Source organism: Lactobacillus agrestimuris (genome assembly GCF_943193025.1).
Taxonomy (GTDB): domain Bacteria; phylum Bacillota; class Bacilli; order Lactobacillales; family Lactobacillaceae; genus Lactobacillus; species Lactobacillus agrestimuris.
In genome coordinates this window covers 1-45,035 of sequence record NZ_CALPCQ010000016.1, presented here as the reverse complement: position 1 = coordinate 45,035, position 45,035 = coordinate 1, and the positions used below count along the sequence as shown (strand labels likewise).

Genomic DNA, 45,035 nt, shown 5'->3' with positions numbered 1-45,035 from the left:
TCCTATTTTGATTAAATAAATAATTAAAAAATCAATTTGCGAGAAAGAACTATTTACACAAAAGATTTGACAGTCTCGCATTAATGATCAAAAACACTAAAAAACTCTTATCTACATGAAAAGTAGGTAAGAGTTTTTTATTTAAGAATATTATTGAAAATTAAATATATATTAGATAATATTTAATATAATATTCAAATTTTACGAAAGATTTCTTTATACGTTTGAACCTGAAGGAGAAGAAAATGAATTTAGATCAACAGTGGCAAGATATGTATCAAGCTGCAAAAAGAGTTCAAGGATTTCACCAGATTTCTGAACATATGGAAGCAGGTGGAGTGTCTGCTAGTGTTTTGTCAGATTCAGGAAAAATATATACGGGAGTTTGCGTGGATACGGCATGTACATTAGGTGTTTGCGCAGAGCGTAATGCTATATTTAACATGATTACAAATGGCGAAGTGAAAATTCAAAGGGTTTTGGCATTAATGTCTAATGGAAAGAATGGCGCACCATGTGGAGCTTGTAGAGAATTTATGGTTCAACTGATGGAAAAAGATTATAAAAATATCGAAGTCATGATGGATTATGAAAAAGGTAGAATAATGACCATGGATGAATTAACGCCTGAATGGTGGATTTAAAATTTTGATTAAAGTATAAAAAAAGGATAAATATGAAAAATACCCAAATATTAGCTGATTTAAATCAAAAATTAAATACTCCTAAGTCAGAGTACTCCGATGATGAAATAAACTGGTTAATTAAACATATTGGTGACCCTAACAGCAATATTCGCGATGCACTGGTTTGCAATACTTTTGGCAGTGGTTTCTTTGAAGAAAAATTTACTAGGGAACAAGCTCAGTTTTTATTTAATAATGTTGAACAAAAGAATTTACTTTTTTATCAAATTTCGAAGGCTTCATCAGCTACATTAACTCGCTCCTTTACTTGCTTATTATTGCAGTTAATTATTCAAACTAACAGTGATAAAGATTCAAAATATTTTAAAATATTGAATTCAAGTGAAGAACAATTTATAGTTAATTCTTTAGTTGAATATTTAGGGAAGGAGCATGATTATACGGGCTTTGATGGAAAGTATGGCTGGGTCCATGCCGTAGCCCATTGTTCAGATGCATTGGAAGCATGTGTTAAACAAGGATTATTCAATCAAGATTTGACTCAAAAATTATTAGTATCAAGTAATAAATTATTTTGCCAAGTTAATAATCGTTTTGTTGATGAAGAAGAATATCATTTAGCTGATGTATTCTTTGCATGTATGAAGCAAACTGAATTGAATAATAATGATTTGCTAGAATGGTTTACTTCTTTTAATTTCGATCCTGAATCATCTGATCGAGTTGAGTTTTATCGTTTTGGTAATTTAAAGTCGTTTGCAGAAGATATTTATACAAAGTTAAATACACTAAATCTTTTAGATAATAATTTGAAGAAATATATTGAAAAAGAATTTAGTCAAAAATATTAGTTTCAAAATTAGTTAGGGTGACTATATGAAAGTAAAAGTAGAATTCAATGATCAAGGTTATTTACCAGATAAGTACACAAAACATACCAGTGCAAGTTTACGGGTAGATGGTAAACCTGCCGTTTCATTTCCATTTGAAGTGGATGATTTACCTAAAGGAACAAAGACTCTTGCTTTGTATATGAAAGATTTTGATTCAGTGCCGGTGTGTGGTTTCGTTTGGATCCATTGGCTCGCAGCAAATATTGATGCTAGTCATACAAGTATTCCAGAAAATATGAGTTTGAAACCTCAATTTGATTTGGTTCAAGGTAGAAATAGTAACGCTAGCAAATTTTTAAGTGGAGAGACCGGTCCTAAAATAGGTTATACCGGACCTCAACCACCAGTGGGAGTTCATGATTATACTTTGACAGTTTATGCTCTTGATACAAAATTAGATTTATCAGAAGGTTATTGGTTAAATGAATTTTTGAAAAAGGCCGATAACCATATTTTAGAAAAGCTAGATATAAATTTACCAGTTCATAGTTGATAAGATAGGGAGTTGACTGTAAATCCTGTTGAGATGAAGACAGATGTCATTTTTGTCGATCCCCGCGTAGTTAAAATGGTTAGTGTGTTAAAAAAGTGATTTTTTAACTACTGTCAGTTAATTGTCGGCTAATTGTCAGGAATATTACCTGGGAAATTTTTAGTTACTTTACTAGACTAAAACTAATTAGTAGGAGGTCAGTAAAATGCAAAATAATAAAGTAAAAAAATTACGTTTAGCACAACATCTATCTCAGGAGCAATTAGCTGAAAAGGCAAATGTTTCTGTGCGAACAATTCAGCGTCTGGAAGCAGGAAAGGATGTAAGTGCATCTACGCTAAATTTAATAGCAAACGCTTTAGGAGTAAGTGTAGAAAAACTATTCTCACCAATAAATTCTTCTGAGCAGCAAGAAAAAATAAATCTAGCAAAGGAACAACAAGTTCAATTAGATAAGCGTTATACTGAGTTTCGCACCTTTAAAATGTTTTATAGCAGTGTATATGTAATTATTATGCTGTTTCTCTATACAATTATTTATGCATTGCCTCTTTCAGATAATATTTATGATATTTTAGAAATTTTATGGATAGGCGGTTGGATGATAATGATACCAGTAAGACGTTGGTTAATTATAAATAAAGTTGAGCCAAGATTAGATAGAAAATATCCATTAACTGCAGATTGAGAGTATAGTGCAGGAATTAAGTTTTTTGTTTACTATTGATTGATATGATCTAACTAAATAATAAAAAGCTGATCAAAAAGATCAGCTTTTTAATTTTGTTTATTAGAATCGACTTTTAAATGATAATGTTCCATAAAAAATCTTGCAATTGGCTGGGCAATTAAACCCTCAATTAAAAGTGCCAAACCAAAGTTTCGCGGCCAAATTTCGAAAAAGTTTTTAAGAGTATGCATTGGAATACTTCTTTGTCCGATAGCACTACCAATTAAGGTCATTAAAGCTGAAATAATAAAAACATTGCATAGAGTATTTATCCAGATTTGAGTTTTGAAACTATCATCTTTATGAGTGATTTTTTCTTTTAAGAAGGTGGCAGGTTTTTCGGCTAATAACACTACTAAAATTACGGCAATCCAGATAAATGGTAAAACATGGAGTACCTTAAGATAATTGGTCAAACTCCAACCCATTTCCCAAAGTGAAATAATTGGTCCTATTATGTTGACCGAAATAAAAGAAACAATAAACATAAACATTGCTTTTTCTTTCCAGTTACGGGGTAGCTTCATATAAAATTCCATTTTTACTCCTTTATAAAACAAAAAAGGTCCAACAAACTATGATGTTTGCTGAACCGTTATACGCAAAATATTTATAAGACTAAACTATTATACATAGACTATTTAAAATTTTCAAAGTGAGCATGATAAAATTTGCTGTAGTAAAAGGGAATTAATGATGAGTAAATATAAACTACTGTGGAAATATTTAAAAGAAAAGCCATGACCGAATCAAGGTTATGGCTTTTCTTATCTCTATATAAAAACTATCTCACAATAATCCGCCGATTTTATCTGCTAGGGCCGGATAGATTGGAACCAACTTTTTGCGCCACTCATCTCCTGTAATTTTCAACCCAATCACTGGAATCAAGTAGTTGATATCATCAGCCGCCTGAGCACCGATTTCACTAGCTCCAACTAATTGGTGCCCATGATTGAACACTAAAGTCAGCTTGGTTTGTTCATTCATACCCGCATATAAACTACCTCCTGACAAATCATGTTCTACGATTTCAAAGTTTGAATCATCTTTTTCAGGAATATGACCTACTTGCGCAAGTTCAGGATAAGCAAAGGCTGTAGTTCCAATCACTGGTGCAACAAATGCTTCGGATTTTCCTTTTTCTAAATAATCAAAAAGATATCCTGCTTCATATTCTGCTACTGTTGTCAGTTTAGGGAGCTTCTGATTAGTTATATCGCCAATTGCGTAAACATCTGATGCGGTGGTCATCAAGTGATCATCGACAGTAATTCCTTTTCTGTCATATTCAATACCGGCTGACTCTAAATTAAGCTTATCAGCATTAGGAATACGGCCACTAGCATCAATTACATAGTCTGTAGGGATTTCTTCATCACGGTTGGTTGTTAAGATTAATTCATTATCGATCTGCTCTAGTTTTTGCGTCTCAGTGAAAAAGATAATTTTAATGCCACGCTGTTCCATTTTGGTAATTAATTCTTGCGCATATTTTTGATAAAAGCCACGTAAGATACGGTCTGAGCGGACTAAAATTGTAACTTCACTGCCAGCCGCAGCTAAAAAGGTTGCTAGCTCAATTCCAACGAAGCCGGCACCAATTACAACTGTACGCTTAGGTAATTCGCTTAAGGATAAAACATCACTTGAATCATGGGTTAATTCATGACCAGGCAAGGTTAGGCGGTGCGGACGATGACCGGTCGCAATAATAATTTTATCGCCTTGGTATTGTTTGCCATTTACTTCAATTGTGTGTGGTCCGACAAATTTACCGTAGCCGACTTCAACGTCACACATATTTTCATATATCGCGCGTGTTTCATCAGGCCATGAGTCAAAACGAGCCTTCTTGGTTTTCATCAATTGTGACCAATCAATCTTAGCGGGTTCTGCAATCCCTTTACCAACTAATTGCTGCGTTGCAAGGGCTGCTGCTATTGTTCCATGCAAAAAGATCTTTGGTTCACATCCGACATTGGGACAAGTTCCACCAAATAAACCACCTTCAACTGCTAGTAAGCTTTTACCTGTCTTTGCAATTAATTTTGCCAATTTATAACCAGCAGGACCAGTACCTAAAATAATGTAATCGTAGTGCTTCATAATGTACCTCGTCTTTAATCTATGATTATTCTTTTATCAAAAAGTATAAAACAAATCGGCACCGAAAACCTCATTGATGCATTATTTTCTATTTTTAGATTTCGTGATAATGTTGCTTTCCTAGGAGGGGAGGTATCTGATCTGTAAAGTAATGTGATAAACTGCTGTACTACTTGTCCGCGTAAGAGCTAGAGCTATTCTAAGTCTAAATGCTGGAAGAAATTATTAAGTGATTTATTGAGAGCTTCATTACTAAAATTGAGGTCGCTAACTCTTTTATTATTGATGAAAGAGCTGACTAATAAGATGTTTACTTTAAGCTTCTTAGGGTGAGTAGTACCGTGCGCTGCGACAAAATACTTCTCTGATACTTTGACCACACGGTTGAGAATATCTTGATTTCCCTTATTAATTTCTATAATTAAACCGGGAGACTCGGCTAGCGCCTTACCGAATTCAATATTTTTATTAACGCCGAATTTACCTGCTTTAATTAAATCATCCAGAGTATTTGCCAATTGTTTTAAGGCTAATTCTAGAACTGCTTCTTGTAAATCTTGTTGTGAGCCAAAAATATAATAGATCGGCTGAATTGAAATGTGACAAGCATTTGCGATATTTCGTACCTTTAATTTTTCTAAGCCACCTTTATTAAAAAGCTTAAGCGAAGAGTGCAAAAGCAACACTTTAGTAAAGCCTTTTTCTGTCATAATTAGTCATCCCTCAATTTATTTTTTTCGTGAATAAAAATTATATCAAGAAAAAGATAGCGCTGTAAATAGAAAAACTTGTATATAGCAAATATACTAGTGGCGCACTTTTTGCTATATACAATATAACAGTGCGCTGTTTTTAAAATGAGGGTTAATTTATTGCAATTTTGGACAAAATAAAGCCTCGCTTCTTAGCGAGGGAAGGGAAAATATATTTACGGATGATATAAAATAAATTAAGTGTTTAATGATAAGTTGTTAAGAAAAAGATTATATACTTGATTGCTGAACGAGAGGCTATGCATTAATCATTGGAGAGAAGGGCATAATAAAAAACGTAAAAACTAAGTATTTTACGTTTTTTAGTTGAACTTATTTCTTTGCGGCAGCTTCTGCTTCAGCGGGTGTGTTTGATGGTGTTAAAGTAATACCATCTGGATCAATTTCAACATCGCTTGCTTTCACATAGGCATCCTTAATTGGAAGTCTATCAGAAATACGACTACCATCACTTGTAATGCGATAGACACTTCTGTATTGGCCGTTTAAACTTAAGCGATAGAATAATTCAGCTTTATTATCTTTTGCTACCCAAATATATGACAAATTTTTGACTCCCCAGATCATATCATTTTTCTTAATAATAATATTTTGAGAAGTACCATCTGCATTATATACTTCAACAGGTTTAGACATCGTAATCATTGAAGTATTTGTCTTATAGTATTGTTGAACTGGTAATTGCTTAGCAGCTTTAACAGCAGTGTTGTAGATCCAATAATTTGTTCCCTTGATGTGATAGATTGCTAATTCACCGTCATCATCACCGTCTGTCCCCGTATCAGCACGAGTACCTTGTTCTAAGCGATCTACAGTAAAAGTAGTCCCTTTTTTCACTCTTTTATTAGTTGGTTGTACCGCTTCATATCCATCTTTAACAGTATAAAGAGTTGTGTTGGAAATAGTTACTGTAACTGTAGTTTCCTGAGCACTAGTAGTACTTTGGGAATTATTAGTAGTGTCTCTATTAGTTGGATTATAATTGGTATTAATAACGTTACCTACATTAGATGTTCTAATGTATTGCTTATTCGGACCACCAACCCTAAAGTAGCTTTTTCCATTTCTAAATTTATAACTACCACCGTATGTAGTAATTACTTGACCTTTTGTTAATACCCAACTTCCATTATGTGATGTTCTACGTGTAGAACTACTATAAACATAAGCATTATGAGTTAAGCGTCTTGTAACACCATCAATATTTGTAATTTTTAAATATTGATTTTTACCTGTGATCTTATAATATAGATTACCTTTGATAGTTATAAGAGATTGGTCTACATTAATTTTATTATAAGCATAATATTTAGCACCGGTACTATTTCCATTTTTGTCATAGGCAATTGAATTATGCATAACTGTTTTTTTAATAGAATTATCAGCGGCTTGAATTGTGTGAGTCTGTGATCCAAATGCAGCTAAGGGACTAACAGCCATTAATGCTGCAACTGAAGCCATAATGATTTTATTTTTCTTCATAAAAAACACACTCCTTATAGAAAATATTTCTATTTCTCCATAAATTATCTTACCTTTTTAGAATTATTGAAAATAATAAATACAAAAAGAGATGCTAAAATTGGCATCTCTTTTCATTAGACTGTAAATTTTATTTCTTTGCGGCGGCTTCTGCTTCAGCGGGTGTGTTTGATGGTGTTATCGCCTTACTATTACTCATGAATTGAACATCACTTGCTTTTACATAACCATCATCAAAGTTGATATGTCCATTATTAGATGATACTTCTTTACCTACTAAGTGGTAGAAAAGCTCTGCTTTATTTTCACTTGGAACCCAAATATATAATAACTTGTCTACTTTATATTGACCAGATTGTCTTCTAATGTAATCACCATTGGTGTTTATCTTACTACCACTTGCATTATAGAGGTCTGTTGCTTGTGGGAACTTAATGTATGAATTATGTTCTAGATCGTAGTTATGAAGTGGTAGTTTCTTGGCAGCAGTTACATCAACAGCTAAAATCCAAGTATCTGTACCCTTAATTCTGTACAAACCTTCTCGACCTAGAGCTGTTGGAAATTGGTCAGCGAATGGTGTTACCTCTAATCTATCTACAATAAATTTTGTACCAGCTTTAAGGTTCTTTTGGATTGCTTTGGCTTGACTATCGTAAATATTTACACCATACATATTCTTTACGGTAACAGTAGTTTCTTCAGCACTAGTATTAGTAGAATTATTTGATTTATTAGTTGTAGTGTTTGACGAACTATTAGAATTTGCACTAATAACTGGTCCTAAATTATACGATTTAATATATTGTTTAGCTGGACCGCCCACTCTGAAGTAGTGCTTGCCATTTTTGAATTTGTAAGAACCACCATAAGTAGTGATTGTTTGTCCTTTATACAACTTCCACTTGTTTTGGTAACTGGTACGGCGGGTAGAGGTACTGTAGATGTAGGTATTGTGAGTGATTCTTCTAGTTACACCATCAATGTTAGTAGCCTTTAAATACTGGTCTTTGTCGGCAACTTTGTAATAAATACTATTACCAATTTTTTCGGGATTAGCTACTAATTTAGCATAGCTAAATGCATTGTACTTTACGCCAGTGCTATTGCCGTCTTTGTCATAAGCAATAGCAGTGTGCATAATCATTTTATTGGTAATATTGGTGTCAGCAGCTTGAACTGTGTGAGTCTGTGTTCCAAATGCAGCTAAGGGACTAACAGCTATTAATGCTGCAACTGAAGCTAAGATAAATTTATTTTTCTTCATAAAAAACACACTCCTTATAGAAAATATTTCTATTTCTTCATATTATCTTACCTTTTTAGGATTATTGAAAGTAATAAATACAAAAAGGAGATGCTAAAATTGGCATCTCTTTTCATTAGACTGTAAATTTTATTTCTTTGCGGCGGCTTCTGCTTCAGCAGCTGTGTTTGATGGGGTTAGCTTTACGCTTCCATCAATAAATTTAACATCGTTAGCCTTTACATAAGCATTATGACCAACATTAATTGTGCTCCAATGAATGGTTGGCGTTGTACTTGCATAAAAGCTTGTGCCTACCAAATGATAGAATAATTCTGCCTTATTTTCACTTGGTACCCAAATATATACTAACTTGTCTACTTTCAATTGGCCTTTTTGTTTACTTATTTTTTGACCGTTATGATCTTGGATAATTCCGTCTGCATTATACACATCAGTATCTTTAGGGAATGTAATGTATGAGAAGTTTTCAAAGAAATAGTCATGTAGTGGTATACTCTTAGCAGCTTTCACATCAGAAGCATTAATCCACTGATTAGTACCCTTGATGTGATAAAAATGGTCGTCGTTTTCACTTCTCTTAGAGAGTTCATTAAGTTCCAAACGATCAACTGTAAATTTTGTTCCTACAGGAGTAATATGAGCCGTTCCCTTATAGCCATTATTAGTTTGGGTAATTAAACGAGTAGGAGTGGTTACAGTGACTGTTGTTTCTTCCGAATTAGTAGATGCTGATGATGAACTAGATCCATTCACTGAAGTATTAGTTTTAATAACTGGTCCTAAATTATATGATTTAATATATTGTTTAGCTGGACCGCCCACTCTGAAGTAGTGCTTACCGTTTTTGAATTTGTAAGAACCACCGTAAGTAGTGACGGTTTCACCTTTATAAAGCTTCCATCTGCCGTTATACGAAGTACGATCATTGGAAGATTTATAAATATAAGTATTATGCATTACTTTACGTGTTACACCATCAATATTGGTAGCTTTTAAATAGTGATTTAGTCCATTTACTTTGTAATACAAATTGGCATTTATTTTTACAGGCTTAGTCATTACATCAACGGTCTTGTATGCATAATATTTGGTACCTGTGCTCTTACCATCTCTGTCATATGCCATTGAAATATGCATGATTGTTTTAGTAATAGAAGTATCTGCAGCTTGAACTGTGTGAATATTAGTAGAACTTTCTACCCAAGAAGTCATTCCCAACAGTGCAGCTATAGAAATTAACATTAATTTTTTATTTTTCATGCTAAACATCCTTTCTAAATAAGGCTATTATCTTACTTTTAAAAAGGTAAAACAAGTAAAAAAGGGGATTGGAATTTTATCAATCCAATCTCCTTTTTTCATCCATATTAAAGAATTAATCCCATGACAATTCATAAATTCTGTTTAATACTGTCTTATTTTCTCCAGAAACATCTTCATGATAAGCAACAGTTAAATAGCCATGATTTTCGCCAATAATTTGAATGCTTTCTACTTCACTATGATGACCTGAAATATCTAGTTTTTTAAATGCACTTAAGTTCACCGCACTCCACTGAGATTGATCATAATGTGCATAATACGGAATTTTAACAATTTGTTTGTGGTGAGTTGTCCAACCTCTGACATTAAGAGATGGGCGAAGTTGACTGGAAATATAAATATTACCGTCGTTATCAAGATCAAAACCTTGAATTGAATTAATAAATATTATCTTGCCCCTCACCATAAAGGTTAGAAACGGTAAAACTATCTTGATATGGAAAACCTTCTAGGCTTACATAACCTTTACCGGCATTATCTAAAGATCTATTAATCTCGTCTAAATTATAAATAGTAAAGTGCCCAATTTCACCATTTTCAATAGTTGCAATTAATAATTTAGTATAGTCAGGTGAAACGGCAGCCTCTGCATGTGTCATTGAATCACCACCGAATGGGGCAGAACCAGCATAACTTAAGAAGGCTAAACGTGGAAATTCAGTATTATCTGTATGAGAGCCAGAAGTATAACGAATATCAATACGCGCAATTTGTTTGGCCCAGTTATAGTTTGGATCATTGTGTGATGGTTTAACACCAACAAACCATTGACCAGATCTACCTGCATATTCCCAAGTTTGAGTGTGACCGCCTGCTTGACCAGATAATTCAAGAATAGGATTATTAATTTTACTTCCACGGTAACCACGTAAAATAGTGGTTGCACCGTTGCGTAATTGCAAAGCATAAACATACTTAGAACCCACATTACCTTTTTGGACAACAGCTTTATAGTCTGTTCCAATATCAAATTGACTCAAAATATTAACATTAGTAGTTTCATTTAATGTTCTCATAATAAAACCTCCGAAAAAATTTCTATCTTCTTATTTAGAAGAATTTTCATTAATAATCTTTGCGACCTTCGCAAAAATATCCATTACATCTTGATCTTCAACTTTAAAGCCCTTGGCTTCTAGTCCGTCTACTACTGCATTGACAACCCGATTAATCTTCTGATCGTTGGCCAAGCTTTCTTTGTTGTACAAGCCAACGTAGCGTTTCATTAGGTCATCAGCGGTAATACGAAACTGCTCCAGCCTTTCGTTCTTAAAGTGAACATGACTCAAGATGCTGATACCTACAATGCTGATGAACCACAACACAAGTGTTATGAGTTCAACACAATCATGGATATCCATTACTTTTCACCTACCTCTCTTTTAGTAGAGGGTGGGTTAAATGCCCATTGGACATCACCTCTGTGAAGTGTCTAACAGTTGCTCCTATTCCTTTTTTGCATAAGCATATTTATCATTGAAATAAATACGCTTATATACTACAATAAAGGTATAAGAAATTTCCCTAATGCTACAATCCTCACTGCCAAATAAGAAATTGTAGTGATTAGGTGGTTCACAACTTGTTGACGATTTATATAATATGCTCATTAGCATATTTAGTCAAGAGTAAAATATGTAAAAGCATATTTTGGCATGGATGAAAAATGGAGAAAACCTTGACATGATTGAGTTTGAGCGCACAAAAGAATTAGCAAAAAAAAATAAATTAACTTTGTTAGAAGTAAACGAAAAAGCCGGGTTAGGAAAGAGAACTATTTACAATTGGAAGGATAGAAAACCGGGCTCATTGGCTTTGAAGTCTGTTGCCAAAGTCTTGCATACTTCTGTAGATTACCTAAACGGAAGTACTGACGATCCTAATCCGCATCAAAAGGAAACTGTCTCACTGGATCATGAGGTTCCATATTTATACCATGGCTATCATGTTCCTGAAGAATATTTAAATATGGTTCGGGAACTAATGGAAAAAGACATTAGAGAAAGGCGTGCCAAAAAAAATGGTCGTGTACAATAGTGATAGAGAAAACGAATTGATAGATTACTTATTTAATTATGCTATTGTTAGAGATATTGGTCATGTGTGTTACAAAGTTGATCCGTATTATCCTTCTCTAGCTTGGAAAGAAAAACGTGAAATTGGCATAAATATGAATTGGCACAATCAAGCAGAAATCCCGTTTATAATCGCTCATGAAATAGGACATATTATGATTGGTGGTCCAAGTTTAAAACAATTGTGCTGCACAACTTATGGCACGGATATTGGAGAAGAAAAATCGGCAGATATTTATTCATTGCATTTGCTTTTTGCGTATTCATGTAAACAAGGAAATGATTTTTCTGAACCAACTTCTTTTATGCAAGCATATGGTATTCCAAGTAGAATGAGTACAGAAGCTTCTAAACTGTTTACCAAAGAGGAATATATTGAACCTGATTTAATATTGGATTAGGTCATAGAGTATGGGCTGAAGAGTAGCTTTAAAAAGCATCTTCAGTCCTTTTTATTTTGTTTTCAGGTAGAGTAAAGGAAAGCAATTTTCTGTCATAATAAGTCATTCCTCAATTTAGTTTTTGGAAATAAAAATTATATCAAGAAAAAGATAGCGCTATAAATAGAAAGACTTGTATATCGTAAATATGTCGCAATTTTAGACAAAATAAAACCTTGCTTCTCAGTGAGGGAAGGGAAAAAACCAACAAAAAAAGCCTGAAGTATAACTCAATGTTGTTAAATCAAGATATTGAGTAACTTTAGGCTTTTTTATTTTCGTTAATTGTTCAATTTATCTAAATCGAGATAAGAAGGTAAATAGTTAGCTACATTTGTTTTACTTCTTACTACATTTGTGGAATCAATGAAGGTATGAGTACCTTTAATTTGATACTTATATTGTGGTCCGGATGTTCTAGCATTAACAGTTGTGCCGCTAGGGATACGTTGTCCTAAAATCATATCTCCTACTACAACATTGAGGGTTTTACCATCAACAATAACTCGGTAAGCAGTACCATATTTAGTCTTAATGGCTCCGCGTAACCATTTCCCTGTTTTTGCATCTGAAGAATCATTCACAACATAAACTGGTACTGTTTGACGGCCAGGGGCTGTTACTGTAATTTTTTCGCTATTAGAGCAATTCTGCAAACCATTGATTGTGGCAACATTTCTAACGTTAATGTATCTACCTTTACCCAATGAGTAATAGTAACTATTCTTTATTTTCTTATAAGGTAAATAATATTTTTCAGTACTAGTTATATAAGCTTGGGAGTCTATATTTCTCTCAAGCACATAGTATCTTTTATCTTGGCTAGTTTTTCTTAAACTTCCTGAAAAATAAACTGGATATCTATAAGATAAACTACCTATCTTTCTGCCATCGGCATTATAAATATAGCTATTCTTCAACAAACGGAAAGTATTTTTTCCATTTACTTTTCCAATAGAATCTAATGGAACATATTTGCCTTTGCCAACATTGTAGCAGACATATTTTTGTCCCCTAATAAGCCGTGGACTACCGTAATATTTCATAGTAGTGTTGGTCTTAATTCTACTTGATAAGCTTTTTCCTTGTATGTTGTAACTTAAAGACGTACTTTTGATACCAGTATAATAATTAGTATGTATCGTCTTTTGTGCAGCTTGAACATTTCCATTACTTACAACAAATAATAACAAAAATGAAAAAGTAGTAGTAACAATTAATTTAATTTTATTCAAAATAAACACCTCTACATAAAAAAGTACTAAGTAAATTTTACATCTTGTACTGAGACGAAAAAAGTTAGACAAACATTTATTTTAGCTGACTAAGGCTTGATTCCAATATTCAATCGGGGTTAAGCTCTTTTTTTCTTGGCTTTTTTTAGTTACCAATTTATAATAATTAGGCATCTAACAGTTAATAAACCTAACTATTATGAAAAGAGGAAAAAATAATGGCGACAAAAATTGAAAAATTTAAAGAAATGGGCGGTCTGCTTCGAGAGTACTTTGCTTTTTCAAGAAGATTTTACGGCCATGAATTTAAATTGGCAGACATTACTCCACAACAGGGTAGAACTTTGATGTTTATTGCAGAGCATCCTGGTATTATTCAACGTGAAATTGCAGATATTTTCCATTTAAGAAATGCTAGCGTAACTAATATGATGAAGAACTTGGAGCGTGACGGCTACATTGAGCGTAAGCCTGATCCAAAGTCTGCTCGTAACAAACTGATTTATGTGACTGATTCAGGTATGAAACAAGTCAATGCAATGAAGCAAGAAATGGAAAATGTTTTGAAAAAACTTTCAGATCGTGTTGATGAAAAATTGCTGGATCAGTTGATACCACTGCTTAAAGAGTATAATAAGCAAATTCAAAATAAATAAATTAGGTAGTTGACAGTTAGATAGCTAAATGTTTTAATAATAATCGCTTAAATTATTAGATACCTAACTATTAATACTGAAGGAGGAATTATTATGGGCGGAGGAAGACCAGGACCTGGAGGTTCAAGAGTTGAAAAAGGTCAAAATAGTTTTAGCTTTAGTGACTTTTTCAAATTAATTAACCGAGTAAAACCTCATTATTGGCAACTAATTGTTGGTATTATTACTGGTTTAATTGCAACAGGAGCAAACTTAGTTGTTCCTCAATTGGCACAACGAATTATCAATAGCTTTAAGAATTTAAACATGAACTTGGTGATTATCACCGCGATTGTTTTCTTTGGTGGGGTAATTATTAGTGCGCTATCTGGCTATATCTTAGGAGTCTTTGGTGAACATGTTGTTTCTAAACTTCGTAAAGGATTATGGTCAAGACTTCTTAAGATGCCAGTTTCATATTTTGATAACACATCAACTGGTGAAATTTCATCAAGACTTGTTAACGATACCTCACAAGTTAAGAATTTATTAGCAAATACCTTGCCAAACGCAATCACTTCACTATTACAATTTTTCGGTGCAGTAATCATCATGTTTATGATGGATTGGCAGATGTCATTAATCATGATACTGGCTGTCCCTCTAGTAGTTTTCGTACTTTTACCTTTCATGAGATTGTCTGGTAGAATCGGTCGCGATCGTCAAGATGAGCTTGCAAATTTTTCAAGTGATTCAACTAATGTTTTAAGTGAAATTCGCTTGGTTAAGTCAAGTAACTCAGAAGATAAAGAACTTACTACTGGTACTAAGAGAATTGATAATCTTTACTCAATTGGGGTTAAGGAATCATGGGTTAACTCTTTAATGCAACCAATTTCTAATATGTTAATGATGATTCTGGTAATCGGAATTTTAACATATGGTGCTATCAGAGTTATGCAAGGCACTCTTACAATGGGTTCACTTATATCATTCCTTATGTACTTATTCCAATTAATGGGTCCAGTAATTATGGTTAGTCAATTCTTCAACGAATTAGCTAAGACTTCAGGTTCAACTGAACGTATCCGTGAAATGCTTAATGAACCTATTGAAAAATCAGCTGATAACAAAGAGATTGATGTTACTGGTAAGGAATTACAATTACATGATGTTGACTTCCAATACGAAGAAGGTAAGCAAATCTTGCACAATATTAACGTTACAGCGAAGCCAAACACAGTCGTTGCCTTTGCTGGACCATCTGGTGGTGGTAAGTCAACAATTTTCTCACTTATTGAACGTTTCTATAAGCCAACTAGCGGTAAGATTACCATTGGCGATGAAGATATCGATAACTTAGATTTAACTGATTGGCGTAAACAAATCGGACTTGTTGGTCAAAACTCAGCCGTTATGCCAGGTACTATTCGTGAAAACTTAGTTTATGGACTTGAACGTGAAGTTAGTGATGACGAATTATGGAATGTTTTGTCGATGGCTTACGCAGACAAGTTCGTCCGTGAATCTGAAGACGGTCTTGATACTCAAATTGGTGAACGTGGTGTTAAACTTTCAGGTGGTCAAAGACAAAGAATTGCCATCGCCAGAGCCTTCTTACGTGATCCAAAGATCTTGATGCTTGACGAAGCTACTGCTAGTCTTGACTCAGAATCAGAAGCAATGGTTCAAAAGGCATTAACTAGTCTTATGAAGAACAGAATGACTTTAGTTATTGCTCACCGTTTAAGTACTATTGTGGACGCTGACAGAATTTACTTCATCGATCACGGTACAGTTTCTGGTGCAGGTACTCACGAAGAATTAATTAAATCTACACCACTTTACGCTGAATATGTTCATAATCAATTCAAAAAATAATACAAAAGAATAAGGGTGACATGTGGTGGAGTTACTCGTGCCGCTTTTTATTAAAATTGAGAATAAATTAGACTAAATGAAAAGGCCAAGATGATGAATCTTGACCTTTTTTATGCTATTAAATTTGCTGAAGTGCTTGTCCAAGTAGGGCAGCTTTGATTACTAGCTTTTAAATTTAAAAGAATTTAAAATGAAAATTGAGATTTAAAAGGATTTAAAAAATGAATAAGAACCCATTTAATCCAACTTTTGGCGATGTTCCAAAACTCTTTCTAAGGAGGGACACAGAAAATGAAGTTGGAAATATTATTAATATGATAGAAGATAGTGATTTTGCTAGATCAATTTTTATTACGGGAGTTCGCGGTGTAGGAAAAACTTCGTTAATGATGAGAGTATCTAAATCACTTGAAGATAATAAAGATTTTTATATTGTTGATTTAATTAATAGAGAAGGAATACTATCTTCTTTATTTAGATTACTAAGCAACCAAGTCAACTCTAAATTGCAACAAACATTAAAGTCGATTAATAGTGTTTCTATAGGAAAGATTAGCGTAAGTAGGGACGTTGAATCACCTAATACAGATATTTTATTAGATGAGCTGATGAGTGGGATAAAAAAAGAAGGTAAAAAAGTATTAATCACTATAGATGAAGTTACAAATAGCAAACCTATTCGTGATATGATACAAATATTTAGTTCATTTAAACGAAAAAAATATCCAGTTTATCTTTTGATGACAGGTTTACCGGATTTAATTTTAAATTTGCAAAACGATGAAAAGTTAACTTTTTTACTAAGGTCAGATAAAGTTGTAGTAAGTCCACTACAGAAATTAGACATCTACACCACTTATCAAAAAATATTTAAATGTAATAATGAAATCGCAAGTAAGTTGACTAATATGACTAAAGGATATTCTTACGCTTTTCAGTTGTTAGGATATATCTTATTCGATGAAGTAAAAGATAAAGTCCCTGAAATGACTGATATCGAAAATATTAGTCAGCAATATAAAAATACTTTGTACAACAATGCTTATCAAAAAATCTTTTCTGAATTATCAGAAAAAGATCAACAATATCTTTACGCAGTTTGTGGTGATCATAAACTTGATGAGATTGCCAAGATTATGGGTAAAAGTAATGTATTTGTCGCTCAGTATCGTAGAAGAGCGATTGAACGAAATCTAGTTAAGCCCACAAAGATGGGATATGTCGCATTTACTTTGCCATACTTTGAAGAAACAAAAGATGTAAATTCTATCTTTTATTTAGGTTTAGACTAAACGAAAAGGCCAAGACGATGAATCTTGACCTTTTTTAATACTATTAAATTCGCTGAAGTGCTTGTCCAAGTGAGAATTAGCGCATTCTGGCGTTATCCATTTTCTTAACTAGATAGAAGATTGGTAATCCAATAATCACAATTCCGATGAAGAGGAATACTCCAGCAGTGTCGTTAATAATTTCACTGACTAAAACGAAAATTCCACCGGCAATTGCAATGATTGGAACTAATGGATATAGCGGTGTGCTAAATGGACGATCTGTGTTTTTCTTTCTTAAAATAAAAATTCCAAAGAATGCCATCAAGTAGAAACAATAAACTGTGAAAACACAGAGATCTGATAAGCGATCTGGATCGAAGAAAAGCATCATAATCCCAGCTAAGACAACCAAGAAGAGAGTTGCTACCACTGGAGATTTTCCTTTAGGAGTGACATATGACAGAAACTTTGAAAACGGTAAGTCGCCACGCTTTGCCATGGCATAAACAATTCTTGGGAAGGTGATGATCTTACCGTTTAAAGTACCCATCATCGAAATAATGATTCCAATTGAAAGGAGTTTACCACCGATATTCCCGAAAGCCTTGGTAGCCAAGTAGGAAGTCGCATTTTCACCTAAATGATGGATTTCATCAGCAGTTAGGAAACGGAAGATTCCAATTGAAATCAAAGTGTAGATGATCAATACTGCTGAAATTCCGAGGATGATTGCACGAGGAAGGAGCTTTTGCGGATTCTTCATTTCGCCACCTAAGTTAGCAATTAAAATCCAGCCGTCATAACCGAAAAGTGTGGCCAAAACGGCAACTCCAAAACCACCGCTAGTACGATTAATCTCGCTAACTGTTTGTCCTAGAGCATCATGATGCCCCCAGAAGATTCCAAAAACAATAATTGCGATAATTGGAATCATCTTTCCGATGGTTGTGATAACCGAGAAGGCAGCTCCAACTTTATTTTCAAAAAAATTCATGGCTCCAATCGCTAAAATAGTGATCAGGGCGAGGGGGATGCGCCATTGACTGGAAAGGCCGAACAAGTTAGTCATCATGATGCTCATGAAGCCGGCAACTGAGGCAATGATTGCGGGTCCATAGACGATGATCTGCATCCAACCAGCCATGAAGCCGCTGAGTCGACCGTATAATTTTTCAATATAAACATAAAGCCCACCGGTGTATGGCATTTGAGCACCGATCTCCGCAATCGTCAGACCAGCTGTCAGAGTGATGATTCCTCCAAATACCCAAGCTGCAATCGCCATCGTGGTTGATCCTGCACTGTCCAGAATCGACGCCTGCTTGAAGAAAATTCCTGAACCGATAATTGTACCGATTACGATTGAAATCGCCGAACCGAAGCCAAGCGACCGTTTTAGTTCGTTATTTGGTTTATTATTCATAAAACCTCCTTAAAGAAAAAACCGAATCCACTACGTTGATAATTTACGAGCGAATTCGGTTAAGCTACTTGCGTTTTATTTAAGCATACCAAATCACTCAAGCTCAGAAGAACTTGAGGAGGAACTTGATTGTAATGATTTTAACTGATTAGTATGCATATAAGATTCCTCACTTAAAAATTTCTTAAAATTAGAATATCATGTGTACTTTGTTTAGACAAGACCTTTTATTCTTATAAAAAGAAAAGACAGGCAGTATATCACTGTCCGTCTTAAGAGATTGAATAGATAGAGTTAATTATTTTTTGTGTTTTTATAAGAAAAATAAGATGTTTAGTTATCTAGTTTGAATGTTTGAAATAAGATTTTGTTTTTGTATTTTCTGGAGTGCTTGTCTCCGTAGCACTTTCGCATAAAACATAACTTGGAGAAGTTGACATTTATCACCTGACTCCTTTTGGGAAGGAGTAACTTTTACCTTTCTTCCGTTTGGATAAAATTACACCTGCTGAAGCTGCTGCTAGCAGTGAAATTGTGATTGTTGATTTTACTTTTTTCACTTGTTATTCCTTCCTTTCTTTGATGTTGTATATATCATATAGTTTATTTAAGAAAAAAGTGTGAATATTCTTTAGTGATTTTGGGTTTATTTTTGAGAAGAAAATATGAATAAAGTTAAGGAAATGATAAGGGGAATAGTAGTATTTTATTTCTTCAAACTTCCATTTAGGCTTAAAATAAAGTGAATACTTTTCTGAATGGAGGGAGAAAGAATGAATACAGCTTGGCAAAGGTTTAAAGAAAATGTGCCAGTGCGAAGGTTTGTCGTTTTTTTCATTATTGCAGCTTTGCTTTATCTAATGCGAGCAATGATGAATACGATCTTGTTGACCTTTATTTTCACCTATATTGTGGTGCACATGATCAATTTTGTTAAAAGAAAGTTGCCTAAAGTTCCAATTCAAGTGACGGTTAGTCTGATCTATCTTGTGATCGTTTTGTTCTTATATTTTGTGGTGACTAAATATATTCCAATGCTGGTAGTGCAGGTAAGTAAGATGGTTCACTCAGTAATGGGCTTTTATGAAAGTGAAAGTATGGCAGGTGTCATGAAGTATGTTGCCCGCTTCGTTAATAAGAATGAATTGGTGACACAAGCTAAAAATGGCATGAGTATCATGGTCCATACAATTACGAGCGTTGGTAACTTAACAATTGCGATTTTCATGTCATTAATTTTAAGTTTCTTCTATACTATAGAACTTAAAAAGGTCAGTGATTTTTCAAACCTATTTGTAAAAAGTGGCGTTTTTAAGTGGTTTTTTGAAGATGTGCAGTACTTCGGTAGAAAGTTTGTTAATACCTTTGGGGTAGTGCTTGAAGCGCAGTTCTTCATCGCTTTATGTAATACTGCTTTAACAATGATCTGTTTGGCCTTCATGAGGATGCCACAGATTATTGCTCTAGGCTTAATGGTCTTTATTTTGAGCCTGGTTCCAGTTGCTGGGGTAATTATTTCATTAATTCCTTTAAGCATTATTGCTTACTCGGTTGGTGGTTTACGCTATGTAATTTATATCTTTGTCATCATTATGATTATTCACGCGATTGAAGCGTATATCTTAAATCCAAAATTCATGGCCAGTAAAACTGACTTACCAATCTTCTATACATTCCTTGTACTGCTTGTCGCAGAGAAGTTCTGGGGAACTTGGGGCTTGATTGTCGGAGTTCCAATCTTTACTTTCTTACTAGATGTTTTAGATATTAAATCAGCTAAGAAATCGAAGCCAAAAGATGATGTGATAGAGGATGAATTGAAATAATGAAATTGCTTTTAACAGGTGATAGTATTGTTGCTCGCTATGAAGGTTTGGATGAACCGATGTTAGATGCAAAGCTTAGGCAAAAAATTTCTGGGATAGAGTTAAATAATACTGCCGTGTCAGGAATTAATTCAGGTGCATTTTTCGCTTGCCTAAATGATTTGGTTTTAAAACAAAAACCATGTGATAAATTATTTATCTTGCTTGGAACTAATGATCTAGCAACGCATAAGCAGGTGCCACTCAAGCAATTTAAACAAAATATGAGCTTGATTGCTTCGGCAGTAATTTGTCAGTATCGACCAAATAATGTCTATCTGATTTCACCACCAGCTGTTGATGAAAATAAACAACACGTGCGTGATAATGACTTAGTTAGTCGTTATGTTCAAGTAATTAAAGAAGTAGCTAAAGAATATCATTTCAATTATGTTGGCTTATTTGAAGCAATAATAGAGCAGGGCAATTTAACTAGTTTGTGCCAAGGGATGAAAAATGATGGTTTACACTTTGGCAAAGCAGGCTACGAGCTGTTTTCAGATTTAATTGTTCGAGCACTTAAATAGAATTAAAAAGCACCTCAGTAGTTTGATCCTACTGAGGTGCTATTATTTTCTGATATTTTCTCTTAACGTAAGGCCGCAAATAATATGCCAGCTGTTGCCATAATTGCGAAGATTGGAAGTAGCAAATATGAAAAGAAGATTGCGATAATTCCGAATGCAATTAGGTATAAAGTGATTTTTATTATTCCGATGCCGAGCTTGAAGAATAACCAAGCTAACAAGAGAAATAAAATTATAGAAAGCATAATTCAATACCCTCCTTAAATATGAAAAATATTGTACTCTGAGTTTTATCCCAGTGCAATAGGATTTAAGGAAATTTAAGGGATGCTTTTGAAGTAAAAATAAGCACAAAAAAACTTCCAAACTTGGAAGTTTTTTCAATCTATAAATGAATTAATTATTCACCCTTAATAACTTGAGTTCTAGGGTTCTTTGGTTCAAGTTTATTAGAAATTACGCCCTTAGCAGCTAAGTCTTTGATTTGTTCAGGATCATAACCAAGTGATTCAAGGATTTCATCATTGTTTTCACCTAAATCAGGTGCACGCTTGTAGTCAGGCTTGTAGTTGCTCATGGTGAATGGAAGACCGATGGTCTTGAACTTACCACGATTACCGCCTTGATCAATAGTTACGATAGTACCGTCTTCGTTCAAATCTGGATCGTTTTCAAGTTCGTGCCAGTCAAGAACAGGACCTACAGGGATACCTGCTTCACCTAAGGTCTTAGTTAATTCGTACTTATCGTAGTTCTTGGTATAGCTTTCAATTAATGGATAAATTTCTTCCTTGTGAAGTTGACGGTTTTGCCAACCTTCAAATCTTGGATCAGTTGCCCATTCAGGGTGTCCCATGGTCTTTGAAAGAGTTTCCCAACTCTTATCACTGTTTTGAATAACGATATAAACGTAAGCGTTTGGATCAGTTTCCCAACCTTTAGCTTTATAAGTCCAACCGATAACTTGTCCACCTTCAGTGTTTTCTGCACGAGGTATTGCATCACCCCACTTGAAGTTAGGGTAAACAGCATAGTGAGGAAGGGCGCCGAGGTTATCAAGCATGATTTGGTCACGTAACTTAATACGGCAAAGGTTAAGTACAGCGTCTTGCATTGATTGATATACGAAAGTACCTTCGCCAGTTTGTTCACGTTGAAGAAGGGCAGCCAAAATGGCAATAGTTAAGTGCATACCTGAGTTTGAGTCACCAAGTGCGGCAGCTGATTGAGTAGGGATATTGAAATCTCCTTCGTTCCAACCAGTAGCACTTGCGGCACCACCAGCAGCTTGAGCAACTGGTTCAAAGGCCTTAACATCAGCAAAACGTGATCCTTGGTTAAAGCCCTTAAGTGATGCCATGATCAAACGTGGATTAAGTTTGTGAACATCTTTCCAGCCAAAGCCTGCTTTATCAGCGGCACCAGGCTTAATGTTTTCTACGAAGACATCAGCTTGCTTCAAAAGGTCATTCATAATCTTTTGACCTTCTGGTGATTTAATGTTCAAAGTCAATGACTTCTTGTTGGCGTTTAGTTGTAAGTAGTAAAGACTCCATGAATTTTCAATATCAAGAAGTTCCATTCTAGTTGGATCACCAGTGTTAGTACGTTCAATCTTGATAACTTCAGCTCCAAGCCAAGCTAAAAGTTGAGTACATGAAGGACCCGATTGAACTTGAGTCCAGTCAACAACTTTAATACCTTTTAATGGTGCGTAATTGTTTTCAGTCATAATAAACTTCCTCTCGTTTCTCTTGGGACAAATATATCCTAAAACATAACACGTTCTTTATACTATATTTTTAATTTAATTATCAACTAATTAGAGTTTTTTACTATTATTAGTGGAAGAATCCAGTATTAGTGGAAGAATCCAGCAATAATTGGTAATACCCAAATCCAGAAGATACAACTTACTGCAAAGAAGACGGTAGAAATAGCTACTGAGCTAGCACCTTCCTTGACATAAATATTGTAACGACTAGAAATAATAATTCCTGAAAATGCAGGTGGCAAACCGGTAGCCAAACAAAGCATTGAAATCTTTGTTGGGTCAGTCATACCAGTAAGGTATGCGGCAGCTACGATAATTGCTGGGGTTAAGAATAGACGATAGAAGGTATTCCAAATACCTTCTTTATCAATTGTGAATTTGACTGTTGATAGGGCAAGTCCAGCGGCTAAAACGGCAACACCAGAATTGGCCTTTGCAATTAAGTCAAATGATGGAGCCCAAGAAGCTGGGATTTTGACACCAATTAAAACCAGAATTACGGCAAGTAGTGGAGCAGCAGCAACTGGTTGTTTTACAGCGTTAATGATAGCTTCCCAAGTCGAATTTTTAGGATTATCGTTCTTGCCGCCGTGAGTTTTAAGCTCAGCACGCATCAAGTCAATTTCTCTATCAATACCTTTTTCCTTTAATGCTTTAGCTTCTGCATCAGTTACAGGAATACCATCAGGTACAGTAACTTCAACTTTTTTAACAGGTTCATTCGACTTGGTTGGTTGAGCAACTTTAACAGTAGTACCAGCTGTAGAACCACTTGCGGCGGCCTTTGCACGGTCATTAGCCTGTCCCTTATTAACTAAAGCAAGTCCAATTGGAATAGTAATGGCGTTAACCACAATGGAAACTATTCCGATAACTAAGTTAGTATTTGGAGTATTTCCATAAATTGGGTCAAGCACGGCAAATCCTAGAAATCCAATAGTTGGAGAACCGGCAATTAATGCACAGACAGCTGCTTCTTGAATAGAACGATGGAAGAGCCATCTATCTAAGAAGTAACTAAGTAGGAATAAACCTGTTACACCAATAACAGATATTAAGGTTAATCTAATGTCTCTAGCAAACATTTCTCTTGTAGCGGCTACGATTGAAACAAATAAGGCAGCAGGTAATGCAATATTAAGAACTAGCTTATTTAATCCTTGTCGTTGGTCATCATCAAAGAACTTAAACTTTCCACATAGGTAACCTAGAATCATAATGACAAGTATTGGAATAATGTCATTAACGAGGATTCTGGTCATGATATACCCTCCTTTATCAATCACTGTGATTAAATGAATACAAAAGTATGTATTAAACTAATGATTATCTAATCGCTTACAATCTTTAACTAAAACTAAGATAGTCTTAAAAATTTTGAAAAGCAAAAGAAATGACTTATTAAAAAATAACACTTATAACAAAAAGTGTATTAATTGCTTTTTAAACATAAGTGTCTTATCTTAAAAAAGAAAGATATATTATTTTAAAATGAAATGAAAGCAGGGAAATATTATGGCTGATGAAGAAAAATTTAGTGGTGCCGACTTACTTATCGATGCACTTCAAGAAAATGGCATTAAAAATATTTATGGTTTGATTGGTATTCCAGTTACCGACTTCGCTCGTTTAGCTGAAATCAAAGGTATGAAGTACTACGGCTTCAGAAGAGAAGATGCGGCAGTTGATGCAGCAGCTGCAGCAGGTTTTATTAACGGTAAACCAGGTGTAGCTTTAACTGTTTCTGCACCAGGTTTCTTAAACGGATTAGCAGCATTAGCACAAGCTACTAAGAACTGTTTCCCATTTATTATGATTTCAGGTTCATCCGATCGTCACATTATTGACTTAGACCGTGGTGATTATGAAGGATTGGATCAATATAACCGTGCTAAGCCATTCTGTAAGGCAGCTTATCGTGTTGATCGTGCCCAAGATATGGGTTTGGCTGTTGCACGTGCAATTAGAACTGCTGTAAGTGGTCGTCCTGGTGGTGTTTACCTTGATCTTCCTGCTGCAACTATTTCAGATATGAGTACAAAAGCAGATGCTAAGATTTACAAAGTTGTTGATCCAGCGCCTAAGCAAGAACCTGCAGATGAAGCAATTGATCGTGCAGTAGATTTACTTAAGAATGCTAAGCACCCAGTGATTGTTTTGGGTAAAGGTGCCGCATATGCACGTAGTGAAGAAGAAGTAAAAGAATTAGTTGATACAACTAAGATTCCATTCTTACCAATGTCAATGGCTAAGGGACTTCTCCCAGATAATCATCCATCATCAGCCGCTTCTGCTAGATCATTGTCACTTGGTGGGGCAGATGTTGTTTTACTTATTGGTGCAAGACTTAACTGGCTTCTTTCAAATGGTGAATCTCCATTATTCTCACAAGATGCTAAGTTTATCCAAATTGATATTGATGCTACCGAATTTGACTCAAACCGTGAAATTCAAGCTCCACTTCAAGGTGATATCAAGTCTGTTTTGCAAAAGTTGAACAAGGCTGTTAAGGCAGCAGGTATTACTGCACCACAAGACTGGCTTGATGAAATTGCTACTAAGGTTAACTCAAACAACGAAAAATTCGCTGCAAAGATTAAGGCATCACATACTTCTTCAACCTTCGGTTACTTTGGTGCAATCACTCCAATTAACGAATTAATGCAAAAGCACCCAGACACTTACATTGTTAGTGAAGGTGCCAACACTTTGGATAATGGTCGTAACTTAATCGGTATGCAATTGCCTCGTCACCGTCTTGATACTGGTACTTGGGGCGTTATGGGTATTGGTCTTGGTTATGCAATTGCTGCAGCTGTTGAAACTGGTAAGCCAGTTATTGCCCTTGAAGGTGATAGTGCCTTTGGCTTTGACGCAATGGAAATGGAAACTATCTGTCGTTACAATTTACCAATTACTGTTGTTGTCGTTAACAACGGTGGTATCTACAATGGTGCAGACCAAGTTGTTGCAGACCAACTAAGTCCAACTACACTTGATGCTAATGCTCACTATGAATATCTTTCAAAGGCCTTTGGTGGAGACAGCTACTTTGTAACTAACTACAATGAAATGAAAGATGCTCTTGAAAAGGCATATGAATCAGGTAGACCAAATATTATTAATGCTCAAATTGCTAAGACAATGGGTAAAGAATCTGGTCATATCGGTAACTTAAACCCAACTCTTAACCTTGATAAGGATGCAAATTTGTAAAATAGTTTAGAGGAGGACGTACATGTCTGAACCAAATTATGCTGATTTAGAAAATAAGAATCCTCATTTAGATAAAAGTAAGCCATATCCTTTAGAAGGGATATTAGTTGTCGACTTTACCCATGTCTTGTCCGGACCTACTTGTACAAGAATGCTAGCCGATGCTGGTGCTCGTGTGTTACACGTGGAACGTAAAACAGGAGATGATACCAGACACTTAGCTCCATATCTTTCTGATAAGTCGAGTGAATACTTCCGTATTGCTAATGCTGGAAAGGAATCGATTGCGCTTGATTTGAAAGATCCTGCTGATCATGCCTTAGCAGAAAAGATGATTGCAAAAGCTGATGTTGTGGTAGAAAACTTCCGTCCAGGTGTAATGACCAGACTTGGCTTTGATCCAGATGAAATGGTAAAAAAATACCCGAAATTGATTTTTGCATCAATTTCAGGTTTTGGACAGTATGGTCCGATGAGTAAGCAGGCAGCTTATGATACGATTGTACAGGCACTTTCTGGAATTATGGATGCGACAGGGATGCCAGATGGTCCAGCAACTCGTGTTGGTACATCAGTTTCCGATGTTGTTGCTGGTATCATGGGGTATAGCGCAATTACTACAGCTCTTTATGCTCGTGAGAAAACTGGAAAAGGTACCACTGTTGATGTTTCAATGCTTGATGCAACCTTCAGTTTAATGGCGCAGGATGCTATGGCAGTTCTAGGTCCGCACACGATTCCACATCGAATTGGAAATCGCCATCCATATATTTATCCATTTGATACTTTTGAGTGTCAAGATAAACCAATCGCAATTTGCTGCGGTAATGATCATTTATGGGCAGTTCTATCACGGACATTAGGTCATGAGGAATGGATTGATGATTCACGATTTAAGACTAATGATCTCCGTGAAGAAAACTGGCGGGATACTAAAGCAGCCATGGAATCTGTACTTAAAAATGATACTGCTGATCATTGGGATCAAATTTTACATGATGCTGGTATTCCGGCAGGAATTGTTTTGAATCTTAATGATACTAGCCGATTAGATCAAATCATTGCCCGTGGAATGGTGAAAACTTTGCCAGATGGTAATGAAGTTTTAGGGAATCCATTGAAGTATGGAACCTGGAACTCATATGGGCTGCAAAAAGATTCACCTAAGCTTGATGAAAATGGTCCAGAGATTAGAAAAGAATTTGAATAAATACTGTTAATTAGCAAAGAATTGTAAGATGTCATCTTCTGACATCTTTTTTCTTTTGTCTCCAGAAACATCAAGTACTACTTGTCCGTCCTTTAAGATAACGGTACGGTTTCCGTATTTAAGTGCATCTTTTAACTGGTGGGTAATCATCACGCAAGTTAATTTTTGCTCGCGGACAACTTTATCAGTTAATTCAAGTAGTTCTCGGCTAGTATTTGGGTCAAGAGCTGCAGTATGTTCATCAAGGAGAAGTAAATTAGGACGATTAATTGTTGCCATGAGGAAACTTAAAGTTTGACGTTGACCGCCGGATAGAGCACCAACGAAGGTATTTAAACGTTGATTTAATCCATTAGGAAGTTGAGAAGTTTCACGTGAAAACATTTCGAGATGTTTATCAAGACCGCGAAGCTTTAAGCCGCGTCTTTGACCTCGCTTAGTAGCAAGGAGAAAATTTTCAGCAACTGTCATTCGAGGTGCAGTTCCCATTTTTGGATCCTGGAAAACTTGTGAAATATATTTAGCACGTTTGACTTCGGAGAGATTGGTTAAGTTCTTTCCGTCTAATAAAATTTCTCCGTTAGTTGGAAAAAGTGAACCATTGATGACATTTAATAAAGTAGATTTACCAGCACCATTAGTTCCAAGCAAGGTGACAAAGTCACCATCATTCAATGTTAAATTGATATCTTTAAGGATTTGCTTTTCTTCGCTAGTACCGGCATTAACAGTAGTTGTGATATGTTTTAATTCTAACTTACTCATGGACGTTCAACTCCTTTTTTAATTAATTTACGGATATGGAATTTTTCTTGGAAGAGCGGAAGCATCATACAGATTGCCAAGATAATTGAAGAAATCAACTTGAAATCATTAGTACTGAAGCCGAGTTGCAATACAAGTAGAAGAACCAAACGGTAAAGAATGCTGCCGACTACTACTGCGACAAGTCGTGCAGTAAGTGAAAGATTTCCATAAACAACTTCGCCGATAATAATTGCGGCAAGACCAATAACCATCGTACCGATCCCCATATTAACGTCGGCGTAACCACCATTTTGGGCAAGAAGTCCACCGGCAAGACCAATTAAACCGTTAGAAACCATTAAACCAAGGATCTTCATGTTATCGGTATTAATTCCAAGAGAACGTGACATATTTTCATTATCACCAGTTGCGATAAAGGCTTGACCAAGGTCAGTATTTAAAAATAGGGCAAGCAAGAAAACAATGCAAATGGCAAAAGCTAAACCTAAGAAAATAGTAGGAAAATTGGTTGGTAAGTTTTGAAGTAATCCCATATTCAAAAGCGTCTTGTTATTGAGTAAACCAACGTTAGCTTTTCCAAGAATTCGCAAGTTAACTGAGTAAACACCGGTCATAGTTAAGATACCTGCAAGTAGGACAGGAATTTTTCCTTTAGTATAAAGAAGTCCGGTAACTGCACCGGTAATCATGCCGGCACCAAAAGATAATAAAGTAGCAAGCCAAGGATTAACGCCGTGAACAATTGCTGAAACGCAGACTGCTGCACCAAAAGGGAAGGTTCCTTCGACTGTCATATCAGGAAAATTAAGAATACGGAATGAAAGGTATAAACCCAAGGCTAAAATTCCCCATAAGAGGCCTTGGCCAATAGTAGATGTAATTAGATTCATTTGATAATTCTTCCTTTCTTTTCAGCTGCCTTAATTAATTTATTTGGGATTTGAATATTAAGTAAATCAGCTTCTTTTTGATTGATAATTGTTTCATACTTAGTGATTTTTCTAACTGGCATATCTGCTGGCTTTTTACCTTTTAAAACTTCAGCCGTCATCTTTCCAGTTAAAACTCCCATGTCGAATTGACTAACAGATCTTGTAGCAATCCCTCCCGCGTTAACCATAGTATCTGCTGCAGGGAAGACTGGAATCTTTGCGGCATTGGTTGCCTTAACAAGAGTTGCCATACCTGAAGCAACGGTATTATCGGTTGGAACGTAGACTGCTTGAACTTTGCCAGCCATTGTTTGAGCAACTTGTTCAATATCATTAGTAGTTGTCACTGTGTAAGGACGAATTGTGATTCCGTTTTTCTCAGCGATTTTTCTAAATTCACGATATTCGGCTGCAGATGAGTCATCACTAGAAGTGTAGATTACGCCGATAGTTTTTACTTTTGGCATAACTGTTTTAATTAAATCAAACTGAGCAGCAACTGGTTGTTGATCGCGGACACCAGTAACTTTGCCACCAGGATGTTCTAGAGTTTTTACTAACTTTGTTCCACGTGGATCACTCACCGCACCCATGATAACAGGAGTATTTCCGCTCTCGTTTGCTAGTGATTGCACGGCCGGAGTCGCAATTCCGACTACTGCGGCTGCGTGTTCATTTTGAAAACGATCGCTCATTGATTTCAAATTGCTTTGATCGCCTTGAGCATTTTGAAAATCAATCTTGATGTTTTTCCCATTAACATAGCCTTCATCTTTTAGCCCTTGAATGATTCCTTTATGAATCTGATCAAGAGCAGGGTGGCTCATGGTTTGTAAAATTCCAACAGTTGGAATTTTTTGATTTTTTGCATTTTGCTGAGTATCGCTAACAAAGGCAACGACTAGAAAAGCGAAGAGTGCAATAATAGTTCCAATTAGTTTTTTCATACTTTCCTCCTCAAAGAAAAAAGGCATTTCCATTTTGCAGGAAATGCCTAAAACAAAACCCGCACGTTAAGTTCCGTGCGGGTAATAATTTGGGTATCAAAAAGATTTACCAGCACAGATACGACTTTTTGGGTCGCATCTGTACAAAAGCAGAAACAACCCTAGTGCTGGTTTTGCCAACGAACGATCATTTGTAATTGTACTGCCATGATAAATCTTCCTTTCTGTTGTTACTATTTGACTAAAGTTTAAAGATAAAATTAGGGAAAGTCAATATAAAATTATAAATATATTTGATTTACAAATTACTATATATGCATATAAATAAAAGCAAAACAAGTTTAAGATTGTTGATTTAAATTTTCAACAAAAAAATTAAATTGAACAGAAATTAAAAAAGTACTCAATTTTGAGTACTTTTTGTATGGAATTAAGATTCATTTGTTGTGTTATTTGTTTGATTGGACTCAAGAAGGTCTCTAATTTCTTTTAGGTAAATTTCTTCTTGTGATGGACCCGTTTCTTTTGGTTTCATTGGAATAACCTTAGTTACAGCTTTCATCAAGAGGAAAACTACAAAAGCAATAATGATAAAGTTGATTACAGCATTAATAAAGCTACCATACTTAAATGTTGCATCTCCCACTTTAAACACCAAATTGGACATGTCTATTTTACCGACAAATAGTCCAATTAGTGGATTAATCAAATTGGTTACCAAAGAATTGACAATTGAGGTAAAGGCACCACCGATAATTACGGCGATAGCTAATCCCATTACATTGCCACGAGAAATAAAATCTTTAAACTCTTTTAGCATAAACTTCTCCTTATTTAATTTAAAAGTTAATTATTTATTTATAATTTATCAATCAAATATGTAAAAAATATGAAGTTTTATAAAAATTTTTTTAAATGTCAATCCTTGGTGCATATGTCATATAATTGCTATAATTATTTTCCAAGATTGATTGGAGAGGATGATTAAATGAGATACAAACAAATTATTTTTGATGTCGACGATACTTTGATCGATTTTGCAGCAACAGAAGATTTTGCTTTGCATAGTTTGTTTGATGCAAATGGTTGGCCGCTTTCAAGTGAATTGCAGAAGCAGTACCATTCTTATAATCAAAACTTGTGGCGCGATTTGGAATTAGGTAAGTATACTTATGAAGAAATCAGTGAACGTTGTTTCAGAGTCTTTTTGAAGCAAAATTTAGATATTGATGTTGATGGCAATGAGGTAATGGATGAATATCGTTCATACTTCGGTGAGGCGCATCAATTGTTGCCTGGTGTGGAAGATACTTTAATCTATGCTAAAAGACAAGACTATAAATTAACAGTACTTAGTAACGGTGAACAATTTATGCAAGAGCATCGTTTAGAACTTGCGGGGATTAAAGATTACTTCGACCTGATTGTCACATCTGAACAAGCACATTATCAAAAACCAGATGAGCATGCATTTGACTATTTCTTCAGTCGAACTCAGATTGGACCCAATGAAACTATTTTCTTCGGTGATGGACTTCAATCTGATATTTTGGGTGCAGAAAAGTATGGCTTTGACAGTATTTGGTATAATCATCGTCATCGTAAAAATAATTTAAATCTTCACCCACTATTTGAGGTAGAGAACTATCCACAGTTCGTTAAAATCATGCAAAATGATTTTAAGAGTAAATAAAAAATTTCCCGGGAAATATGTCCTAGGAAATTTTTTATTTTAATTCAAATTCTAGCTTAACCGGATTGTGATCGGCATAGCGATAATCGGTATTAATATTGTGAGCTTTGGCGGAAACATTTTTAGAAATGATGAAGCCATCACAAATGGTTTGGTAGTTTACCTTTGGATCATATTTTATATCGGTTGATCGAACTGTTGCAATTTTTTCTCGGTTATCAGCTTTAACCATGATGAAATCTTTAGGTAGCATTTTTTGACTTAGAACTGAAACCCAATCAGGAATCTTCTCTTGATGGTCGAAATGGGTGAGCATGTCGCGGCCTAAAGCATGGTTGAAGTCGCCACCAACGATTACATAATTGCCATCACGGTATTCATTTTCCATTACGCTAGAAAGCAACTTCATTTGCGCCTTACGACTTTTACCGCCCTTATCATAAGCCGACATGTGACTGTTGATCATGACGAGATATTTGCCGTTGTTGATTGGGTAACGAATTACTGTGAAGCAGCGATCAAGGTCGGTGAATTTAGAAATAAAGGCGCTGGTTACAGGATACTGCCGTCTTTCCGCACTTGTAACGTGATAGCGGCTCATACTTAAAATTCCAGATTGAACGCTACCGTGTGGATCGTTCAATGGCCAAGCCAAGAAGGCGGTATGGAAGTTATTAGCAAAGACATCGTCATAATTTTTAAAGTGATTTTCCATCATTTTAACTTGGTTAACGTAATGACTTCTGGTTGAGTGAATATCAATTTCTTGGAAAAACATGAAGTCTGGATCTTCTTTTTTCATGGTTTGGATGACTCCATTGGTTGAAGCAAGGACGGCATTTTTTGAAAAAGCAGTTCCGCGATGACCGTGAGTTTTTTGACCGTTTTTTAATTCGCCTTTATCCATAAAGAAATCAAAGTCATGATTGTAGGCACCGAAACCAACATTATAAGTTGTAGCGGTATATTTTTTGCGAAGCGCTAATTTTGAACTTTGATTATTCTCAACTGCTAATTTCTTATGATCGGAAATTCGGTAGTAATGTGTCTGCATGTAAATCACATAGCCGATGATCCCGACTAGTAAAATTGATAAAATGCAGAGCAGTGTAATGCCAACTTTTTTAAAAACTTTCATAATTGCACCTCTAATGTAAATTACCAGTTCATTATAACAAAGCGGTAAAATAGAGAGTAAGAAAAAATAGAAGGAGTGATTAACTTGAAGAAAATTACTACAGGAATTGTAGCTCACGTAGATGCTGGGAAGACAACTTTATCTGAGGCGATGCTTTATGAAGCAGGGAACTTAAGAAAGTTGGGCCGAGTGGATAATGGTGATGCATTTCTTGATACAGACAACTTAGAGAAAAAGCGCGGGATTACAATTTTCTCTCATGAAGCACAAGTAAAGACTGATTCATTGAAATTAACACTTCTTGATACTCCGGGACACATGGATTTTGTTACTCAGACCGAGTCTGTTTTAAGCGTACTGGATTATGCGATTTTAGTAATTTCGGCGGCCGATGGCGTTACAAGTTATACTAAGACGCTCTGGAATTTACTCAATAGAAATCAAGTTCCAACTTTTATTTTTGTAAATAAGATGGATTCACCTGATGCAGATAAGAAGAAAATTTTGACAGATATTCAGGGGAATCTATCTGATTCAAGTTTTGACTTTTCAAAGATAGATGATTCACTTTATGAAAATTTAGCAACTGTCAATGAAGATCTACTTGATGAATACTTGAATAAAGGTGAACTTGATCAAGATGAAATTCGAAAGATGATTAGTCAAAGACAAGTCTTTCCAGTTTATTTTGGTTCGGCCTTGAAATTGAATGGCATTAAAGAATTCATTCAGGGATTCGAAGACTGGACTGAAGAAGAAAAGTATAGCGACGAATTTTCTGCTAGAGTTTTTAAAATTTCTCACGATGAACAAGGCAATCGATTAACTTGGGTGAAAGTTTTAGGTGGAAGATTAAAGGCCAAGACTGAATTATTAGCAGATGAAAAGATTGATCAAATTCGTTCTTATGATGGAAGTAAGTATGAAGTTCTGCCAGAAGCGCATGCTGGCGAAATCGTCACTTTGACTGGTCTTAAGACAACTTATCCAGGTCAAGGAATTGAAACAGCTGATAAAAGCAACATAATCAGACCAGTTTTAACGTATCGCCTTAACCCAGAAAATAATGATATTTATGCTTGCCTTGATGCTTTGAAAATTTTGGAAGATGAAGATTCAACTTTGAAGTTGACCTGGTCGCAAGAATTACAAGAAATTCACTTGCAAGTAATGGGTGAGATTCAGTTGGAGATTTTAGGTCAAATTCTCTTTGATCGATTTAACTTGGATGTGACTTTTGATCAAGGAAACATTTTATATAAGGAAACAATTAACAAACCGATTGAAGCAGTTGGACATTTTGAACCGTTACGTCACTATTCAGAAGCCCACTTTTTACTTGAACCTGGTGAAGAAGGGAGCGGTCTGATTTTTGATAGTCAGGTTAGTTTGGAAACTCTTGCTAAGAATTACCAACATCAAATTATGACGGCTTTGAAATCTAAAACTCATTTAGGAGTTTTAATTGGTGCACCAATTACTGATATGAAAATTACTTTGATCAATGGTAAGGCAAGTAATGTGCATACGGTTGGTGGGGATTTTCGTGAAGCAACATATCGCGGGGTACGGCAAGGGCTGATGGAGGCCAAGACTATGGGCTATTGCAAGTTACTTGAGCCATGGTATGATTTCACTTTAACAATACCTGCGGATCAAGTTGGTCGAGCAATTAATGATATTCAAAGAATGAATGGCGAATTTGAAATGCCGGATGGACAAACGCAGTTTGTTTCAATTACTGGTTCAGCACCTGTAGCTGAAATGCGTGATTATGTGAATGAGGTTCGTTCATATACTCACGGTGAGGGAAGTTTGGAATGTGTCGTTTCGGGATATCGACCATGTCATAATAGTGAGGAAATTATTTCCCGGGGAAAGTATGATCCGGTTTCTGATTTTGATAATACGCCAAATTCTGTTTTCTGTGCTCATGGTGCAGGTTTTACAGTAACTTGGGATAAGGTGCCAGAATTCGCACATTTGGAATATCAATATCCACTTGATTGAAAATTTAAATGCAAAAAAAGCGCTGAATTAAAATCAGCGCTTTTTTATTAGCTAATTATTTTTAGAACTTGTTCTTATCAAGAGCAACAGGTGAGTCAGGTTCTTCACCGTTGATCATCTTCAAGTTGTTGTCAAATGCCTTAACAACCATGTTACGTACTGCGTGTGTAGTGTAGAAAGCAGTGTGTGGAGTTACTAAAACATTTGGACGATCGATTAAGTCAGCTAAACGAGCATCTGGGAATTCTTTACCTTCCCAATCTTCGTTGAATACGCCAACTTCACCTTCGTAAGTATCCATTACGAAACCAAAGATCTTACCTGAGTCCAAACCGCGGATAACGGCATCAGTATCAACAAGTGGACCACGTGAGCAGTTAACAATAACTACGCCATCTTTCATCTTGGCAATTGATTCATCGTTGATCATGTGAACATTAGCTGGAACATCAGGAACGTGAAGTGAGATTACGTCAGCTTGCTTGTATAAGTCATCAAGTGAGTCAACGTAGTAACCCTTCTTTTCAAGTTCTGGGTTCTTGTAGATATCGAAAGCAATAACCTTTGCTCCGAATCCTTCCATAATCTTCATAAATACTTGACCAATGTGACCAGTACCTACAACACCAACAACTTGGTCACGAACTTCACGACCAATTGTAGGAGCCCAACGTAAGTCACGTTTAGCCATCTTTTCGTCCATGCGCTTATCTTGACGTAATACACGTGCAGCTTGAATTGCAGCATGTTCAGCAATTGCGTCAGGTGAGTATACAGGAACGTTAGTAATTTCAAAGCCAAGTTCTTTAGCTTTGTCCATATCAATGTTGTCAACACCAACGTTACGTAATGACATCTTAGTAACGCCAGCATCGGCTAATGCTTGAAGGGTTTCTGGAGTGTAATCTAATTGTTGATATACAACAACACCATCGGCTCCCTTAGCTAGCTTAGCAGTTTCAGGGGTCAAAAGCTTATCAGTATATTCTACTTCAATATCCTTATGAGCATCTTTCCATTCATTTAAGAAAGGTTCTTCATCCTTACGAATAGCGTAAGCGAAAATCTTTGTCATAAATTTATACCTCCGTAAAAATTAAACAGTATGACCGAGTCTTATTATACTCTTACGTTTTACAAACAAAACATGAAAGCAAGATTTTTTAAGAATAATAGCTTTTTATAACAAAAAATAATAGAAAAAATTTATATAAAAATATTCGCCAAATTAAATATCTAAAATAAGTTATTTAATAAAAAACACTAATATACTAACTTTTTGTATGTTGAAAAAACGCGTATATAGTATTATTAATACGGTAAAAATGCTGCTTGAATTATATAACCCAAGTTATATAATGGGAGGGTGATATTGTAAAACATAACGGAGGAATAATATGGATAAGAGTTCTAATTTTAACAGAGAAGCTCGTCAACATTTTAGCCTCAGAAAATTGTCAGTAGGTGTTGCCTCAGTATTGGTAGGTACCTCAGTTACAGTTTTTGGTAGTAAGGCTGTTCATGCTGATGAATTGAATAAGGGTTCTGAACAAGTAGAGAGTTCAGCTGTTCAACAACAAAATAATCAGTCTAGTGACGAGCATCAAGTAAATACTTTGGATGCTTCTAATCAAAAGCAAGTTACATATAACCAAACTAAGCAAGTAGAGGTGCTTGATGTTAAGGAAGATGCAACTAAGGCTAATGATTCACAAGTAAATGCAAAGGATTTGCAAGTAGTTAAGGGTGATGCTTCTAATCAAAAGCAAGTTACATACAACCAAACTAAGCAAGTAGAGGTGCTTAATGTTAAGGAAGATGCAACTAAGGCTAATGATTCACAAGTAAATGCAAAGGATTTGCAAGTAGCTAAGACCGCTGCTTCAGATCAAGCTAAGGCAGCAACGAAAATTGTTCCAACAGTTAAGCCTAATGTGCCAGACACATTCAAGAATCCAATTCATGTAAGTAATTGGGATCAATTTGATACTGCTTTTAAAGACACCAATGTTGACCAAATTGTTTTGGATAACAATATTGATGTTGATAAACGTGGTGGCGATAAGATTGTTTATAATCAACGAGGCATTGCTAGAAATCTTGTGATTACTAGTGCTGGTGATAATCAATATTCATTAAACTTTAACCGCCACTTTATGGGGTTGTTTGACCAAAACCAAGATAAAGGTACAGATTGGAATTTAGTATTTAAGAATATTGATATTACGTCAACTAATAATACTTTTGCTCCAATTTTTACGAGAAATGTTAACGTTAAATATTCAAAGAGAAATACCATTACCTTTGATAATGTTAATTTCACGGGTCATCAACTTGCACAAGCAGATGCATGCAATATTGTGTTAGCAGGTAACGTTAATATTGATTCTACGCTTGAAGGCGGAGATGAGAATGTTATTTTCGCTCATAGTGTAAAGATGGCAGATGGCTCTGACGTTAATGTTAAATTGCGTCAAGATTCATGGGTTCCTAACAGTACTACCTGGAACGTTGGTGGTAGTGCCTTTGTTCACACTATGTACAATGACAGCAATGATGCTGTAGTTATTGGTTCCGGTGCTAACTTTAAGTTAAATCCAGATCAAGATTACACCAATATCAAGGGCTTTGCTTTTGCAGATAAGGCTAACATGATTATTGGCGATGGTGCTCATGTTGAAATGAACATGGGTGATGGTAGTTCAAGTGCTATTTTGGCACCGCGTGAATTAATTGTTAAACCAAATGCAGTTCTTGATATTAAGACTAAGCAAGATGGTGCTGGCAGATTAGCTTGGGGCGGCGATGTGAATGTCGGTACTCATGTTGCTCCAATTAGTATCGGTAATTACAAATATAATCGCGGGAATAGTTCATTTACTATTGAAAAGAATGCAACAGTAAAAATTGTTCGTGCTGATACTGGTGTGCAAACTATTAGTCCATTAATTTCATTTGGTAGTACATCAGAGAATGTCTACAACACTTACGACTTTAATGTAAATGACGGTGCAACTTTAGATTTACAAGATGGTGCTCAAGGTACTTATAAAGCAAAGGCACCTGAAGAATATGCCCCATACTTGGGTAAAGACAATAATGTTCAAACCATGGGTATGATTGCGATGTTTGGTATTCGTTCAGTTGATCATATTAATTTTGGTAATGTGAAATACGTCAACTTGCAAAGAACTGGACACCAACATGGTAATTTGATTCGTCTTGAAGGTGGACATGATATCTCAGGCTCTAATTCAGTAGTTTTCAAAGGTCATGCAATTCCATTATCTCAATGGCAAGCGGATAACTTTGATAAAAAGGCAGATTATACTTGGAATCTTGATAATCTTTATACTGAAAACAAGATGGGCGATTATGCTTCTAACTACAACCTTAAAGGTCAAAGTACTGGCAAGGTTAATAATTGGGCAAAATTCTACAATAAAGATACTAAGTTTGATCAAACTACTAGTTCAGTTCTTTTCACTGATGGCAAGTCAGTTGAACAACATCAAGACTTTAACAACAACTTTAGTTGGTGGAAAGCAAGAAGAATTGCATTTGGTACTATTTATGCAATTCCAACTGCAAGTGTTGCAGATGAAAATGCATTAGCAACCCACGTAAATGCCAACATTAATCAATCTCCATCACTTAATGCAAACAACATTGTATTAACTTGGAAAGATACTGATGGCAAGGTAGTTAAAGCACCTGAAAACTACAGTATCAACTGGATTACAGGTCCTGACACTTCAGTAGCTACTGAAGGTGACAGCTTGAACCGTACAGGTAAAGTAGAGATTATCATAAACGGTGAAAAGCAACAACTTGTTGTTCCAGTTAAGGTATTAACTGCTACTGTACAAAACAATGGTGCTAAGGTTGATCAAAATGATCAATCAACTTTACCAACTGCAGATCATATGACTAATACTTCAGCAGTTGATCGTTTCGGTATTAACAATGTTGAATGGGCTGAAGAACCTAACATTGCTGAACCAAACCCAGAAGCATATGGTAAGGTTCGTGTAAACTACAGCGATGGTACTTCACAAATCTTGAATCCTTATGTTGATGTTCGCCAAGTAGAGAATGGTTTGGATCACAAGGATGACAGATTAATTTACAGAACTACATATGTTAACCAAATAGTAACTGATTTTGAAGGTCACCAAACTATTAATAGAGTTGAAATGGGACACTATAGAATAAAATACACAGACTACGCTTATCCAGTAGGTAATCCAAACCGTGTAACTTACTCTAAGTGGCAGACCATAAAGTTATCTTAATGAGGTTCCAGTAAATGGATAATAAAAAAATTGAACATGGTGTAGATCATAAAGATGACAGAGATCTTTATCGAACTATTACTGTAAGACAAGAAGCCACTAGCTATGATGGTAGTGTGGAAATTTCACAAGCTAAGACAATCAAAGCTCGTGACAGAATTACCAACTTAGCAATTCCAGAAGGTCAAGAAGGCCGAGTAACATATACAGCTTGGAAAACTGTAAAATAAGAACAAAACATAACAAAACATAACGGAGAAACAAATGAATAATAGATTCTTTAAAGGTGAAGATCATCAACATTTCGGTTTACGTAAGTTGTCCGTAGGTGTTGCATCAGTTTTATTGGGTACAACATTCATGATTTATGGTGGACGTACTGTTCAAGCTGATACTAACGCTAACACTGATGGTTCAGCACAAAAGGATGTAACCGAAACTGCCAAAACAAACGATGCAGATGCGACTGTTGAAGCTAACAAGGACTCACAAGTAGTAACTGTTAACAAGCAAGTTCAAACTTTGGACGTTGCTGATAATGCGGCCGCTGAACAAGTAACTGATAAGGCTGCTTCAAACAAAGCTACAAATGTAACTGTTGATAACAACAAGGCTGAAGAAGTTGCTAAGGATGTTCAAACTAAAGATTCTCAAGCACAAACTGCTAAGAAGGAAATCACTTTACAGGTAGCTGAAGACAAGAAAGTTCTTAAGAAAGACGATGCAATTGATACAAAAGCATTAGCAGACAATAAGGCTATCCAAGCAAATGAAGAACCTGGTCAAGATATTCCAAGTAATCTTCCAGTAGTTGACGATGCAACTAAGGAAGAATACTTGAAGTTAATTGGTTTAACTCAACCAGATGCTCTTACTCCTGAACAATTAGCTGCAATGGGTATTAGTAGAGATACTTATCTTAAAGATAATGTTAAATATAAGGCTACAGCGACTGCAGTTGTTCAAACAGCAGATGGTTACCTTAATTTAGGAAATGTTCCAACTTATCATAATCCAGATGGAAGTCTAAACTTAAAGTATTATCAATTTATTAATCAATATATAGATGACAACTTCGAACAAATCTTTGATGCAGGTTATGATATTGAAGGTGTTATTTACAAGCCAAGTTATGCACCTTACATTGAAGGTAAGACCATTTATATTAATAAAGGTGATTCATTAACAGATGATGACGCTAGAAGAGGTCTTCCAGATGAGTATGAAAATGCTTATAAAGGTATTTCATGGGATAGTAACATTGAAACTCAAGTTGATGTAAATAAGGTTGGGGAATATGATGGTGCAGTTGATATTACTTATGAAAACGGAGTAGGTATCTCAACTGGTGTTAAGGTTGTTGTAGTTGACCTTACAGGTAAGGATGAAATCACTCACATCGGTGCTGATATTCCAGCTGCAGATAAGAGTGTAGATGGTGCTCCAGCAGGTTCACAAATTGTTTGGACTACTGAACCTTCAACTGAAAAAGCTGGTAAGTCAGTAGGTACTGTTACTGTAACTTACCCAGATGGTAATAAGGGTACTGCTAAGTCAACTCTTAACGTACTTGCACCAGATGTTAAGGATAAAGTTGAAGTATGGCAAGGTGATCCAGTTCCAGACCCTGATAAAATGGTAACTAACGAAGGAGACATTGCTTCTCACCTTCCTGGTACTACTTACACTTGGGGAACTCCAGTAGATACTACAATTCTTGGTAATCACGATACTACTATCATTACTCACTGGCCAGATGGTAAGACCACTAGTTCATCGACTGTTATTGTTGTAAATAAACATACTGCATCAACTGATAAAGGTACTAAGAAGACAATTACTCGTGATATCTACACTCAACTCGAAGGTCAAGAACCTAAGAAAGTAGATACTCAAACAGTTACTCTTACTAGATCAGCTACTGAAGATCTTTTCACTCATGAAATTACTTATGGTGAATGGAGTACTGCAAACATGGCAGCTTATACTGCACCATCAATTGAAAACTACACAGTAGAAAACCCAGATGCAGCTCCAGCAGTTGAAGTTACTGGCTCAACTGACAACATGAGTATAACTTTCAAGTATAAAGCAAATCACCAAGAAATTGTTGACGGTGATGGCACTCACATGGATGTAAGTCGTGATATTTACACTCAACTTGAAGGTCAACAACCAACTAAGGTAGATACAGAAACTATTACTCTTCACAGAACAGGTGATAAGAACTTAGCAACTGGTGAAATTAAGTGGAACGCATGGCAATCAGCAGAAATGCCAGCTTACGCTGCACCAGAAATTAAGAACTACACAGTAACTAACCCAGACGCAGGTGCTGCAGTTAAGGTAGATGGTTCAACTGCTAAGCTTGCAGACGTAGTATTTGACTACAAGGCAAACCATGAAACTATCACAAATGGTGATGGTACAGAAATGACTGTAAGCCGTGACATTTACACTAAGCTTGAAGGTCAAGATGCTAAGAAGATTGATACTCAAAATGTAACTCTTCACAGAACAGGTGATAAGAACTTAGCAACAGGTGAAATCACTTGGGGTGAATGGGGTACTGGTAAGATGGATGCCTACACTGCACCAGAAATCAAGAACTACACAGTTGAAAATCCAGATGCAGCCCCAGCAGTTGATATTACTAGCTCAACTAAGAACATGAGCGTAACTTTCAACTACAAGGCAAACCACGAAACTATTACCACTGGTGATGGTACAGAAAAGACTGTAAGTCGTGATATCTACACTCAAATCGAAGGTGAAAATGCTAAGAAGGTTGACACTGAAACTGTTACTCTTCACAGAACAGGTGACAAGAACTTGGCAACTGGTGAAATCAAGTGGAATGCTTGGGAACCAACTACTATGCCTAAGTTTGATGCTCCATCAATTGCAGGTTACGATGTAACTAACCCAGATGCAGCCCCAGCTGTAACTGTAGATGGTTCACGGAACAGTCTTGATGACGTAGTATTTAATTATGCAGCACAAGACCGTAAGCAGGTTGTTAACTATGTAGATGTAAACGATCAGTCAAATATTGTTGCTTCAACTACTGTTGAAGGCAAGACTAACACTACTGTTAACTTCACTCCAGAAGCACCAAAGAACTGGGTAATTGTTCCTGGTCAAGACTTACCTTTAACTATTAGTTTTGGTACTGCTGACAAGGCTCCAATTACTATCCTTGTTGAACACGGCCACAAGCAAATCAAAGATGCCGACAGTAAGACCATTTCACGTTTAGTTCAATACATTGATCCAAATACAAGCAAGACTGTTAAAATTACAGATCAAAAAGTAACTTTGACCAGATCTGCTGATGAAGATTTAGTAACTGGTGAAAAGATCTACGGTGCATGGTCCACTGCAACATTCGATCAAGTTGTAGCTCCTTCATTTAAGGGTTACACAGTAACTAACCCACTTGATGCTTCAGCAATTTTTGTAAATGCAAATACTCCAAATCAAACTGTAACTTTCAAGTACATGGCTTCGGAATTTAACCAACCTGTAAACTACGTTGAACAAGGTACTGATTATATAGTAGGTTCAACCAATGTGGCTGGTTCAACTAACTCAACTGTCGTATTTGATGCGGATACATTCCTTCCAGGTAACTACCAACTTGCACCAAATCAAGAACAAAACATTACTATTAAGTTCGGTGATACTCAACCAACTCAAGCGGTTAATGTTTATGTTGTAGCTAAGACCGCACCTTACTACGGTGATACTACAATGACAGTTAAGAGAAACATTTATACTCAATTAGATGATGGTACTAAGCAAATCTACAACGTACAAAATGTAACTCTTACTAGAACTGCTGAAAGAAACTTGGTAACAGGTAAAGTTACTTACAGTGCATGGACTGCTAAGCAAATTCCAGCATTTACTGCACCAGAAATTCCAAACTACGAAGTAACTAATCCAGATGCAGCTCCAGCTGTAACTGTTGATGGTTCAACTGCTCAACTTGCAGATGTAGTATTCAACTACAAGGCTAAGCATGAAACTATCACTGATGGAGTAGGTACCCACAGAACCGTAACTCGTGATATTTACACTCAACTTGAAGGTCAAAACGCAGAACACTACACTACTCAAAGCATTACGCTTTCAAGAACTGGTGATAAGAACTTAGCAACTGGTGAAATTGTTTGGAGTGCATGGAACACTGATACAATGCCTAAGTTCGATGCTCCTGAATTTGCTGGTTACACAGTAACTAACCCAGATGCAGGTGCCGCAGCTAAGATTGATGCTAACAGTAACTCTCTTCCAGATGTAACCTTTAACTACAAGGCAAATACACAAGATATCACAAATGGTGATGGTACAGAAATGACTGTAAGCCGTGATATCTACACTAAGCTTGAAGGTCAAGATGCTAAGAAGGTTGATACTCAAAACATCACTCTTCACAGAACAGGTGTCAAGAACTTGGCAACTGGTGAAATCAAGTGGAACGCATGGCAATCAGCAGAAATGCCAGCTTACGCTGCACCAGAAATCAAGAACTACACAGTTCAAAACCCTAATGCAGGTGCTGCTGTAACTGCTAATGGTTCAACTGCTAAGCTTGCAGACGTAGTATTTGACTACAAGGCAAATCACGAAACTATTACCACTGGTGACGGTACTGAAAAGACTGTAAGTCGTGATATCTACACTCAAATTGAAGGTCAAGACGCTAAGAAGGTTGACACTGAAACTGTTACTCTTCACAGAACAGGTGACAAGAACTTAGCAACTGGTGAAATCAAGTGGAACGCATGGCAATCAGCAGAAATGCCAGCTTACACTGCACCAGAAATCAAAGGCTACTTCGTAACTAACCCAGATGCAGCACCAGCTGTAACTGTTGATGGTTCAAAGGATAGTCTTGACAAGGTTGTATTCCACTACAACGCAAGCGACCAAAAGGTTCTTGTAAACTACGTTGATGAAGAAACTCACAAGACAATTACTTCAACTACTGTAAATGGTAAGACTGGTGAAACTGTACAATTCAATGCAGAATCACATGTACCAGCAGGTTGGACTATTGTTAAGGGTCAAACCATCCCAACTTCATTCACATTCGGTTCAACTCCATTGAAGGATCAAACTATTTTAATCCACCACAACGAAAACGATAGATACAAGGTATCTATTCCAGATGGTGAAAATGTAACTACTCACGTTGGTGCTAACGAAAATGTTCCATCATTGAGTGCTTCAGGTGTTAAATTAGTTTGGACTGAAGATGGCAAGCAAGTATCTGCACCAGCAGGTGTAAATGTTGCTTGGGAAACCGTTCCAGCTACTGACAAGATTACTACTGAAACCGGTACTTTAAAGATAACATTCAAGGATGGTACTACAACTACTGTAAACGTTCCTGTAAATGTTCAAGGTGCTACTGCAGGTGATCTTCAAACTGTTGATCAAGGTCAAACCGTTCCAGCAGCTAAGACTACTGTAAACACTACAACTGTTGATCACTTCGGTATTACTAATATTGATTGGAGCAAGACTCCATCAACTGCAACACCAGGTGCGGCAATTCCAGGTGTGGCTCGAGTACACTACAGCGATGGTACTTACCAAGATGTTAACGTTGTAATCAATGTTCGCGGTGTCGAAGATGGTAGAGATCACAAGGATCAAAAGAACTTATACAGATCAACTTATGTAAAACAAGTTTCAACTAATGAGTTTGGTCAAGAAGTTACTAAATGGGTAAACAGTGTACACTACAGAATTAGATACACTGACTACAAGTACCCAGAAGGTAATCCAAACCGTGTAACTTACAGTAAGTGGTTCCACTACATCGAAGAATAAGTTAAGTAATTAACTAACTATATATAGAAAAAGCATATCGTTTGATATGCTTTTTTTGTAAGCGTCAAATAACCAGGTGTCTGTTTTTGTCCTCATTTTTCAGGTATTCTAATCTCATTAAATTTATGGAGGT

38 protein-coding genes are annotated in these 45,035 nt (G+C 35.8%); 18 read left to right on the top strand and 20 right to left on the bottom strand.

Annotated features, from left to right (window positions below; all coding sequences use genetic code 11):
* Positions 1-245: 245 nt before the first annotated feature.
* The 4 genes from NFR82_RS06145 to NFR82_RS06130 all read left to right on the top strand — a co-directional run bounded on the left by NFR82_RS06145 (position 246) and on the right by NFR82_RS06130 (position 2,721).
* Positions 246-644: a cytidine deaminase family protein gene (locus NFR82_RS06145; RefSeq protein WP_251717417.1), complete on the top strand. Its 399-nt coding sequence runs from the start codon at positions 246-248 to the stop codon at positions 642-644.
* Positions 645-676: 32 nt separating this feature from the next.
* On the top strand, positions 677-1,498 hold the full coding sequence (locus NFR82_RS06140; RefSeq protein ID WP_251717416.1) for a DUF2785 domain-containing protein: 822 nt from the start codon (positions 677-679) through the stop codon (positions 1,496-1,498).
* A gap of 25 nt (positions 1,499-1,523) precedes the next feature.
* Positions 1,524-2,033, top strand: a complete 510-nt coding sequence (locus tag NFR82_RS06135; protein WP_251717415.1) for a YbhB/YbcL family Raf kinase inhibitor-like protein — start codon at positions 1,524-1,526, stop codon at positions 2,031-2,033.
* A gap of 205 nt (positions 2,034-2,238) precedes the next feature.
* A complete protein-coding gene (locus NFR82_RS06130; protein ID WP_251717414.1) occupies positions 2,239-2,721 on the top strand; it encodes a helix-turn-helix domain-containing protein in 483 nt (160 codons plus the stop codon).
* An 89-nt stretch (positions 2,722-2,810) separates the two neighbouring features.
* On the opposite strand, the gene NFR82_RS06125 is transcribed toward NFR82_RS06130, so the two are convergent.
* The 9 genes from NFR82_RS06125 to NFR82_RS06090 all read right to left on the bottom strand — a co-directional run bounded on the left by NFR82_RS06125 (position 2,811) and on the right by NFR82_RS06090 (position 11,081).
* Positions 2,811-3,302: a DUF2798 domain-containing protein gene (locus tag NFR82_RS06125; protein ID WP_251717413.1), complete on the bottom strand. Its 492-nt coding sequence runs from the start codon at positions 3,300-3,302 to the stop codon at positions 2,811-2,813.
* 250 nt (positions 3,303-3,552) lie between these two features.
* On the bottom strand, positions 3,553-4,872 hold the full coding sequence (locus tag NFR82_RS06120; protein ID WP_251717412.1) for a dihydrolipoyl dehydrogenase family protein: 1,320 nt from the start codon (positions 4,870-4,872) through the stop codon (positions 3,553-3,555).
* A gap of 194 nt (positions 4,873-5,066) precedes the next feature.
* The gene (locus tag NFR82_RS06115) at positions 5,067-5,582 is read right to left on the bottom strand and encodes a TetR/AcrR family transcriptional regulator (protein ID WP_251717411.1); all 516 of its coding nucleotides are present in this window, start codon (positions 5,580-5,582) and stop codon (positions 5,067-5,069) included.
* A 375-nt stretch (positions 5,583-5,957) separates the two neighbouring features.
* The gene (locus NFR82_RS06110) at positions 5,958-7,127 is read right to left on the bottom strand and encodes an SLAP domain-containing protein (RefSeq protein WP_251717410.1); all 1,170 of its coding nucleotides are present in this window, start codon (positions 7,125-7,127) and stop codon (positions 5,958-5,960) included.
* A 130-nt stretch (positions 7,128-7,257) separates the two neighbouring features.
* Entirely contained in the window at positions 7,258-8,394 is a 1,137-nt protein-coding gene (locus NFR82_RS06105; protein WP_251717409.1) for an SLAP domain-containing protein, read from the bottom strand.
* A 129-nt stretch (positions 8,395-8,523) separates the two neighbouring features.
* On the bottom strand, positions 8,524-9,657 hold the full coding sequence (locus NFR82_RS06100) for an SLAP domain-containing protein (protein WP_251717408.1): 1,134 nt from the start codon (positions 9,655-9,657) through the stop codon (positions 8,524-8,526).
* Positions 9,658-9,772: 115 nt separating this feature from the next.
* Positions 9,773-10,126 carry a helveticin J family class III bacteriocin gene (locus NFR82_RS08840; RefSeq protein ID WP_277612423.1) on the bottom strand — a complete coding sequence of 118 codons (354 nt, stop codon included), beginning with the start codon at positions 10,124-10,126 and terminating at the stop codon, positions 9,773-9,775.
* Positions 10,098-10,736, bottom strand: coding sequence for a helveticin J family class III bacteriocin (locus NFR82_RS06095; protein WP_277612422.1), 639 nt, complete (start codon positions 10,734-10,736; stop codon positions 10,098-10,100). Before NFR82_RS06095 ends, NFR82_RS08840 begins: the two co-directional genes overlap by 29 nt.
* 30 nt (positions 10,737-10,766) lie before the next feature.
* Complete coding sequence (locus NFR82_RS06090; RefSeq protein WP_251717407.1) at positions 10,767-11,081, bottom strand: helveticin; 315 nt, start codon at positions 11,079-11,081, stop codon at positions 10,767-10,769.
* A 322-nt stretch (positions 11,082-11,403) separates the two neighbouring features.
* On the opposite strand from NFR82_RS06090, the gene NFR82_RS06085 reads away from it, so the two are divergent.
* Together NFR82_RS06085 and NFR82_RS06080 are read left to right on the top strand one after the other, a co-directional pair.
* Positions 11,404-11,757 (top strand): helix-turn-helix domain-containing protein, encoded by a 354-nt coding sequence (locus tag NFR82_RS06085; RefSeq protein WP_251717406.1) that lies wholly within the window; start codon positions 11,404-11,406, stop codon positions 11,755-11,757.
* A complete protein-coding gene (locus NFR82_RS06080) occupies positions 11,729-12,196 on the top strand; it encodes a M48 family metalloprotease (RefSeq protein ID WP_251717405.1) in 468 nt (155 codons plus the stop codon). Before NFR82_RS06085 ends, NFR82_RS06080 begins: the two co-directional genes overlap by 29 nt.
* A gap of 320 nt (positions 12,197-12,516) precedes the next feature.
* Here NFR82_RS06080 and NFR82_RS06075 read toward each other — a convergent pair whose 3' ends face one another.
* Positions 12,517-13,479 (bottom strand): SLAP domain-containing protein, encoded by a 963-nt coding sequence (locus NFR82_RS06075; protein ID WP_251717418.1) that lies wholly within the window; start codon positions 13,477-13,479, stop codon positions 12,517-12,519.
* 209 nt (positions 13,480-13,688) lie between these two features.
* On the opposite strand from NFR82_RS06075, the gene NFR82_RS06070 reads away from it, so the two are divergent.
* The 3 genes from NFR82_RS06070 to NFR82_RS06060 all read left to right on the top strand — a co-directional run bounded on the left by NFR82_RS06070 (position 13,689) and on the right by NFR82_RS06060 (position 17,278).
* Positions 13,689-14,126, top strand: a complete 438-nt coding sequence (locus NFR82_RS06070) for a MarR family winged helix-turn-helix transcriptional regulator (RefSeq protein ID WP_251717404.1) — start codon at positions 13,689-13,691, stop codon at positions 14,124-14,126.
* A gap of 93 nt (positions 14,127-14,219) precedes the next feature.
* The gene (locus tag NFR82_RS06065; RefSeq protein ID WP_251717403.1) at positions 14,220-15,986 is read left to right on the top strand and encodes an ABC transporter ATP-binding protein; all 1,767 of its coding nucleotides are present in this window, start codon (positions 14,220-14,222) and stop codon (positions 15,984-15,986) included.
* 221 nt (positions 15,987-16,207) lie between these two features.
* Positions 16,208-17,278, top strand: a complete 1,071-nt coding sequence (locus tag NFR82_RS06060) for an ATP-binding protein (RefSeq protein ID WP_251717402.1) — start codon at positions 16,208-16,210, stop codon at positions 17,276-17,278.
* A gap of 76 nt (positions 17,279-17,354) precedes the next feature.
* On the opposite strand, the gene NFR82_RS06055 is transcribed toward NFR82_RS06060, so the two are convergent.
* The gene (locus NFR82_RS06055) at positions 17,355-18,683 is read right to left on the bottom strand and encodes an APC family permease (protein ID WP_251717401.1); all 1,329 of its coding nucleotides are present in this window, start codon (positions 18,681-18,683) and stop codon (positions 17,355-17,357) included.
* Between the two features lie 773 nt (positions 18,684-19,456).
* Here NFR82_RS06055 and NFR82_RS06050 point away from each other — a divergent pair.
* On the top strand, positions 19,457-20,509 hold the full coding sequence (locus NFR82_RS06050; RefSeq protein WP_251717400.1) for an AI-2E family transporter: 1,053 nt from the start codon (positions 19,457-19,459) through the stop codon (positions 20,507-20,509).
* The gene (locus NFR82_RS06045; RefSeq protein ID WP_251717399.1) at positions 20,509-21,075 is read left to right on the top strand and encodes a GDSL-type esterase/lipase family protein; all 567 of its coding nucleotides are present in this window, start codon (positions 20,509-20,511) and stop codon (positions 21,073-21,075) included. Before NFR82_RS06050 ends, NFR82_RS06045 begins: the two co-directional genes overlap by 1 nt.
* A gap of 62 nt (positions 21,076-21,137) precedes the next feature.
* On the opposite strand, the gene NFR82_RS06040 is transcribed toward NFR82_RS06045, so the two are convergent.
* From NFR82_RS06040 to NFR82_RS06030, 3 genes are all read right to left on the bottom strand, one after another.
* Complete coding sequence (locus tag NFR82_RS06040) at positions 21,138-21,320, bottom strand: hypothetical protein (RefSeq protein WP_251717398.1); 183 nt, start codon at positions 21,318-21,320, stop codon at positions 21,138-21,140.
* A gap of 155 nt (positions 21,321-21,475) precedes the next feature.
* On the bottom strand, positions 21,476-22,807 hold the full coding sequence (gene frc / locus NFR82_RS06035) for a formyl-CoA transferase (protein ID WP_251717397.1): 1,332 nt from the start codon (positions 22,805-22,807) through the stop codon (positions 21,476-21,478).
* Between the two features lie 128 nt (positions 22,808-22,935).
* The gene (locus tag NFR82_RS06030) at positions 22,936-24,111 is read right to left on the bottom strand and encodes an AEC family transporter (protein ID WP_251717396.1); all 1,176 of its coding nucleotides are present in this window, start codon (positions 24,109-24,111) and stop codon (positions 22,936-22,938) included.
* A 253-nt stretch (positions 24,112-24,364) separates the two neighbouring features.
* On the opposite strand from NFR82_RS06030, the gene oxc reads away from it, so the two are divergent.
* Complete coding sequence (gene oxc, locus NFR82_RS06025) at positions 24,365-26,065, top strand: oxalyl-CoA decarboxylase (protein ID WP_251717395.1); 1,701 nt, start codon at positions 24,365-24,367, stop codon at positions 26,063-26,065.
* A 22-nt stretch (positions 26,066-26,087) separates the two neighbouring features.
* The gene (locus tag NFR82_RS06020) at positions 26,088-27,275 is read left to right on the top strand and encodes a CaiB/BaiF CoA transferase family protein (RefSeq protein WP_251717394.1); all 1,188 of its coding nucleotides are present in this window, start codon (positions 26,088-26,090) and stop codon (positions 27,273-27,275) included.
* A gap of 6 nt (positions 27,276-27,281) precedes the next feature.
* On the opposite strand, the gene NFR82_RS06015 is transcribed toward NFR82_RS06020, so the two are convergent.
* The 4 genes from NFR82_RS06015 to mscL form a co-directional block, all read right to left on the bottom strand.
* Positions 27,282-28,040, bottom strand: coding sequence for an ABC transporter ATP-binding protein (locus NFR82_RS06015; protein ID WP_251717393.1), 759 nt, complete (start codon positions 28,038-28,040; stop codon positions 27,282-27,284).
* Positions 28,037-28,933, bottom strand: a complete 897-nt coding sequence (locus NFR82_RS06010; protein WP_251717392.1) for an ABC transporter permease — start codon at positions 28,931-28,933, stop codon at positions 28,037-28,039. Before NFR82_RS06010 ends, NFR82_RS06015 begins: the two co-directional genes overlap by 4 nt.
* On the bottom strand, positions 28,930-29,922 hold the full coding sequence (trpX, locus tag NFR82_RS06005; protein ID WP_251717391.1) for a tryptophan ABC transporter substrate-binding protein: 993 nt from the start codon (positions 29,920-29,922) through the stop codon (positions 28,930-28,932). The genes NFR82_RS06010 and trpX overlap by 4 nt, the downstream gene beginning before the upstream one ends.
* Positions 29,923-30,352: 430 nt before the next feature.
* Complete coding sequence (mscL, locus tag NFR82_RS06000; protein ID WP_251717390.1) at positions 30,353-30,742, bottom strand: large-conductance mechanosensitive channel protein MscL; 390 nt, start codon at positions 30,740-30,742, stop codon at positions 30,353-30,355.
* 168 nt (positions 30,743-30,910) lie between these two features.
* On the opposite strand from mscL, the gene NFR82_RS05995 reads away from it, so the two are divergent.
* A complete protein-coding gene (locus NFR82_RS05995; protein WP_251717389.1) occupies positions 30,911-31,615 on the top strand; it encodes a YjjG family noncanonical pyrimidine nucleotidase in 705 nt (234 codons plus the stop codon).
* Between the two features lie 34 nt (positions 31,616-31,649).
* Here NFR82_RS05995 and NFR82_RS05990 read toward each other — a convergent pair whose 3' ends face one another.
* On the bottom strand, positions 31,650-32,753 hold the full coding sequence (locus NFR82_RS05990) for an endonuclease/exonuclease/phosphatase family protein (protein ID WP_251717388.1): 1,104 nt from the start codon (positions 32,751-32,753) through the stop codon (positions 31,650-31,652).
* An 84-nt stretch (positions 32,754-32,837) separates the two neighbouring features.
* On the opposite strand from NFR82_RS05990, the gene NFR82_RS05985 reads away from it, so the two are divergent.
* Positions 32,838-34,763, top strand: coding sequence for a GTP-binding protein (locus tag NFR82_RS05985; RefSeq protein WP_251717387.1), 1,926 nt, complete (start codon positions 32,838-32,840; stop codon positions 34,761-34,763).
* Positions 34,764-34,824: 61 nt separating this feature from the next.
* On the opposite strand, the gene NFR82_RS05980 is transcribed toward NFR82_RS05985, so the two are convergent.
* Complete coding sequence (locus NFR82_RS05980) at positions 34,825-35,838, bottom strand: D-2-hydroxyacid dehydrogenase (RefSeq protein ID WP_251717386.1); 1,014 nt, start codon at positions 35,836-35,838, stop codon at positions 34,825-34,827.
* A 322-nt stretch (positions 35,839-36,160) separates the two neighbouring features.
* Between NFR82_RS05980 and NFR82_RS05975 the strand changes: the two genes are divergently transcribed.
* From NFR82_RS05975 to NFR82_RS05965, 3 genes are read left to right on the top strand one after another with little or no spacing between them, the layout of a single operon-like run.
* Positions 36,161-39,058: a pectate lyase-like adhesive domain-containing protein gene (locus NFR82_RS05975; RefSeq protein WP_251717385.1), complete on the top strand. Its 2,898-nt coding sequence runs from the start codon at positions 36,161-36,163 to the stop codon at positions 39,056-39,058.
* A gap of 14 nt (positions 39,059-39,072) precedes the next feature.
* Positions 39,073-39,288, top strand: a complete 216-nt coding sequence (locus tag NFR82_RS05970) for a hypothetical protein (RefSeq protein WP_251717384.1) — start codon at positions 39,073-39,075, stop codon at positions 39,286-39,288.
* A 34-nt stretch (positions 39,289-39,322) separates the two neighbouring features.
* Complete coding sequence (locus tag NFR82_RS05965; RefSeq protein ID WP_251717383.1) at positions 39,323-44,902, top strand: mucin-binding protein; 5,580 nt, start codon at positions 39,323-39,325, stop codon at positions 44,900-44,902.
* Positions 44,903-45,035: the final 133 nt, after the last annotated feature.

Excerpts from the sequence above, each read along its gene's own strand:
- NFR82_RS06145 (WP_251717417.1), top strand. The coding sequence starts at position 246 with ATGAATTTAGATCAACAGTGGCAAGATATGTATCAAGCTGCAAAAAGA.
- NFR82_RS06140 (WP_251717416.1), top strand. The coding sequence starts at position 677 with ATGAAAAATACCCAAATATTAGCTGATTTAAATCAAAAATTAAATACT.
- NFR82_RS06135 (WP_251717415.1), top strand. The coding sequence starts at position 1,524 with ATGAAAGTAAAAGTAGAATTCAATGATCAAGGTTATTTACCAGATAAG.
- NFR82_RS06130 (WP_251717414.1), top strand. The coding sequence starts at position 2,239 with ATGCAAAATAATAAAGTAAAAAAATTACGTTTAGCACAACATCTATCT.
- NFR82_RS06125 (WP_251717413.1), bottom strand. The coding sequence starts at position 3,302 with ATGGAATTTTATATGAAGCTACCCCGTAACTGGAAAGAAAAAGCAATG.
- NFR82_RS06120 (WP_251717412.1), bottom strand. The coding sequence starts at position 4,872 with ATGAAGCACTACGATTACATTATTTTAGGTACTGGTCCTGCTGGTTAT.
- NFR82_RS06115 (WP_251717411.1), bottom strand. The coding sequence starts at position 5,582 with ATGACAGAAAAAGGCTTTACTAAAGTGTTGCTTTTGCACTCTTCGCTT.
- NFR82_RS06110 (WP_251717410.1), bottom strand. The coding sequence starts at position 7,127 with ATGAAGAAAAATAAAATCATTATGGCTTCAGTTGCAGCATTAATGGCT.
- NFR82_RS06105 (WP_251717409.1), bottom strand. The coding sequence starts at position 8,394 with ATGAAGAAAAATAAATTTATCTTAGCTTCAGTTGCAGCATTAATAGCT.
- NFR82_RS06100 (WP_251717408.1), bottom strand. The coding sequence starts at position 9,657 with ATGAAAAATAAAAAATTAATGTTAATTTCTATAGCTGCACTGTTGGGA.
- NFR82_RS08840 (WP_277612423.1), bottom strand. The coding sequence starts at position 10,126 with ATGGTGAGGGGCAAGATAATATTTATTAATTCAATTCAAGGTTTTGAT.
- NFR82_RS06095 (WP_277612422.1), bottom strand. The coding sequence starts at position 10,736 with ATGAGAACATTAAATGAAACTACTAATGTTAATATTTTGAGTCAATTT.
- NFR82_RS06090 (WP_251717407.1), bottom strand. The coding sequence starts at position 11,081 with ATGGATATCCATGATTGTGTTGAACTCATAACACTTGTGTTGTGGTTC.
- NFR82_RS06085 (WP_251717406.1), top strand. The coding sequence starts at position 11,404 with ATGATTGAGTTTGAGCGCACAAAAGAATTAGCAAAAAAAAATAAATTA.
- NFR82_RS06070 (WP_251717404.1), top strand. The coding sequence starts at position 13,689 with ATGGCGACAAAAATTGAAAAATTTAAAGAAATGGGCGGTCTGCTTCGA.
- NFR82_RS06065 (WP_251717403.1), top strand. The coding sequence starts at position 14,220 with ATGGGCGGAGGAAGACCAGGACCTGGAGGTTCAAGAGTTGAAAAAGGT.
- NFR82_RS06060 (WP_251717402.1), top strand. The coding sequence starts at position 16,208 with ATGAATAAGAACCCATTTAATCCAACTTTTGGCGATGTTCCAAAACTC.
- NFR82_RS06055 (WP_251717401.1), bottom strand. The coding sequence starts at position 18,683 with ATGAATAATAAACCAAATAACGAACTAAAACGGTCGCTTGGCTTCGGT.
- NFR82_RS06050 (WP_251717400.1), top strand. The coding sequence starts at position 19,457 with ATGAATACAGCTTGGCAAAGGTTTAAAGAAAATGTGCCAGTGCGAAGG.
- NFR82_RS06045 (WP_251717399.1), top strand. The coding sequence starts at position 20,509 with ATGAAATTGCTTTTAACAGGTGATAGTATTGTTGCTCGCTATGAAGGT.
- NFR82_RS06040 (WP_251717398.1), bottom strand. The coding sequence starts at position 21,320 with ATGCTTTCTATAATTTTATTTCTCTTGTTAGCTTGGTTATTCTTCAAG.
- frc (WP_251717397.1), bottom strand. The coding sequence starts at position 22,807 with ATGACTGAAAACAATTACGCACCATTAAAAGGTATTAAAGTTGTTGAC.
- NFR82_RS06030 (WP_251717396.1), bottom strand. The coding sequence starts at position 24,111 with ATGACCAGAATCCTCGTTAATGACATTATTCCAATACTTGTCATTATG.
- oxc (WP_251717395.1), top strand. The coding sequence starts at position 24,365 with ATGGCTGATGAAGAAAAATTTAGTGGTGCCGACTTACTTATCGATGCA.
- NFR82_RS06020 (WP_251717394.1), top strand. The coding sequence starts at position 26,088 with ATGTCTGAACCAAATTATGCTGATTTAGAAAATAAGAATCCTCATTTA.
- NFR82_RS06015 (WP_251717393.1), bottom strand. The coding sequence starts at position 28,040 with ATGAGTAAGTTAGAATTAAAACATATCACAACTACTGTTAATGCCGGT.
- NFR82_RS06010 (WP_251717392.1), bottom strand. The coding sequence starts at position 28,933 with ATGAATCTAATTACATCTACTATTGGCCAAGGCCTCTTATGGGGAATT.
- trpX (WP_251717391.1), bottom strand. The coding sequence starts at position 29,922 with ATGAAAAAACTAATTGGAACTATTATTGCACTCTTCGCTTTTCTAGTC.
- mscL (WP_251717390.1), bottom strand. The coding sequence starts at position 30,742 with ATGCTAAAAGAGTTTAAAGATTTTATTTCTCGTGGCAATGTAATGGGA.
- NFR82_RS05995 (WP_251717389.1), top strand. The coding sequence starts at position 30,911 with ATGAGATACAAACAAATTATTTTTGATGTCGACGATACTTTGATCGAT.
- NFR82_RS05990 (WP_251717388.1), bottom strand. The coding sequence starts at position 32,753 with ATGAAAGTTTTTAAAAAAGTTGGCATTACACTGCTCTGCATTTTATCA.
- NFR82_RS05980 (WP_251717386.1), bottom strand. The coding sequence starts at position 35,838 with ATGACAAAGATTTTCGCTTACGCTATTCGTAAGGATGAAGAACCTTTC.
- NFR82_RS05975 (WP_251717385.1), top strand. The coding sequence starts at position 36,161 with ATGGATAAGAGTTCTAATTTTAACAGAGAAGCTCGTCAACATTTTAGC.
- NFR82_RS05970 (WP_251717384.1), top strand. The coding sequence starts at position 39,073 with ATGGATAATAAAAAAATTGAACATGGTGTAGATCATAAAGATGACAGA.
- NFR82_RS05965 (WP_251717383.1), top strand. The coding sequence starts at position 39,323 with ATGAATAATAGATTCTTTAAAGGTGAAGATCATCAACATTTCGGTTTA.